Consider the following 54242-nt stretch of genomic DNA (forward strand, 5'->3'; position numbering starts at 1 on the left):
GCGTCGTACAGCCCGGGCCCGGCCTCGGCCAGCCATTCGATGGCGTTGACCAGCCGTCCGGCGGCGGTGGCGTTCCCGCCGGCGGCCCGGTTGCCGTCCTCGTCGGTCGCCTCGACCGTGACCTCGATGCGCGGCCGCCCCTCGATGATCACCCGGTGCGCCCCGCCCTGGTCGGGCGTCGCCGGCCAGTCCGGCGCGCACGACGGGTGGATCCGGGTCACGTGCTCGACCACGATCCGCGGCTCGCCGCCCACGATCCCCTGCACCTCGAAGCGCAGCGCGCCCTGCGTGCCCGCCTTGAACTCGCCCATCGTGGCGGTGGAGACGGTGGCGTCGAGGGGGCGCCGCCGCACGCTCTCGCGGATCTCCTCGACCCGGACGCCGAGGCCGCGGGCGATCAGCCGCACCTGCCCGCCCCAGACCATGGTCGGCACGGTCGGGGCGATCATGGGCGGCTCGTAGTCCATCGGCTGCCCCATCCCGACCAGGTAGCGGACCGAGTCCTCCTGGTCGTAGACGGAGTAGTCGAAGATCTCCTGGCAGCGAACGGCGTCCACGGTGCCGGCCAGCCCGCTGACCAGCAGGGGCAGCACGTCGTTCCCCCAGCCCGGGTCGACGCCGGAGACGAACAGCGATCCGCCGCCCTCCGCGACGGCGTCCAGCACGCGTGCCCGCATCTCGGGCGGGGCGTCGCGCGGGTCGTACAGGGCGTAGAGGGACGGCGTGACGACCACGGCCCCCGTCCGGATGGCTCTGGTGATGTCGCCGAGCGCCTCGTCGGGGCGGATGTCGCCGGACGCGGCGTACACCACCGCCCGGGGACGCGCGCGGAGGGCGGCGTCGACGTCGGTGGTGGCGCGGACGCCGAGGGGACGGCCGAGGCCGGCCAGGTCGCCCGCGTCCCGTCCCGCCTTCGCGGGGTCGTGGACGAGGACGGCGGTGAGATCGAGCGCGGGGTGGGCGTCGACCGCTCGGATGGCGGCGCGGCCCACGTTGCCGGTACCCCAGACCAGGGTGGACACCATGGGCGGAGCGTAGCAAGCGCTTGGTTAGGTGTACAGAGGGTGTTGTGAGCGGAGTCACATCGGCGGACGGCGAGGGGCGGGCTCCCCCAAGCGACGGCAAATTATCGCGACCCACGCGAAATCAACGGCGAGCCGCCTTAAAAGAATGGCGACGCTCCGGGCCGCTGCGGAACGAACACACCACCGATCACCGACCTTCCGTTAGAGCGCTTGTCTCCGCGCGCCCGCCGCATTGTCGCCGACCTTGACAGCGAGTAGTGGCGGAGGTTGGCTGAAGTATGGCCTGATTCGCCATTTGACCGTCCGCGCGACGGCGCGCGCCGACGGCGGGACAAACACGGGCTCAATCTCTGGCGGGTGCCTATGGCGACTTACGAGTATCGCTGCCGTGATTGCGGACGATTCGAGGTGCGCCTGCCGATCGGCACCGCCGCGGCGGCGTGCGACTGTCCCGAGTGCCACGGCCCGGCCTCGCGCGTCTTCTCCTCGCCGTACCTCAGCCAGCTGTCCCCGGCGACGGCCCGCGCGCGCTCGCGGGAGGAGCAGAGCCGCGAGGCCCCCGAGGTGGTCACCAGCGTGCCCTCCCCGCGACGCCGGCAGCAGCCTCCCCACCCGGCCCTGCAGCGGCTGCCCCGGCCCTGAAGGGCGCGCCGGAGGCTACGCGTACAACCATCACGAGCATGAATGAGGAGGTGCGTCGCTGATGGGAGCCGTCGGACTTCTCTACGTCGGCGCGGTGCTTTTCCTGAACGGCGTAATGCTGCTGAACAAGGTGGACCCGCGGGCGGCGGGGATCTTCAACCTGTTCGTCGGGGCCCTGCAGGTGATCGTGCCCACGCTGCTGATCGTCACCAACCAGGCCAGGCCGGCGGCGATCCTCGCCGCGTCGGGGATCTACCTCTTCGGATTCACCTATCTCTACGTCGGGGTCAACCTGCTCGGCAACTTCGACTCCACGGGCGTCGGCTACTACTCGCTGTTCGTGGCGGTCATGGCGCTCGGGTACTCCTTCGCCAACTTCCGGGTCCTGAACGATCCGGCGTTCGGCGTCATCTGGCTCTACTGGGCGTACCTGTGGTTCCTCTTCTTCGTGCTCCTGGGATTGAAGAAGGAGCAGATCACCAGGTACACGGGCTGGGTCACGGCCATCGAGGGCTGGGTCACGGCGGCGATCCCCGCGTTCCTGATCCTCACCGGCTACTGGCGCAACCCGCAGACGGTCGCCGTCATCCTCGCCATCTTCGGCGTCGTGGTCTTCGGCGGGCTGTGGCCGCTGACCCGAGGGCGTGAGCCGTCCGCGGCGGCGCCGGCGCCGAGCGACGAGGAACTCGGCGTCAGCGACCAGCGGCACCGCCCCCGCTGGACGTGACGCGCGTATTCGAGGGAGGTGTCACGACGCACCCGTATCCGAGAACTCCGAGAGGACCACCAGCGAAGAAGGACATCATGCCGAAAGTCATATTCACCGTCGACCAGTCGAAGCCGATGCGCGACCAGGAAACGCCGGGGCACAACAGATGGCACCCGGACATTCCCGTGGTGGAAATGGTTCGCCCCGGTGATGAATTCCGGGTCGAATGCCGGGAATGGACCGACGCCCAGATCGGCAACAACGATTCGGCGAACGACGTACGCGACGTCGACCTGACCAGAGCGCACATGCTCAGCGGACCCATAGGCGTCGAGGGAGCCGAGCCGGGCGACCTCCTGGTCGTCGACATCATGGACCTCGGCCCGGTGCCGCAGCAGGTCGGCGACGCGCCAGGACAAGGGTGGGGTTACACCGGCATCTTCGCCAAGGCGAACGGCGGCGGATTCCTCACCGACTACTTCCCGGACGCGTACAAGGCGATCTGGGACTTCCACGGGATGGTCGCCACGTCCCGCCACCTGCCAGGTGTGCGGTACACCGGCATCACCCACCCCGGGCTGTTCGGCACGGCGCCGTCGGCCGACCTGCTCGCGGCGTGGAACCGCCGGGAGCAGGCGCTCATCGACACCGACCCGGACCGGGTCCCGCCGCTCGGCCTCCCGCCGCTGACCGACAACGCGCTCTGCGGCACGGCGACCGGCGACGCGATGGAGCGGATAGCCAGCGAAGGCGCCCGTACCGTCCCGGCGCGGGAGAACGGCGGCAACCACGACATCAAGAACTTCACGCGCGGGGCCCGGGTCTTCTACCCGGTCCACGTGAACGACGCGAAGCTCTCGGGAGGTGACCTGCACTTCAGCCAGGGCGACGGAGAGATCACGTTCTGCGGCGCGATCGAGATGGGCGGTTTCATCGACTTCCACGTCGACCTCATCAAGGGCGGCATGGAGAAGTACGGCGTGACCACCAACCCGATCTTCATGCCCGGGAACGTGGAGCCCCGGTACTCCGAGTTCCTGTCGTTCATCGGGATCTCGGTCGACCACGACACGGACACGAACTACTACCTCGACGCGACGGTGGCCTACCGCAGGGCCTGCCTCAACGCGGTCGAGTACCTCAAGAAGTGGGGCTACACGGGCGAGCAGGCGTACCTGCTGCTCGGCTCGGCCCCGATCGAGGGGCGTGTCAGCGGGATCGTCGACATCCCGAACGCATGCTGCTCGCTCTACCTGCCCACCGCGATCTTCGACTTCGACGTCCGTCCGACGTCGGAGGGGCCGGTGCGGGAGGAGCGCGGGCAGTGCGCCGTGACGAGCTGACGACCGCTCATCGTGGGGCCCCGCCTCGGCCTCGTCCGGGGGCGGGGCCCCACTTCGTCAATTGTCCGCAAATTTCACCCCAAGAACGGGCCGCCCGCCCGGAGCCCCCGGTCGGCCACGGACGCCCGCCCTGCCGGGCCTCCACCTCCGATGTCCCGCTCCTCCCCCGCCTTTACCCGAGTGCACGCTGACAAGCTGTCCATAAAAACCGGCAAAACCCCAGGTATCATCACAAAAAGACCTAGACGGTGATACACCTCCCCAGACAGGCGCAGACCCCCGGCATCCTTCTGGCGCGCCTGCCATTTTCGAAAGGTCAATCACTCCATGAACAACGACGCGGTGTGGGTCCGAGGCGTCACCGGCATGCAGCTGCACCACACCACCGACCTCCAGGACGCCAGCCGCTTCCTGGGCAACGCGGTGATGGCGCTGCGCGCCGCCCACGTACGGACCGGCGACGCCCGTTACTCCAGCCTGGCCTCCCAGCTCAAGAGCATGGCGGCGGAGACCCGCGTGCTGGAGAACCAGGCGCGGGAGCGCATGCACGGGCTCCACTCGGAGGACCCGGAGATGTTCACCCGCTGCCGCGAGGGCGAGGAGCCCTGGCCGGACGAGATCCAGGCCGGCTTCATCCCCCGCCACACCTGCCGCGACCAGTGCCTGTACCACGACCACGACGTCCTGGACGCCATCATGCAGTGCACCTGCGGCCAGCCCCCGTGCCGCGCTTGCGCCATCGGCGGCGCCCCGGCCTGACCCCGGCCCGGACGGGCACAGTGTGAGGGAGAGTCGCCGCCTCACCTGGGGGGTCGTCATGACACCCGGCTCGAAGCTCACCGAGGCCCGCTGGACCCATGTCGCCCTGCCGAGCTGCGACCTGGACCGGGCGATCGCGTTCTACACGACGATGACCCCGCTCGTGGTGGTCGCCCGGCACTCCGACGAGCACGGCCGCAACGCCTGGCTGTCCAACGACGGCCAGGCGGAGACGCCGTTCGTGCTCGTCCTGGTGGAGTTCGCCGAGGACCGGGGCAAACCGCAGCCGCAACTGGGACCGTTCGCCCACCTGGGCATGGAGGTTCCGGAACGCGCGGACGTGGACCGCACGGCCGCCGAGGCGCGGCGTACGGGCTGCCTGCACTGGGAGCCCATGGACCTGCCCGAGCCGGTGGGCTACGTGTGCGCCCTGAAGGACCCGGACGGCAACGTGGTGGAGATCTCCCACGGCCAGAAGGTCTACGAGGAGGTCCGCGCCCTCTGGGGTGATCGCTGAGGTGCGGCTCCCTCTCCCTCGGAGCGCGCGCGCCGAGCTCCCCGCCCCCTGAACGCGGCCGTCAGTGGCCGGCGCCCGTGAACTCGCCGGCGTTGTCGGCGCGGGCCGGCAGGAGCAGGGCGGCGGCGACAACGGCCAGGGACAGCACCGCGCCGATGATGAAGGCCAGCCGCATGCCGTCGAGGTTGGCGAGCGCCTCGGTGACGCCCTCGGCCTTCAGGGCATCGGCCCGTGCGCTCATCACGGTGATCACGAGCGCGGTGCCGAAGGCCGCGGCGACCTGCTGCAACGTGCTCAGGATCGAGCTGCCGTGCGAGTAGAGGTGCGGCGGGACCGCGCCGAGCCCGAGGGTGAAGACCGGGGTGAAGGTCGCGGCCAGGCTCACCATCAGCAGCGCGTGCAGGCCGAGCAGCTGCCAGTACGGCATGGTCATCGTGACCTGGGTGAAGCCGGCGAGCGCCAGCGTGATCCCGATCGCGCCCGGGATGACCAGGATGCGCCCGCCGAACTGGTCGAACACCCGGCCGACGGTCGGACCGAGCAGCCCCATCGCCAGACCGCCCGGCATCACGAGGAGCCCGGTCTCCAGAGGGTTGAGCCCGCGGATGTTCTGCAGGTACAGCGGCAGCAGGATCATCGAGCCGAGCATGGCCATGAAGGCCACCGACATGAGGATCAGCGCGACCGTGTAGGTGCGGTGGCGCAGGGTGCGCAGGTCCATCAGCGGCGTGCCGCGCTTCTGCAGCGAGAGCTGCCGGAAGACGAAGACGGCGATGGCGACGAGCCCGGCCACCACGAACGTGGCGGCGACGCGGACGTCACCGCCCTCGAACCGGCTCAGCCCGTAGACCAGGCCGCCGAAGCCGACCGCCGCGGTCGCCACGCTCAACCAGTCAATGGTGCTGAACTCGGGCTCTCCGACGTTCTGGAGCTGCTTGAGGCCCCGCCAGGCGATCAGGCCGGCGATGGGCAGCACCACGGCGAACAGCAGCCGCCAGGACCCGAACTGCAGGATCACTCCCGAGACGGCCGGCCCCATCGCGGGCGCGACCGAGATGGCCAGCGTGACGTTGCCCATCACCCGGCCCCGCTCGGACTCCGGCACCACCCGCATCAGCGTGGTCATCAGCAGCGGCATCATCACCGCCGTGCCCGACGCCTGGATGATGCGCGCGCCCAGCAGCACCGCGAAGGTCGGCGCGACAGCGGCCAGCGCCGTGCCGAGCAGGAACAACCCCATCGCGGTGGTGTAGGCGACGCGGGTGGTCACCCGCTGCAGGAACCAACCGGTGATCGGGATCACCGCGGCCATGGTCAGCATGAAGGCGGTCGAGAGCCACTGCGCGGTCTGCTCGGTGATGTGCATGGCGTCCATCAGCCGCGGGATCGCGTTGATCATGATCGTCTCGTTGAGGATGACCACGAACGTGGCGAGCACCAGCAGCCGGATCACGGCCGGGGTGCGACCGGAAGCGGCCGGCGCGGAGTCGGCGGGGGAGTCGAGCTGTGGGCTGGACACGGCACCTCGATCTGAGTTGTCGGACATGACGGGGTCATGGCTGGCGTCGCAGCCGCGGGTCTCACAAGAAGTCGTGGTCATGCACAGTCTGACCGGCACCACCGACAAAACTCATCGCCCCTGACCCAGCATTCCGGCAAGTGATGCGAAATGTCACCCGGTTTTCACCCGGCGGACAGCGGTGAAACCCGGTCGAGGGCGCCGTGAAACCGGCGCGGCCGAGAGTGGGGCCATGAGCATCACAGAACTCGGACGCCCCGGGGGCGACCTGTCCCCCGGCGGGGGCACCGATCCGGCCGTGCGTACGGAGGGACTGGTGAAGACCTTCGGCGCGCACCGTGCCGTCGACGGCATCGACCTGGTCGTACGCCCCGGTGAGATCTTCGGCGTCCTCGGCCCGAACGGCGCCGGCAAGACCACCACGCTACGGATGCTGGCCACCCTGCTGACCATCGACGCGGGCCGCGCCGAGATCTTCGGGGTGGACGTGGCGGCCAACCCGCACGTGATCCGCCAGCTCGTCGGCGTCACCGGACAGTACGCCTCCGTCGACGAGAACCTGACGGCCCGCGAGAACCTCTGGCTCTTCAGCCGCCTGCAGGGCATCGCCGCGCCGCGCGCCCGGCGCATCGCCACCGAGCTGCTGGGCCAGTTCGGCCTGGAGAAGGCGGCCGACAAGCCGATCGCGCAGTTCTCCGGCGGCATGCGCCGGCGCCTCGACCTGGCGGCCAGCCTGATCACCATGCCGCCGCTGATCTTCCTCGACGAGCCGACCACCGGTCTCGACCCGCGCACCCGCGGCCAGATGTGGGACACCATCCGCGGCCTCGTCGCCGACGGCTGCACGGTGCTGCTGACCACGCAGTACCTGGACGAGGCCGACCAGCTCGCCGACCGCGTCGCCGTCATCGACCACGGCCGCAAGGTCGCCGAGGGCACCCCCGACGAGCTGAAGACCGCGGTCGGCAACTCCACCCTCCAGTTGCTGCTCGCCGAGCCGGGCGAGGTGCCCGCCGCCGTGGAGGTCGTGCGGCGCGTCCTCGGCTCCGAGCCGGTCCTCAGCCCGGAGCAGGGCCGCCTCAACGTCGCCCTCGACCAGGCCGACCTGGCCGCGGACGTGCTGATCGCGCTGCGCACCGCCGGGGTGTCGATCTCCTCGGTGAGCGTGGCCAAGCCCAGCCTGGACGAGGTGTTCCTGGCCCTGACCGGCCACGAGACGGGCGACGACGAGACCGGCGCGTCCGGTGGGGAGGAGGACCGATGAGCACCGTGGTCGCACCCGCCCGTGAGGCGGTCAGGACCGCCGACCGCGTGGCGGCCGCCCGGCGGCGTGTCTCCCTCGGCGAGACACTCGGCCAGACGCTGACGATGGCGTGGCGGGCGCTGAAGAAGATGCGCCGCAATCCGGAGCAGTTCTTCGACGTGGCGTTGCAGCCCATCCTGTTCACCGCGATGTTCGCCTTCGTCTTCGGCGGCGCCGTCGCCGGTGACGTGGCGAGCTATCTGCCGCTGATGATCCCCGGCATCCTCGCCCAGACGGTGCTGACGACCTGCATGGCCACGGGCACGCAACTGCGCGAGGACATGGAGAAGGGCGTCTTCGACCGGTTCAAGTCGCTGCCGATCGCCCGGATCGCGCCGCTGGCCGGCCCCATGGTGGCCGACCTGCTGCGGTACGCGATCGCGGCCACGCTGACCTTCGGCATGGGCCTGGTGATGGGCTACCGGCCGGGCGGCGGGGTGGGCGGCGTGCTCGGCGCGATCCTGCTGGCGATCTGCACGGGCTGGTCGCTGGCCTGGGCCTTCACCTGGGTCGGCACGATCGCCCGGAGCGCCCAGGCGGTGCAGGGCATCTCCATGATGATCTTGTTCCCGCTGACGTTCCTGTCGAACGCGTTCGTCCGGGTCGAGACCCTGCCCGGCTGGCTGGCCGCGTTCGTCCGGGTCAACCCGGTCTCACACCTGGTCACGGCCGCCCGCGACCTCGCCAACAAAGCCCTGCTCAGCGGAGAGGTGGCCTGGACGCTGCTGGCGTGCCTGATCGCCATCGCGATCTTCGCGCCGCTGTCGGTACGCAGCTACAAGCGGCACATGTGAGCCCCGGCCGTCGTGGCCCGAGACCTGCCTGAGGAGGCCGCGCGCCTCGGCGAGCAGGTCGGGGCCGCGTCGATCGCCGTACTCCGCCCGCACGGCGCCCATCACCCCGGGCGCGACCCGCTCCGCGTGCGGCTCGATCCGCTCGAACGTCATGCCGGGCATGTTGGTGTTGTACGCGAACCGTTCGGCCAGCACCAGCAGCCTGATCGCGTCGCGGGAAGCCATGCCTCCCCGCAGCAGCCCCCACGCGCCCAGCCCGAAGAGCATCGACCCGCACATCGGGTAGTCGAGCACGGGGTTCTCCACGGACAGCGGGTCGTGGCCCCGGACGGTGCGGAACAGCTCCTCGCCGTACGGGACGTCCTCCGGCGAGGCGTGGTACGCGTACGCCGTCAGGGCGACCGACTCCGCGGTGATCGCCCACGGCGTGGACTCCGGGCGCGGAACCCCGGGCAGGCGCAGGTCGCGCGCCCGCTGGACGGCCAGGCGGCACTGCGCGAGCGCGGCGGCCTTCTCGCCGCGGGCCAGGGCGAGCTCGGCCGCGCACAGCGAGACGATCGCCACCCCGCCGAACACCGCCTCGCTGTCGGTGACCCGGGAGATCTCGGCGAACTCCGCCTCCGCGGTGTCGAGGTCGCCGTCGGCGAGCGCGGAGACCAGCAGCAGCGAGCGGAGCTGCGTCTCGTCGTCGGTGGCGCCGAGCCGGCTCAGCACCGGGATGGCCGCCCGCGCGTGCTCGACCGCCCGCCGGCGGTCGCCGAGCTGCATGACCAGGTGGGCCAGCACGGCGTGGTTGGTCGCGGCGAACCACGGCCCCTCGTCCTGGCGGAGCATCGTCAGGGCCCGCTCGGCGGCCGCGACCGCCCCGGTCACGTCTCCCGCGTTCTCCAGGACGTGGACGCTCATCTGCGTCGCGGCCAGGACCACCTCGGGATCGTCGCTCCGGCGCAACGCCTCCAGCCGGTGGCGCACCTCGCCGCCGTCGGCCACGTCGCAGGCGAGCACCACCTCGGCCATCGCCGCCACGCGGGGGTCCGTCGCCTCACTGACCGGCAGCCTGCGGAGCAGCTCGCGCAGCGGATCGTGGTAGCGGTCGGTGATGACCACCATGTTCATGAGCGTGACCAGCATGGCGGCCCTGGTCACCTCGACGAGGTGCGGCGGCGGCGCCCAGCCGGTGATCACCTGGATGACCGCCTCCCGGAGGACGAGGAGCCGGGAGTGGTCGCCGCGGATCGACCAGTGCATGCCGACGCCGGCCAGCAACTGGATCACCGTGACGGGATCGGGCTCGCCGAGGGCCTGCCGGAGCAGGTCGGCGAGGTTGCCCTCCTCGGCGCGCAACGCGTCGGCCGCCGCGAACTGCGCCGGGCTGAACAGGTCGGTGGCGTGCTGGAGGGCGTACGCCGTCGCCCAGGCCCGCTGCGCCGCCCGGGCGGGCGCCTCCTCGCCGGCCTCCCGCAGCCGCATCCGCCCGAACTCCCTGACGGTCTCCAGCATGCGGTAGCGCAGGCCGTACGCGGTCTCGCGGACGCTCAGCATCGACTGCTCGGCCAGCGCGTCCACGGCACGCAGGGCGTCGGGGCCGAGGACGTGTTCGGCCGCGGCCAGCGTGAAACCGTCGCCGAACAGCGACAACCACCGCAACGCCCGCCGTTCCGGCTCGGCCAGCAGGTTCCACGACCAGGCGATGACCGCGAGCAGCGTCCGATGCCGGTCGGGGGCCGTACGGATGCCGCCGCGCAGCAGGCCGAACCGGTCCGCCAGGCGCCGCGCGATCTCCTCCACCGACATCACCCGCACCTTGGCCGCGGCCAGCTCGATCGCGAGCGGCAGCCCGTCGAGCCGGGCGACGACGTCCTCCACCGCCGCCTCGTCGATCCGGACACCCGGGCGGGCGGCCGTGGCGCGCTGCCGGAACAACTCCACCGCGTCGCCCGTGGGCAGCTCGCCGAGCAGGTAGACGCGTTCGGCGGGGATCGCCAAGGGGGCGCGCGAGGTGATGAGCACCCGCAGGTCGCGGGTCGTCACGGTCAGGAACGCCACCAGGTCGGCGACGGCCTCGATCACGTGCTCGCAGTTGTCCAGGATCAGCAGCGCCGGGGCCTGGTCGAGATGCTGGGCGATCCGGGCGCGCACGTCGGAGCGCTGCTCGGCGGTCAGGGCGCGCCGCCCGCTGACCGAGTCGCGTACCCCGAGGGCCGAACCCACCTCCCCCACCACGCCCTCCGGCGAGGACACGCCGACGAGCTCGACGAAGTGGGCGACGGGCTGCGCGGCGTTCCTGCCGACGACGTGGGCCAGCCGCGTCTTGCCCAGCCCGCCGGGGCCGATGACCGAGACGACCCGGTTGGTCTGCAACAGGGCGTGCACCGCCCGGATGTCGCCGTCGCGGCCGAGCAGCGAGGAGCCGTCGTACAGGATGCCCTCGCGCACCGGGCGGTCGGCGACGAGGAGCGCGGCGTACACGCGGGCCAGCTCGGGCCCCGGTTCCGTGCCGAGCCGCGCGGCCAAGTCCGCGCGATACCGTTCGTAGCGCTCCAGGGCGGCGGCGGCACCCCGTACGGCGGCCTCGCTGCGCAGCAGGCAGGCCAGCAGCTCCTCGTCGTGCGGCCGGCCGGCCGCGACCTCCTCCAGCAGCGGGAGGGCCTGCTCGTGGGCGCCGGCGCGGCCCTGCGCGATCGCCGCGACCCGCCGCGCCTCGGCCACCCACCCCGCCGCGACGCCCCTCAGCTCGGCGAGCGCGCCGGTGGCGCCGATGGCGCCGTCCACGCCGCTGTCCACGAGCCCCATGGCCTCTTCGCCTGTCACGAGCTTCATGGCCTCTTCGGCGCGGCGACGCGCGAGCGCGGTGTCGTCCTCGGCCAGCGCGGCCCGCGCCTGCTCCACCAGCACGCCGAGCAGCAACGCGTCCACCTCGCCGGCGGGCAGCCCGAGCCGGTAGCCGCGCGGGATCCGCACCACCGCGTCAGCGCTGGTCGCCGCCCTGGTCCGCGAGACGACCACCTGCAACGCCTTCGTCGGATTGACCGGCGCCCCGTCGGGCCACAGCTCCTCGACCAGGCGCTCGTCGCCGACCCCGGCCCGCCCGCGCATGGCGAGCACGGCCAGCAGGGTCTGTGCGCGATCGCCGACCACGCGCACGCCCCGCCAGCGGACGCCGTCGAGCAGGACCAGTGCGGGGGACACCCCTTCAGCTTACGGACGACAGCTTTCGGACGACTCACAAGTGACGAGGAGGCTTGGGAGCCGTCAGGTGGTCGTCGCGGTCAGCTTGCGGGCGGCGTCCGCCTTCTTGTGGTTGCGCACCTGGACGAACGTGACCACGCCCGCCCCGATCACCAGCGCGGAGAGCACGTAGAGCGCCGTCCGGTACCCGGCCGCCAGGGCCGGCCCGTGCGCGACACCCTGCCCCTCCAGCGCGCCGGTCCGGCTGGACGCCAGCGACAGCAGCACGGCGACACCGAGCGCGATGCCGAGCTGGAAGGACGTCTGCCGCACCCCCGCCGCCAGGCCCTGCTCGTGCGGCGCGACCCCCGCCGTCGCGGCGAGGGTGGAGCTGACCGTGGTGGCGAGGATGGTCATCCCCATGGGGAACAGCGCGAGCCCGAACACCACCAGGTTCTGCGCCACCGCCATCTGCGACGCGACCAGGGCGACGAGCAGGCCGGACAGCACGGTGGCGGCGGTGAGGGACACCGCCACGCCGATCCGCGGGATCAGCCGCCCGAGGACCATGCCCCATACGACGTTCACCAGGCCGATGGGCGCCACGATGAGCCCCGCCTGCACGGGCGTGCGTCCCATGACCTCCTGCAGGTACAGGGTGACCAGCAGGTACGCCGAACCGGACAGCAGCCCCGAGGCGAGCGTCACGACGTTGGCCGCCCGCAGCATGCCCGACCGGAACAGGCCGAGACGGACCAGCGGGTCGGGGTGGCGGCGTTCCACGAACAGGAAGACCGCCAGCAGGCAGAGCCCGGCGACGAAGGGGACGACGCACTGGGGCGCGGCCCAGCCCAGCGCGCTCCCCTGGGTCGGCGCGACGACGACCAGCGCGACCCCCGCCGTGATCAGCACCGCGCCGAGCACGTCGAGCCTGCCGGAGCGCGCGGCCCCCGGAGTGGCCGCGACGCACCGTGGGATCAGGACCGCGACCAGGGCGCCGAGCGGAACCGTGACATAGAAGACGCTCTGCCAGCCCAGCGAGTCCACCAGCAGCCCGCTGAACACCAGGCCGCCCACGAAGCCGAGCACCGTGGCGACGCCGAACCTGCTCATCGCCCTCGCCCGCGCCGGCCCCTCCGGGAACGACCCGGCCAGCAGGGCCAGGGCGGTCGGAGCGATGGCCGCCGCGGAGAAGCCCTGCAGGACACGGCAGGCCACCAGCATGGCGGCGTTCACCGACAGGCCGCACAGCAAGGAGGCCAGCGCGAACGCCGCCATCCCGAGCACGAAGAAGCGCCGCCGCCCGAACACGTCGCCGATCCTGCCGCCGAGGATCAGCGCGCCACCGAACGCGGTGTTGTAGGCGGTGACGACGGCCTGCACCCCTGACGGGGAGAAGCCGAGCTCGTGCTGGATGTCCGGTAAGGCGACGGTGACGATCGACGCATCCAACATGATCATGAACTGGGCCGACAGGATGATCATCCATCCCCGTCCGCCTCGCCCGCCATCCCCCGGCAACCGCGACCGCGCCCGCACAGAACTCCCCTTCCGTCCTCCGTTCGGGCATCCCATGCTTCCGCTCCAGCCGTTCGCGGAGCTGGCGGTAATCGGCCGTCGCACAAGGGGTCGCGCGCGGGAGGCGCGCGAAACGACGAACACGCACAGTAATTGATCAACGACTGTCCGCTGTGGCATGGTGCTTGAGTCTTGATCAACTCTCCTGGGAGGCAACCATGCACGCTCGCCATCTCCTGGCCGCCGCCGCCATCTCCGCCGCCATGGGCGCGGTCACCCCGCTGCCCGCCGTGGCCGCCGACGGCCCCGCCCCGATCGGGACGGCGATGTGCGTCGACGTCAGCAACAACCGCGGCAACGGCACCCTGATGTACCAGTGGGCGTGCGACACCTACAACAACAACCAGAAGTTCGTCGTGGAGGACGGCCTCATCAAGGTGGCGGACACCATCGGCAGGAACCCGGTGATGTGCCTGGACTCCTCCAACAACCGCACCAACGGCACCCGGGTCTACCAGTGGCAGTGCCTGGGCAACGCCAACCAGATCTGGGTCGTCCAGAACGGCCAGATCATCCTCAAGTCCACCCTGAACTCGAGCAACCGCCTCTGCCTGGACGCCACCGGTGGCCGCGGCAACGGCATCCAGGTGTACCTGTGGCAGTGCGACCCGAACAACAACAACCAGAAGTTCGTGATCGGAGACGGCCAGATCGCCATCAAGGACACTTTGTCCTGACCGATCGCTACCCTGACTCTCGTTGATCGCTTACGGGAGAGGGCGCCGTGACGCAGGGACCCACCGCGGAAGCGCCGTCCCCGACGGGAGCGGCGCTGCGCTTCGGCGCGGTTCTGGCGGCCTCCGGACCGGTGATCCTGACGGCCTTCGGGGTCGGGCGGCGGAGCGTCGGCTGGTTCTGCTCCGCCCCGGACCTCGCGGGTGAGGGCCCGTACGCGCTGGAGAGCACGCCGGGAGAGCTGCTGTTCTGGGCGGTTCTCCTGCTGCCGGTCCTGCTGGCCGGTCTTCTCCTGCGCGGGTCGCGCCGGGCCACGCCGGCCGCCGTCGCGGCGGTCGGGGTCGTGCTGGCGTTCGGGCTCTTCACCGCGTTCTTCCTGCCGGGTCTCGACCCGTGCACCGCGCGGTTACGCGCGGTCGTGCCGCCCTGGCCGTTGATCGTCTGCTACCCGGTGGCCGCGGGAACGCTGCTCCTGGCGCCCCGCCCGCCCCCGGCACGCGGGTCCGCTCCGTGGACCCCGGTCCTGTGGGCGGGCGCCGCCGGGGCGGCGGCATGGGCGGCGATGTTCCACCGCCTCCCGATCACGGCCGGCAGGTTCGAGGTCATCCTCTACGCCGGCAACACGACGCAATCGCCCTGGGACGGCCTCGTGTGGTGGTCCTGCGACGCTGACGTGATCGGCCTGCCGGTCGTCCTCGTCGCGCTGGCGGCGACCGCGGGAGCCACCGCACCTGCCCGGTGGGGACGGGCCTTCGGCGCCGCGACCGCCGCGGTTCTCCTGCTCTCGCCGCTGCTCGACCTCGTGACGTACATGGCGCAGTGCGGCGACGAGTTCCCGTCGTTCCTCGCCGACTCGGTGCGATGGAACCTGCTCGTGGCGGCCGGCCTCGTCGCGGCGGCCATCCGGCGCCCCGGGATATCGGTCTCCCGAGCCGGGGCCGTCCACCTCGTACGGCGCTCGTGGGGGCGGGCGAAGGACCTCGCCGTCGTAGTAGTGATCGCAGCCGCCGCCGTCTGGCTGGTCGTCTCGTCCTTCACGCCGACCCGGTAGGGGGACGCTTCACTGCTTCGAGGCGCTCGGGGACGGGCTGGCGGACGCCGTGGACGTGGCGCTCTTCGTGAGCAGTTGCTCGAGGGACGACGGGTCGCCGAAGATCTGCTGGACGGTCTCCTGGCTGAGCGGCTGGCCGTTCACCTTGAGGGTGGGGGTGCCCGTCACGTTCTGCGCCGCCGCGTACTGCGTGCTCTTGTCGACGTCGCCGGCCTTCTGCGCGCCGGTCACGCACGACTCGAAGGCCGGGGTGTAGAAGCCGAGATCACGGGCCCAGTTGAGCAGCTCCTTGTCGGCGAAGCCCTCCTTGCCTTCCTCGGGCTGGTAGGCGAACAAGGTCTTCGCGTACGACGGCCAATGGTCGGCGGGGGCGCACATGGCCGCGTTGGCGCCACGGCGGGAGACCGAGGGAACCGGTTCCTGGAAGTCCGGGGCCTTGAAGAGCTGGAAGGGGCGGTAGACGACCCTGACCTTGCCTTTCGCCGCGAGACTCTTGACCTTGTCCCCGACCCGCTCCTCGAATCGCTTGCACATGGGGCACTGGAAGTCTTCGTAGATCTCCAGGGTCGGCTGGGTGACGTCCTGCTTGGACATGAGGATCGAACCGTCGGACTGGCGGCTGATCGGCGCGAGGGGGCCGGTGTAGGCGACGGCCTTCTGATCGCTCTGGCTACTCCTGTTGACGACCAGCACCGCCACGACGACCACGACGGCGGCCACCAGCACACCGCTCAGCACCCCGACGATCAGCTTGCGCTGCTTGTCGCGTATCGCCTGGCGGCGCCGCTCCTCCGCAAGCCTCTCCCGGGCGGATCGCTGACGGGTGCTCTTACTCATTCTCTCTCCTCGCGGAAATCCATGGCGCCGGATTCAACACGCCGGTCGGGTCACTGGGGCGAATCGGCGATGCGGCGGAGTTCTCCCGTCAGCACCAGGACGAACAGCAGCACGGTGAGCACATGGATCGCGGTGCACCACAGGCAGATCTTTCCCAGGATGATTTCGGCCGCGACCAGATAGACGACGAAAAGCACGCCCGCGACCACGCAGGCCAGTCGTCCCCACCTGAGAAGCGGACGGGAGGAACGTATCGCGAACGGCAGGTTCAGCACGCCGAGGGCCAGGAAGAAAAGCAGGCCCAGCACGGGGAGGGGAACGCCGGCGAGTTCGGAGAACTTACTCGTGGTGACCGACTCGCAGTCGATCGTCGCGCTTTTCGAGCACACCAGGACGACGTCGTTGTTGTAGTGGACGACGGCGAGATAGCTGGAAATCGCCAGCCCCGCCAGCACCAGCGTTCCGACCACGACGGAGAGCCATCGGGGTTGCGTATAGCCCGCCTTCGGCACCCGCGGCGCGGCCTCGCTCGTTTCCATATCGTCCCTTCCGGCCGGCTCCCCTGACGGAGCCCAAATAGCTGAAAGTGCCAGACGGCTCTCAGATGATGACACATCCCAAGAGGGCGCGGGGCCGGTCCCGGCGACGCCCCACAAGGAGCACGGTCCGGTCAGAGAAGCACATCCTCATTCAACATGGCCTCGTACAAGGCGCGGAGCCGGCGTCCGGGTTCAGTGCCGAGTTCACGCACGAAAAGCTCGCGTCTTTGGTGGTAGAGTGCGATCGCCTCGTTGGGCCGGCCGTCACGGTATGTCGCCAGGAGAAGTTGGGCCAGCAATCCTTCCCTATAAGGATGCTCCAGGGACACCTCAAAGATTTCGGGCAGAACCTCACGATGGCAGCCGCGGGCGATTTCGGCGTCGTACAGGTCCTCCATCGCCGCGAGTTTGATCTCGGTCAGGCGCGAGCGCTCGTGGAAGACGCCTTCCGCCGTCGTCAGCCCGTCGTAGGCGACGCCGCTCCACAGCGCGAGCGCCTCGCGCAACGTCCGGATGCCCTCCGGTACGTGCCCCTCCGCCAGGCTGGCCCGGCCGCTGTCGACCAACCGCTCGAACACGTGGGCGTCGAGTTCCTCGGAATCGAGCGAGGCCTCGTATCCCGAACCGGACAGGGTGATCCTGCCGGGGTCGTCGAGCAGGCGGCGCAGGCAGCACACCTGCACTTGGAGATTCTTGCGCGCCGTACGGGGCGGACGGTCTCCCCATAACAAATCGATGAGGTGGTCGGCGGATACGGGCCGGCCCTTCCGGGACAAGAGAATCGCCAGGAGATGGCGCGGCTTGGGCGGCAACGGAATCGCTACGTCATCCTTGCAGGTTTTCACCACACCCAGCACTTGGAATTGCACCGGCCCCTCCTTGCGCCCCGTCAGCGGTCAAGCGTCCGAAGGCTAACAAGGCAATCGGTCATATGCAATGCGATAGTGACAACCAGGCATGAGCGTGACACCGGAGCTACAAAGAGTGATATCAGCGCCCAGACCTGCACTTTAGCCAAATTTTTACCCGGCACAGCAACTCTGCAGGAACCGAAGAAGTGGCCGCAGATGGCCACTGTTCCACTGCGAGAGGAGTGAGGTCATGTTCGGCAAGTTCCAGGAGCTCGGAGCACAACTGATTGCCCGCCTTATCCCGGCGGTCGAGGCATCCGCGAGCTGTGTGCCGCAGTGCTACGCCCAGTGCTGGCAGTGCAACTACGGACCCTGTCAGGTCTGGACCGACTGCCACGTCAGCTGCAACGGCTGAGGTAATCGTCTCTCTTGGGCGGGGAGTGCGGAAGTCTCCGCCCAAGGGGGGCTTGACAATAAGCGAGGAGCCCGGATATGCGGCATGCCGCTTACGGCATCGATGCAATGCTCGCATTTATATTTCTCGCCTCGTTCATCGGTAAAACAGTGCCGCGTGGCGCTTTCGACAGATTCACGACCGCCGTCGCCGAGATGCGGCTGGTCCCCCCGCGACTCGGACGCGGGGTCGCCCGGCTGGTGGTCGCCGCGGAGCTCCTCGTCCTCGCCCTGCTCGTGACCCCGTTGCGGGCGACCGCGTGTCTTGGCCTGGCGGGAGCGGCGGCGCTGCTCGGGGGCTTCTCGGCCGCCATCGGTACGGCACTGCGCGACGGGACGCGGCGGCCATGTCACTGCTTCGGGCGGTCCACCACCCCCATGGGGATCCATCACGTCGTACGGAACATCACCCTGGCCTGCCTCGCGCTCGCCGGCCTCGCCTTCCACGCGATGAACGACGCGTACCGCCCGGCCGACAGCTGGGCCGCCATCGCCGTCGGCCTGGTCCTGGGCGGGTTGCTCGCGGCGCTGGACGACATCTACGAGCTGTTCAAGCCCATGAGCCGGGCTGCCTAGTCCCGGACGACCCAGCACATCGAGGAGAGTTCCTATGTCCATCGCAGCCGTCGTGGCGATGTTGGCGGCATTGCTCGGAGTCCTGAATCTCGCCCTCATGCTCGGCGTGATACGCAGACTGCGCGAGCACACCGAGTTGCTCAGCCGGGCCCCGGAGGGCACCGCCTCGATCGGCAGGGGCGAAGCCGTCGACGCCTTCGACGCGGTCACCGTGGACGGGGAGACGGTGTCCCGCGAATCGCTGCTCGACGGCTCCGTCGTGGCCTTCTTCTCGGCCACCTGCGCTCCCTGCCAGGAACGCCTGCCCAAGTTCGTCGCCTACGCCAGGACGCTGCCCGAGGGGCGCAGGCAGGCGCTGGCCGTCGTGATAGGCGAGGGTGAGGATCTCGACGGCTTCGTCACGGCCCTCGGCCCGGTGGCCCGCGTCGTCGTGGAGAAGGCCAGCGATCCGGTCAACTCGGCGTTCGGCGTGCAGAGATATCCGGTCGTCCTCGCCGTGGCGCGTGACGACAGAGGCCGGCTGACCGTACGCAGCGACCGGGTGAACCTCAATCGGCCGGCTCCTGTGGCAGCATGACCCGCCCGGGGACGCGGCTCCGGCGTGGGCATGGGGTCGGCCTCCGGACGCCGTCGTGGGCACTCGGCGGGCTGGCCGCCTGGTCGCTCGCCATCGCGGCGGCACCCGGCGTGCTGGCGCTCCACGTGGCGGCCACACTCGCCGTGGGGCTCGCCCCTGTCTTCATCGCCTGGCAGCTGAAGCTGGTCATCGACGGCATCGCGGACGCCGCGTCCCGCACGGGCGTGCTCATCGGTCCGGTGCTCGGCCTGGCCGTGGGCGGGCTGGTGGTGTCGGTGGTCCCGCAGGTGATCCGCTTCCTGCGCGGAGAGATGGATCGGCGGGTCGGGCTGCTGGCGCAGGACCGTCTCTTCACAGCGGTCGAGCGGCTCCCCGGGCTCGCCCCCTTCGAGGACCCCGGCTTCCTGGACCGACTCAGGCTGGCCGTGCAGTCCACGAGCACGTCGCCGTACCCGAACCAGGCGCTCGACGGCATGGTGGGGACGGTGCAGTCGACGGTCGTGGCGCTCGGCTTCCTCGGCACGATGCTGACGCTGAGCCCGCCGATGGCAGCGCTGGTCCTGGCCGCCGGCCTGCCCGCGCTCGGCGCGCAGCTCGCGCTCTCGCGGGCCAACGCGCGGATGTAGGGGAGAATCGGGCCGGTCGAGCGCCGGGAGTTCTTCTACGCGAGCCTGCTCTCCACGGTCGAGGCGGCCAAGGAGATCCGGTTGTTCGGCATCGGCCCCTTCCTGCGGGCCCGGATGCTCGACCACCGGAATCGAGCCAACCATGCGAAGCAGGCAGTGGCCAAGCGGGAGGTCATGACCCAGCTCGCGCTGAGCTCGCTGTCGGCCGTGCTGGCCGGCGGGGGCCTGGTCTGGGCGGTTCTGGCGGCGGGGGCCGGCGAGCTGACGCCGGGCGCCGTGGCCGTCTTCGTCGCCGCGGTCTCGGGGACGCAGAACGCGCTGGTCACGCTCACGATCGACGTCGCCAGGACGCATCACAGCCTGCTGATGTTCGGGCACTACCGCGAGGTGACGACCGCCGCCCCTGATCCGGTACGACCTGGGTCGCTGCTCCCGGCTCCCCTGCGGACCGGGATCGAGCTGCGCGACGTGTGGTTCCGCTACTCGGAGAGGCATCCGTGGATCCTGCGGGGCGTCGACCTGTTCATCCCCGCGGCCACGAGCATCTCCCTGGTGGGACTGAACGGGGCCGGCAAGTCCACACTCGTGAAGCTGCTCTGCCGCTTCTACGATCCCACCCGCGGCCGGATCCTGTGGGACGGCATCGACATCCGGCTCTTCGACGTCTCGGCGTACCGCGACCGGATCGGCGCGGTCTTCCAGGACTACATGCACTACGACATGACAGCCGAGGAGAACATCGCTCTCGGCGATCTCAGGGCACTGGATGACCACCCACGCCTGGCCGACGCGGCCCGCAGGGCCGGGATCCACGAGGCCCTGTCCGCTCTGCCCCATGGGTACGGCACGCTGCTCTCGCGCACGTACTTCAGCGAGGCCGACAAGGACGATCCCGACACGGGCCTGGTGCTGTCCGAGGGGCAATGGCAGCGCCTGTCGCTGGCCCGCGGCCTCCTCCGCGACGATCGCGACGTGATGATCCTCGACGAGCCGTCCGCGGGCCTGGACGCCCAGGCCGAGGACGAGATCCACAGCTCGTTGCGAAGCTGTCGAGCGGGCAGGATCAGCGTGCTGATCTCTCATCGGCTGAACGCCGTGAGACACGCGGACATGATCGTCGTGCTCGGCGACGGGCGCATCGCCGAGTCCGGTCGCCATGCCGAGCTGCTGTCGGCCGACGGCGAGTACGCGAGGCTCTTCCGGCTGCAGTCCGCCGGCTACGGGCCGGACAACGAAGGCGCAACTCTAGGCGGAGGTGTTCTTCCTTGATCGTGGCGATCGTGGTGTTCGCGGGACTCGTCACCGCGTTCGCGGGCGCCGTCTACTCATTCGCCCACGGCGTCGTCGTCTCCGGGGCATTGTGCTGCGTCACCGTTCTGCTCTGCGGAAGCGCGCTCGTCTTCAGGGCCGTCGCCCGCGGAAGATTCGCCAGCGTCACGGTACGGGGAATGAGCATGGAACCCGCCTACCGGCAGGGCGAGCGCGTACTCGTGTCACGGCGGTCGCCCTTGCGCGTGGGAGGGGTGGTCGTGGTGGAGCAGCCCACCGAGAGCGGCGAGTGGCTCGGCGCTCCGCTCCGACCCGGGGCCGCCGCGAAGGAGATCTCACGACGACGCTGGCTGATCAAACGCATCGCCGCGCTTCCCGGTGACGAGATCAGGAGCGAACATCTTCCCCACTCCCCACGCGCCTACGGCCGCGCAGTGCCCGCGGGCAGCCTGGTGCTGCTGGGCGACAATCGCCGGGTCAGCTTCGATTCGCGCTCGATAGGCTTTTTCCCCGCCGAAAGAGTACTGGGCGTGGTCGTTCAACCGACACGCGAGTGACCCATTTATGACGCCTCATGAATTAGCTGGATCTTAACCACCGGGTGAAACTATTCCTCTGACAATCCACTCACCGCCTGAAAGAAGGGATTGACATGTTGAGGAATATCGAATCGGTCGGGGCCAGGCTCATCGGCCTGTTCGTCCCCAAGGTCGAGGCGTCGGCCGGCTGCGCCTACATGTGCTACGCGAGCTGCTGGCAGTGCAACTACAACAGTTGCATCCAGTACACCAACTGCTCCATCAAGTGCCTGTGAGCGGACGGCTCTGAGCGCGGGGCCGGAACATCAGACGTCGAGGCCCGCAAAAGTGCGACGGCTCCGCGGATCGGTGAAATCCGCGGAGCCGTTTCCCTTATCGAGCCGTGCCGTACGGGTACCGTGCTGTCGCGAGGTCGTCGGCGAGGTCCTCCAGCGCGACGTCGGCGTTCAACGCGGAGACGACCGCCTGCGTCAGCGGGCGAAGCGCATAGACGTGCCGTACCGCATCGAGATCCACCCGAACCTCGTAATAGTCCTCGGCGAACCGTTGGAACGCCTCCGGTGCCGGATCCGTGAGCAGCGCGAAGAGGTGGGCCGATCCGTCGGGATCACTTTCGCCCTCCGGATAGTCGATCTCGCCCACCCGCCATCCGCTGTCGCCCACCTCGCGCCATAGACAGGCGGTCACGAGCGGCATGCCGTCCTCGTCGCAGAAGGCGGGCTCCAGCACGCAGTGGCGGAAGACGTCGGGGACCGAGTCGAGCACTCCCGGCCATGGCCCGTCGTTCCCGTACGGGCTCATCGCAGCCTCGTGATCGAACCCGCGAATGTAGGCGCCGCCCGCCGAGAAGACGATGGAGTACTCGTCTCCGGAGCCGTTCCGCATGGAACCCATCTCCTCCGCCGAGTCCCAGGCCGCGTCGAAGGAGTGGTGGCGACTCTCCCAGTCATCCGGGCTCAGGATGGCCTCCAGCACCGCCATGGATCGGGAGAGATCGCGGAGCACCGCGACGCCGGGCAACAGCGGCGCCACGTCGTGAGCAGTCATGCGCCCCATCCAATCGGACGCCGGCGACGTTCTGCCGAGCTCGCCGCCATAACCGCGCGGCCTCCCAGGCCCGGCTGCCTCCATGCCGCTGTACGGCCACGAGGTATCGCGGGCGTATCGAAAATCGCGAACGCCACCGCAACGCTCTTCGGTCTTCAGTGTGGGGCATGGACCGCAGCGGTCCGTGCCGGGGGCATGGTCCCCCGGTTCCGGAAGGTGATCACGGAAGAGGAGAGCGCCGTGGCTGATGACGGGAAGTGGGACCGGCGTTCGTTGTTGCGGGGCGCGGCCGTGGTGGCCGGTGCCGCCGCGGCGGCGCCGCTGCTGGGCGGGGCGGGCATGGCGCTGGCCGGCGGTGGTGACGCGGACGCGTTGTTCAAGGCGGGGAGGTTCGAGGAGGCCGGCCGCGCGTATGAGGAGATCCTGAGAAAAGACCCCACGAACCTGCACGCGGCCCGCCGGCGCGGCTATGTCGGGCTGCTGGGCAACACGTTCCCCGACGCTGAGAAGTACCTGACGATGGCCCTCAGGTTGGCGCCCGAGGACAAGGAGACCAACGCGCTGCTGGGCGACTGCTACATCCGGCAGGACAAGCTCTCCCTCTCCGTGCCGCACTGGCGAGCGGCCGGCGAGGAAGGCTATGCCAGGTGGTTCGCGGCGATCCGCGGCAAGCCGTATCAGATCCACGGCGACATCGGCCGGGTGCCATGGCTGCGGATGGACCCGTCTCCGCTGGTGGAGGCCTCGGTCAACGGCGGACCGCCGAAGCGCCTCACGTTCTACACCGGCGCCCCGAGTCTGAGCCTGACCGCGACGGCGGCCGAGGAAGCCGGGTTGAGCCCCGTGTACAAAGAGAAGACCGACTTCGAAGGCACCGTCATCTGGGTGTACTACGGGGTGCTGGACTCCCTCAAGCTGGGCGGCATCGAACTGCGCAACGTCCCCGTGGGCTGGTCGGCGACGGAGTCGGGCGAGGATGTCAGCACCGACAACGACGGCCTGATCGGCACGTGGGTCTTCTACCACCTGCTGACCACCTTCGACTACGCGGGCCGGTCGCTGATCCTGCGCCGCCCGACCCCCGAGTCGGCCCGCAAGGTACGCGCCGCCGCCACCCGGGCGGGCACCGAGCCCCTGCCGCTGTGGCTGTCCCGCGACCACGACCTCCAGAGCACGGGCAGCATCGCCGGCTCCGGCCCACGGGTGATGGGCGTGAACTTCGGCGGAGTCGGCGAGATGGTCGCGGGCATGGCCGGGGAGGTGGCCAAGCAGCTCGGCGTCCGCACCGACCCCGACCGCCCGATCGAGACCGCCGCCCACAGCCACGCGACCATCACGTACCCCTGCTACCCGAAGGAGATCCGGCTCGGCGGCGCCGTCGCCAACGAGGTCTACTGCGAAACGGACCCGAACATGCCGGTCAACGTGCCCTGGCCGTACGGGCCGGGGTTCGACGCGATCGGCTGGTTCGCCCACTGCTTCTGGAAGCCGTACAACATCACCCTCGACTTCACCGGCATGAACCTCTACATCAGCCGCGGCAAGGCCACCTGATCACTGCCGGCGTCGGCAAGATCCCGAGATGACCCTGACAGGCACGAAGGCCCGCTCCAGGCTTTCTCCGGTAGCGGGCCTTCCGAATGAGCGCGGCCGAGAGAGACTCGAAACTCCAACCTTCTGATCCGTAGTCGAACGAGCATCGCCTGTCGTCGGCAGGATCACACCGTTGACGGTCACTGTCGGTCGCCGCAGCGACGACGGGGCTGGAAGCCGCCTCGTTCGACCTAGGCGTCCTCGAGGACTTCTGCGAAGGCGATCAGAACGCCTCCGGTGGCGTGCTCGCGGGTGGCGGCGACGAGGGGACCCGCCTCCGCCGCGGCGGCGCTGGCCGCCGCGTAGTCGGCGAAGTACAGGTCCAACAGCCGGTACGCCGGAGTGGGGCTGCCGTCCTCCTTGGGCCAGACCTTCGACGCCTGCAGCCGAGTCAGGCCAGGGAGCTTGCGCGCCAGCGCGAGCTGATCGGTGTAAGCCGCCTCGAAGGCGTCCGGGTCGGTGGGGTTGGAGTAGATGAAGCTGATCTTGGTCGGCCTGTCGTGCTCCGTCATGGATGATCTCCTGTTGTTAGTCTTGGTAGACACAAGCGAGCAGAGCCAGACTTGGGCGATGATGTCGGGCGAACTTTCGCCGGCGCAGCTGCTTCTCCGACAGAAGAAGTCGGCACATCACACAGCGCGGTCCTGAGTCGTTCCGTTTGTCGGCCTCGCTCGCTGTTCGTTGATCGTAGTTAGAGGAATGAGCAGCGACCATGACCGCTCCGCCAGGAAATTTTGCTGATCGTCCAGCGACGTCAGCCGATTTACCGGGACCGCCACATGGGTTCGTCGACCCGCCGGCGCTTGAGAATGCCGCGCTCGGGCTCGACGCAGACAGTCAGTCGCACGATCTGCTCTCGGAGCTGCTCCGGAGGGTCCGTCTGAGCGGTTAACGGATCGTTGCGTACGCTCCGCCGCCAACCTTCTCGATCGGCTTCGCCGATCTGGGCAGCCTGCACATCATCGAAGAGGGCGAGCTCGTGCTTCAGGTGGACGGAGACCCGCACGTCGAGCACGTGAGCCGCGGCGATGTCGTCCTGCTCCCTCGCGGCGACCCGCACCACATCACCGACGTGGGCAAGCACGCGCACGCGACCGTGAGCGCCGGCGAAGCCGAGAACGACGCACCCGAGCCGACGCGCTGGCTCTGCGGAACGTTCACGATCGGCGACCCGCGGGCCAGCCACCTGCTCGGGAGCCTCCCGGCCATGATCGTCCTGCGCGGCGCCCACGGTCCAGCGCTCGAAGGGCTCGAAGTCGCCCACAGGATGCTCGTACTGGAGATGCGCTCGCCCTCTCAAGGGTCGGCGGTGATGGTCGCCCGCATCCTCGATCTGATCTTCATCCAGATTCTGCGCGCCTGGGCCGCCGGCACGGACGCCGAACCCAGCTGGCTGCCCGGCGCGTTCGACCCGCAGATCGGTCTGGCCTTGAGCGCCATCCACCGAGACCCCGGCCACGACTGGACAGTCGAGGAGGTGGCCCGAGCCTGCAACCTTTCCCGGTCGGCGTTCGCTGCGCGGTTCGTCGCTCGCGTCGGCATGCCGCCGGCCGCCTATCTCGCGCATGTACGCCTGGACGCCGCCACCGATCTGCTGCGCGACACCTCTCTTCCGGTCACGCTCATCGCCCAGAGAGTTGGCTACACGTCGGAGGCGGCATTCAGCCGCGCGTTCAAGAACCGCTACGGCACGCCACCCACTCGCTGGCGACGAGACAGACGAGGTCGCTGGTGACTCACGACACCGTCGAGGCCGGATCCGGCAAGAGGGGGCAGGCCACTCCCTAGCCGCCCCCGCTTGTGTCGAGAAACGGTTTCAGCGGCGCGGAAGAGCTGTACGGCCACGAAAAAGGCCCTCCGGAATCATCCCGGAGGGCCTTTCGCATGTGTGCGGCCGGAGGTACTCGAAACCCCAACCTTCTGATCCGTAGGGAAGGGCAGGTGCCGCGTTCGCGCGCTGCTGGCCTGCTGAGGCGGTGGATACAGGTCGATCCCATGAGATCGCGTGAGGCGGTGTTGCTGTACGCGCTGCTGTACAGCGCGCTGTCAACGCGCCTCGGCGCTACTGCCCTCAGCTCGCGCAGGAGAAGAGTCGCGGTGGCCTTCCTCGTTTCTCAGCCAGCAACGGACGGGTAGCGGGCCGCCGCAAGGTCGTAGGCGAGGTCACCCATGGAAAGGTCGGCGTTCAGCGCGGCGACGATCGTCTGCGTCAGCGGCCGCAGGGCATAGAAAGTGCCGCACCGCATCGAGATCCACGGGCACCTCGTAGTAGTCCTCTGCAAACCTTCGGAACGCCTCCGGAGACGGATCGACGAGCCGCGCGAACAGAGACACAGCCCCATCGGGATCGCTCACGCCATCCGGGTAGTCGATCTCACCTATCCGCCAACAGTCATCACCGGCGGCGCGCCACAGGCAGGCGGTCACGACTGGCATGCCGTCCTCGTCTCAGAACGCTGGCTCCTGCACATACGGACGGAACACCTCAGGCACGAAGTCGAGCACCCCCGGCCACGGCCCGCCGTTGCCGTACGGGCTCATGACCGCCTCGTGGGCGAAGCCGCGGATGTACGTGCCCGCTTATTACGAATGGCGCACCCGATCGGGATGCTACTTCTGCTTCTTCCGACGAAAGCATGAATGGGTTGGACTAAAGGATCGACACCCCAACCTTTTCGATAAGGCTATCACCTACGAAGAGAAGCTAAATTACCAGCACACCGCTATGAAGGACCGCAAGTGCACCTGATCCCAGGGCGAGTCACTAGAGGATATTATCGCTCGAAGGGAAGAGATCGAAGCTAAGAACCGAGATGCCATGAAACGCACCGCAGGACGCCTCAAATCCAACCGCCCCCTTCTCGAGATTCTCTCCGCCTCCCTCGATGAAGATGACGATCAGGTCGGGTGCACCGTTTGTCACCTTTGATCTAAGCGCCTGGATCAGATAAGACAGCAGGCGTCAGCAAAGCCGACCATCATTGCCGACCGGAGCAGCTTTGCCGCGACTAAACTCTGCGGTCACGAAGATCCCAGGATTAGAAATCGGAAATTAGTGGCATGTGATCGTAAGAGCAGTGCTGCTTTCCACGATTGTATAGCGCGGAAAGGAATTACAGCATATTCATCTGGTCGCAAGACGATCTCCACGCTCGGCTTGATCGAGAGTACAGTCCGGTGTATGCGCAATGCAGCCGTGTGGGCGCGTCGGGACATTGCGGCCAGCGTTGCTGTTACGTCAGCCACAGTTATCCGGTGCCGGGGCCCGACGAAGGAGGGCCTCGGCGTCGATCGCCCCAACCAGTCGCGACGATTAGCGAAGTCAGCGATCGTAACGGCGTGCACTACCAACCGGCCGGGCGTATGCAGGAGATAGCGATCGTACCGCTAGTGCAGGTGAGACTGCGGAAATACCCTGATGCCGAACTCGTTCGCAAGCCGTCGTAGCAGATGCGGGCTAATGGGTTCGGGGGATTCATGTTTTAGGAGACTGGGCTGTTCTCCTGGGGGGCCAAAGAAAGCGATGCAGAGTTCCTCCAATGCTGCATCGCGCCGGGACTTGTGCCGCACACCCTGAAAGCCCGCCTGCTGGAGGGCAGAACCCCACCCTTTAGAGAGAGAACGCTTCGTGCCAGCCTGGAGGTCGGCGTCAATGCGCCAACGACCAACGTGCTTACGCGCGAGCAGATCAGCAATCTTGAAGTTTCTTGTGGGAGTAATCCTGCTAATTGTACGCTTCAGTATCCACTCCCGAGTTATCATGTCGAGCTTTTCGTCACCTATATGTTCCAGAAGGGCCACGAGGTCGGAGTAAGCCGTGTGGCACGTTCCGTACCTGCCCTTAGCACTCTTGGGCGGATCGAAGCGGCATTTCCCGCAGTTACAGAAATAGCTCGGATCATGTTCGGACTTGTGGGCTCTATAGAAATCGTCGCCAAATCTTACCGTCTCCGACGGAAAGTCGCGAAGATCTTGAATTCCCGACTTGGTACGTGGCGCACGAGGCGTCATGAGTCCCACCTTCCTGCAACCTGTCGCGCTGCATCCAGTAGCTGGCTCACCTCCTTACCGCCCTCTAGCCATTCGGCAGGCTTAGCGTCATTCAACGCAGGATTTGGCGTCATCATCCAAGAGGCAATCATGTAGCGATCCGCCTCGCCGTGTGAATCAAAAACACGCAAGATCGCTCGTACCTCCGGACGGATTGATCGACGGGAGCGATCAAACTGCCAGGATGGGTAGTAGGTGGTTTGCTTTCCCGGAAGCCCGAGAAGACTGGCCGACTCAACTCGTTTGGCCAAGGCTTGGCGACTAATACGAAGCAGGCTTGTTACCTCACTTGTGTCCAAGCGTTCTCCTACCGCCTGCGACCAAGCAACAGGCGCCAGAGCCGAGTATGCGGCTTCGTACCCGTACTCATACGCCTCCTCTGGGGATAGATGCTCGATGAGGTCTTTGAGGTTGATCAGCCCATCACGGAACCCTCGTTCCAGCTGCTCATGTCTTGCTGGCATGTTTCCATCATGGCGTCAACCCGTCAACCAAGTCAACTCTACCTGGGCAAACATCGCCTTGGCTCGGCTTGGTCAGCGATCGATATAGTCTTCGTGATCGTCAGCGCGTGAGCGGTGCTGGCCGCGACCGGCCGAAGAGCCGCAGCGCGGCCAGCGACCGCCCGACGCGCGGCAGCCGCCGCAGGTGGGCTGCCCTTGATGACGTATAGATAATTTGCTTTCTGATCTTGCTGGTCTTCTTGATCCGGCTCAGCAATCGTGGCGATAGGGCTCAGCGGTGGTCCACACGCGTTCAAAGCAGGTGAGGTACGTGGCCGCTGTGCCGTGAGATTCGGTGCGGCGTAGGTGCATGACGGGGGCGTCGGCTGCTGGGGTCGCATAGGCGTGTGTGTTGACGAGGAGGTCGTCGTCGGCTCGGTAGATCGAGCTGTAGAGCACTGTGCGGTGTAGCCGGAGCTTGATACCTTCGCCGACTGTCAGAGGGTGGTAGAAGGCGAGGGCATTGCGGATGCGTGCGGACATGACGTCGGAGCCGATGCCTTCATCGTTTCCTCGGGCGGCTACCTCAGAGCTGGCGGGGTTGCCGAGGAGGATACGCACCTTGGTGCCAGCACTGGCGCGATCGGTGAGGACGCGGAGGAGGCCAGGGTCCTCGGCGATGAACAGGGCGCTGTAGGCCAGGATGCCGATCTCGGCCGTTGCTCCTTGGAACAGGTCGCGCCACATCCTCTGGGGGACGCTCCAGCGGTGTGGGTAGACCGCTTCGACGCCGTCGGCGAACACTCGGTGGCGCTGGTCCGTTTCTGGCCATAGCTCGACCTCGTCGATGTGGAGGAGGTCGGCGATGGCCCAGCGGTGGCGTGGGTAGGGGGTGCGGCCCTGGAGCCAGCGGGCGACGGTCTTGGGGTCGACGGCTAACGCGGCGGCCACATCGGTCGGGGTGAGTCGAGCTGCTGCCAGTGCGTAGCGCAGGTTGTTGTTCATGGGCCCGCCTGCTTGTCTCGCGAAACGGTCTCGTACTGCGACGATACATCAGACGTCCCTAGACGTCCCTAAGTTGTGGTGTTCCCGCCCCTGACCTCCGGGCGAACCTCGACGCGTACACCCAATCGGGAGCGTCAGGAGGGACGAGTATGCAGACGAGCAAGACCGTCAAGGAGCAGCAGCGGGCGTACGCGGAGCGGTTGCTGACCGCGCTGGGCAAGGAGCTGGCGCGGCGAGAGATCACGGCGGTGCTGGTCGTGGCCCAGGACGGGCGGCCGGCCCTGGACGTCACCGACAGCCGGTGCAGGATGCGACGGGTGTTCGTGCAGCTGCCGTTCTGCTGGTTCTACTGGGGCGACCAGGGCGACGAGCGGGTCTCGTTCCTCCAGATGCCCGCCGCGGTGGACCGGGTCGAGCAGGCTGCCCGCGATGGGTGGAACGACGGCGAGCAGCGCGAGCTCAGCATCGACCTGAACAAGATGATCGATGCCTACCGCGGTTGATCCGGTGGCCAGAGGTCGGTGGCTGACTGGCGGGCGTGTCTACCCGCAGGTCGCCGACCGGCTTCGGGAGCGGATCGTCTCGGGTGAGTTCCCGCCGGGCAGCGTGTTGCCCTCGGAGACGACGTTGGGTCGCCTCTTCGGGGTGGCGCGTAACACGGTCCGGCGGGGGCTGGCGATGCTGGAGGACGAAGGACTGTTGGTCACCGTTCCGTCCAAGGGGCGGGTGGTGTGCGGGGAGAGGCCGGCGGCGCCGCCGTACCGGTATCTGGTGATCGCCGCCGAGTTGCGCGGGCGAATCGCGCGTGGGGAGCTGGGTCCGGGTGCTGCCATACCGAGTGAGGCTGACCTTCGGCGGTGCTTCGGTTCCTCTCGCAACACGGTGAGACAGGCATTGGCAGTGCTGGAGCAAGAGGGCCTGGTCGTAGCCCAGCATGGTCGCGGCCGGTTTGTCCGGGTGAGGGTTGGACGGCAGCCGAGAGAGTGAGACGTCCTGGGACGTCTGGCCTTGCCCTCTAGCTGCGGCTCCGTCCGTGATGTCTATCGTGTGGCTCGTGGGACAGGTTGAGTGGGCGTACGGGCTGGCCGAGGACCTATTGGCGACCGCGTTGCCCCGGCGGTGGGCGCACACACAGGGGGTCGCCGAACGGGCCGAGAGCCTGGCCGGGATCCTCGGCGCGGAGACGGACACGTTGATCGCCGCCGCGCTGCTGCATGACATCGGGTACGCCCCTGACCTGGTCGACACCGGCATGCATCAACTCGACGGCGCGCGATACCTGCGCAACGTGGTCGGCGCGGAGGATCGGTTGTGCCGGCTGGTGGCGTACCACTCGTGTGCGGACAACGAGGCTCGGGAGCGGGACCTGTTCGACGTCCTGGCGGCGGAGTTCGACGTGGAGCGGCCGGACCTGGCGCGGGCGCTGACGTACTGCGACATGACAACCGATCCGGATGGCCGGCACCTGGATGTACGGGATCGGCTGGCGGAGATCCACTCTCGTTATGGGTCTGACCATGTGGTGAGCCGGTCGATCACGGCGGCGACGCCGTGCATCGTGTCGTCAGTGCGGGCGGTGGAGGCGGCGCTAGCCGATGTGCGGCAGGCCGACGCCGGCTAGGTAGTGCTCGATCCGCATCCGCATCGAGGCCGCCATGGGCAGGGACAGGACCTCGTCGCGGGACACCCATTGCACCTCGCGGGACTCCGCACTCGTCGTCGGCTCCCCGGAGACGGCTCGTCCGGTGAGGACGATGGAGAACTCCTGGCGGACCTCGCCGTTGGAGGTGTAGAGGATCACGTGGCCGGGGTCGGTGTAGGTGCCGACCAGGCCGGTGATCTCGCAGGTGATGCCGGTTTCCTCCAGCGTCTCCCGGACCGCGGCTTGGGGCAGGGACTCGCCGAGGTCGATGGCGCCGCCGGGTGGGGCCCAGTTGTCGTTGTCGGTGCGGTGGATCATCAGCAGGTCGCCGGCGTCGTTGGTGACGATGACGTTGACGGACGGGACCAGGCTGTTGGGTTTGGGCGCGTCGGGGTCGTGGTGGAAGTCGATGCGCTGGCCCATGGTCAGGACTCTACCGGGGTGGCCTTGGCCCAGACCTTCTCGTAGCTCTCGGCGTAGGTGGCGACCATGTCGCCTCCGGCCACGCGGCGCAGGTGGAGGACGGGGGCGTTGCCGGCGCGGGTGCCGTACACGTGGGTGTTGATCAGGTACTCGTCGTCGGCGCGGTAGATCGAGTTGTACAGGATCGTGTCGTGCAGCCTGAGCTCGAAGTTGTCCAGTCCGATGATGGGGCGGTAGAAGACGAGGGCGCTGCGGATCTGGGCGGCCATGCTGTCGCCGATGCCTTCGTCGGCGCCGCGCTGGGCGACCTCGTGGCTGTCGGGGTCGCCGAGCAGGACGCGGACGCGTACCCCTGAGCGGGCCTTGTCGCCGAACATGCGCATCAGGCCGGCGTCGTCGGCCAGGAACAGACCGCTGTAGACGAGGACGTCGATCTCCTCGGACGCGCCTGAGAATAGGCGTCCCCAGATGTCCCGCGGAACCGCCCACCGGTGCGGGTAGATCGTGAGGACTTCGCTCTGCGAGGCCGCGGCAACCTGGTCGCGGGTGAGGGCTTCGGGCCACAGGTACGTCTCGTCGACGCCGAGGTAGGAGGCCGTGGCGAAGCGGTGCTTTCGATACGGTTCGCGTCCTTTGGTGATCCAGCGTTCGACGGTCTTGGGGTCGACTTCGATCGCGTCGGCCAGGTCGGCGATGGTCACGCCTTTCTGGAGAAGCGCCGCGCGTAGCCGTTCGTTCGCCATCGCACCTGCCCAGTGAGGACGTCCGGGGACCTGCACATCGTAGGCCGGACGTCTTGAACATGTCCCGTCGTGTAGTGATCTCGTCCTGACTCTGCGTCGCATCCTCGGTTGCACAACGCCACAACGCCCCCAACCGAAGGAGGAGATGCCCCAATGAACATGATCAGCTTCCTGGACGAGACGCCCTCGTGCGAGTGCGGCAACGCGCTGGCCCACGGTCAGGTGCGGTGCTCCAAGTGCCTGGCGCGAGAGCGCTGGACGCGTAAGCAGCGGGCTCGGAACCGGCGCGAGCGGCGGCGGGCCGAGTCCCGGCGTCCCCCGCGCGGTCCGCGTACCGTCGCCGCGGCGGGGGTGAGCTGGACGTGAGCTGGCTTCCGCTGATCGTCGCCGTGCTGCTCGGCGCGCTGCTGCTGGTGGGGTACGTCGCGGTCCTGGTCGGGATCCGCCGTCAGGACAGGGCTATGACGCTGCGGCGTGAGGTGTCCGGCGTGTCGGCGTCGCTGGCGCGTCGGGTCACCGGCTGCCACGTGAGGGACGGCGTGCAGTGGACGTAGCGAGCTGCTCCTCCATCTTCGCCAGGCGCGCCGAGAGGTCTTGTACGGCGGTGCGCAGCTCGGCGACCTCGCCGGCCAGATCGCCGGCGGCCGGGATGTCGCTCGTGTCGCGGACGAAGACGCCCTTGCCCTGCTGGCCGATCACCAGGCCCTCGTTGCGCAGGATGCCGACGGCCATCTTCACCACCGACAGCGAGGAGTCGTACTCCTCGGCGAGCTGGGCGGTGGACGGCAGAGGGCTGCCAGGCGCGAGGGCGCCGCCGCGGATCTGGGCGCGGAGATCGTCGGCGATCTGGAGGTAGCCGGGCCGCCCGGTGTGCTTGACCATCGCGTCAATCTCACCACACCAAGACAGCCACGCCAACATTGACAACTGAGCCAACTAGGTTAACCATGTTGGCTACGACGTATAAGGAGGTCACACGCCATGCGCACCATCCCGATCCCGGTCGACACCGGCAAGCTCACCATCACCTGCGTCAAGGCACCCCGCCCTCGGGTCCTCAACAAGGACACCGGCGAGATCAAGACCGACAAGAACGGCAACACCGTCTACGAGGTCACCGTCTCGGTCGAGGACGAGTTCGGCCGGATCGAACTCGTCAAGATCGGCATCACCGGCGAGCCGCCCATCACCGCCGGCGACCCCGTCAACGCCGTCGGCCTGGTCGGCTACGTCTGGGAGATGTCCGGCCGGTGGGGCATCTCCTACCGCGCCTCGGCCCTGCTCCCAGCGCGGGAGGCCGCCGGTGTCTGACCTGCCGCTCTGGCTCGCAGTCCTGCCCCTGATCGGGGTGGGGCTGTGGGCCTGGCGCCGCTGGCACCACCCGTCGTTCTGGCTGCTCGTCGGCTTCCCGATCACCGCCGTCTCGGTCCGTGCCTCCTGGCGGCGTATCGCGCTCGGGTGCGGGCTGACGAAAAAGCGGCAGCGCTGGTGGTTCACGACCGTCCCCGGCCTGGTCGCCTCGACCGGGATCGTCAAGGTCAAGCGGCGCTTCCAGCGGGTCGCCGTCGACACCAAGCCGTTCATGTGGCTGCCCTTGCCGACGCGGCACGGCTGGCGCGTCACCGTCCACACCTTGGAGGGCCAGACACCTGGCGACTACGCCGACGCCGCCGAACGCCTTGCTCACTCCTGGGGTGTCCATGCGATCCGCGTGTCCTCACCCGGGCCTGGGCGGGTCGTGCTGGCGGCGACCATGCGGGACCCGCTGGTCACCGTCGACCAGCTCCCGCCATCGACAGACCTGCTCAAGGTCACCGTCGGCCGGCTGGAGACCGGCAAGCCCTGGGTGATCGACTTTCGCACCGTACCGCACTGGCTGAACGCTGGAGCGACGCAATCCGGCAAGTCCAACCTCGCCAATGCGCTCATCGTCGGCCTCTCTCCACAACCCGTCGCCTTGGTCGGCATCGACCTCAAAGGCGGCGTGGAGTTCACACCGTACGCGCCGCGCCTGTCGGCCCTGGCCACCTGCCGCGACGAAGCCGGACGACTCCTGGACGACCTGGTCGCGCTGATGCTCGACCGGATGGGCGTCTGCCGCCAAGCTTCCGCCCGCAACGTGTGGCAGCTACCGCCGGTCCTACGCCCGGTGCCTGTCGTGGTCCTGGTCGACGAACTGGCCGAGCTGTATTTGATGGCCGACAAGTCGGAGAAGGACGAGATCGCCAAGACCTCGACCGCGCTGTTGCGGGTGGCTCAGCTCGGGCGGGCGTTCGGCATCTACCTGTTCTGCTGCGGCCAGCGCATCGGCTCCGACCTCGGTCCCGGCGTCACCGCCCTCCGCGCCCAGTGCTCCGGCCGGATCTGCCACCGCGTCAACGACCCCGAGACCGCGACCATGACCCTCGGCGACCTCGACCCGGCCGCGCTCGCCTCGGCCCGCGCCATCCCCGCCGAGACACCCGGCGTCGCCATCGTCGCCGGACAGGACGGCCAGTGGTACCGCGCCCGCTCCTTCTACGTCAGCGAACAGACCGCCGAACACGCCGCCCACACCCACGCCCACCTCACCTCGCCCTGGGCGGAGATCACGGCCCACCTGCCCGAACAGGCCAACGCTTGACCCCACGAAGGGAGGAACGATGCGACGCATCACCAGCTGGCTCCTCGACACCGGCCCCGTGCTCGTCCTGGCCGCCATCGCCGGCGCCGGATCGTTCACCCACATCCGCGGCACCGCCACCGAACACGGCCAAACCGGTTGGATGTCCTGGGCCGTCGCCATCTGCATCGACCTCACATGCGTCATGGCCGCCCGCGAACGCCAACGCGACAAGAAGACCGGTCGTGTACGGCGCGGTCGGTTGTCGTGGCCCGTTCTGGTCCTGACCGGCGGCATCGCCCTCTCATTGGCGGCCAACCTGCAACAAGCCGACCCAACCGTGTGGGGCTGGATCACCGCCGCCACCCCGGCTGGCGCGTTCCTCATCGCCGTCTCCATGCTCGAACGCCGCACCACCGGCACGCGTGCCGAACCCACCCCGGCCTCCGAGCCGTCCACAGCGTTCGTCCCTGCCTCGACGTGCGCCCCGGCTCCCGTCCTGACCCGCCAGGACACCGAAGCCGACCAGGACGTCCGCAAGGACGGCCCCGCCCCGGCGCTCGTCGACTACGCCCGCCGCATCGCCGACGAACACCACACCCGCCATGGCAAGCCCATCACCCGCGATGCCCTACGCGCCCGCCTCGGCATCTCCAATCAACTCGCCACCGACCTGCTCCACACGCTGCACACCGCCTGATCACGAAGGGAGATCCACCATGACCCACGACCGAACCGCCATCATCACCGGCCTGCGCCACCTGGCCGACTTCCTCGACGCCCACCCCGACATCCCCGTCTCCGCGACCGCCCCGCTCTACCACTTCACCCGCGACGGCAGCGACGCCGACCAGCGCGCCGAGATCGACCAGATCGCCGCCCGCCTCGGCTCGCCCATCAAAGACGAGCCCGACTACGGCCACTACACCACCGCGATCAGCTTCGGCCCCATCCAGTACCGCGCCATTGCCATCACCACCGAAGCCCGCGCCCGCCACGCGGCAGCCGCCAGCTACCACGGATGCGTCCAACCCGACCCCACACCCTCCACCTGACCGACGAAAGGAGAAACCGGCCATGCGCATCCGCCTCGACGGCACCCGCGCCGAACTCATCGACGCCCTGATCCGGCTCCGTCTGAACTTCACCGTCTCCGGCGTCTCGCGCGCCTACTCCGACCGCGCCAAGCCCCGCCACTGGCGCATCTACGTCACCACCCACCCGCGCAAGCGGACCTGACCGCCATGGACGAACACGAACTGACGATCACGCGCTACCGCTGCTGCACCTGCAACGGCACCGGCCTCGACGACGACCGCAACCGCTGCCTCGACTGCGACGGCATCGGCATCGACAACCACGGCGCCCCATAAGCGCAGCGCCCCCGGCCTGACCGCACATCCGCCAAGACACACGCCAGGTCGGGGGCCATCCCCTCACCCGAACGAGTGAAAGGAGGTCTCCATCTTGCCTGCAACCCACACCACCGCGCACGCCAAAGCGGGCATGATCGCCCGGCTCAACAGCCCCGACTACGACCGCTGGGCCGCCCAGATCCACCGCACCGGCGGCTGCCGCCAACCCATCCACCTGCGCGGCAAAGTCGACCACTACGACCGCGCCACCGGCCGGCTCCTGCACCGCTACACCACCCGCACAGAGCCGGACGGCGTCCTGCGCCTCCCGTGCAAGACCCGCCGCGCCTCCCGCTGCCCCGCCTGCGCCGAGACCTACCGCGCTGACACCTACCACCTCATCCGCGCCGGCCTCGTCGGCGGCAAAGGCGTTCCAGACACGGTCACGAGCCACCCGACCCTGTTCGTCACCCTGACCGCGCCGTCCTTCGGCGCCGTGCACGCCCGACGTGAGCAGGGCGGCAAGGTCCTGCCCTGCCACCCTCGACGGGACGCCGAGCCCTGCCCGCACGGTCTCGTCATGTCCTGCACCACCCAGCACGGCCCCGACGACGCGTGCCTCGGCGAACCGCTCTGCCCCGACTGCTACGACTACACCGGCTCCGTCCTGTTCAACGCGCTCGCGCCGCTGCTGTGGAAGCGCTTCGCCGACTCCCTACGCCGCCACCTCGCCAAGCTCGGCGGCCTGGCCCTCAAAGAGCTACGCCACCACCTGACGCTGTCGTTCGCCAAAGTCGCCGAATACCAGCGACGCGGCATCGTCCACTTCCATGCGGTCATCCGCCTCGACGGCCCCGGCGGCCCAACGGCACCCCCACCGGCCTGGGCAACGGCCGACATCCTGGCCGACGCCGTACGACACGCCGCCCGAGTCGTCAGCGCCCTGGCCCTCGCCTACGACGACCAACCCGCCCGTCTGTTCAAGTGGGGCACCCAACTCGACATCCGCCCCATCACCCTCGACGGCGACCTCACCGACCAAGCCGTCGCCGGCTACATCGCCAAGTACGCCACCAAAGCCGCCGAATGCGTCGGCACCCTGGACCGACGCATCAACCCCCTCGACAACCTCGACGCCTTCAACCTGCGCGAGCACGCCCGCCGCCTCATCGCCACCTGCATGCACCTCGGCACCCGGACAGAGCTGGCCGAACTCCGGCTCGCAGAGCGGGCCCACATGCTGGGATTCCGCGGCCACTTCTCCACCCGTTCCCGCCGTTACTCCACCACCCTCGGCGCCCTCCGCGCAGCCCGCGAACAGCACATCCGCGAACACGAGATCACCACCGGCCGCCTCCCCCTCTTCGACGAAGACACAGTCCTCGTCATCAGCGAATGGCAGTACGCGGGCAAGGGCCACTCGGCCGGAGACCAGCTCCTCGCCGCCGCCATCACCGGGGCTCGCCTCGAACGGAGCCCTCATGAGCTGTGAGCTTCTGACGGTCCCCGAGGCGATGGCCATCCTCAAGGTCAGCCGCTGGACCCTCTACAACCTCATCCGCTCCGAGGAGATCACCTCGATCATCGTCGGCGAACGCTGCCGCCGCATCCCGGTCTCAGCCCTCGACACCTACGTCGCCCGACTCTGTGAGGAGGTCGCCTGATGGGCAAGCGCTCGAACGGGGAAGGCTCGATCTTCCCGTACAAGGGCGGCTGGGCGGGCTATGTCTGGGTCACCACCCCGGAGGGCAAGCGCACCCGTAAGTGGGCGTACGGCAAGACCCGCGAGGAGACCCACGAGAAGTGGCTCAACCTGCACGAGCAGTCGCGCAAGGGACCGGTGCCGACGAAGAACCTGACCATGACCGCCTTCCTGTCCCGCTGGCTGGAAGAAGTGATCAAACCCAACCGGGAACCGACAACCTACGTCGCCTATGAGCCACTCGTCCGGCTCTACATCGTCCCCGGCCTGGGCACGAAGCGCCTGGACAAGCTGACCGTCCGCAACGTACAGACCTGGCTGAACACCCTGCCCACCCTCTGCACCTGCTGCGATCAGAAGAAGGACCACAAGCGGCCCGAACACAAGCGGCGGTGCTGCTCGCTCGGCAAGTGCTGCAAGGGCTACCCGTCCCGCAGCACCATCGCGGGCATCCGTCGCGTCCTGCGCTCCGCCCTGGGTCACGCACTGCGGGAGGAACTGATCTCGAAGAACGTCGCATCGCTCACCACACTGCCGAGCGCCAGCAAGACCAAGAAGAAGCGCCAGCACGCGGTGTGGACGGTCGACGAGGCTCGCAAGTTCCTCGAACACCTACGGGAGGTCGACGACCCGCTCTATGCGGCCTACGTACTCATCCTCGTCCTGGGCCTGCGCCGCGGGGAGGTCCTCGGCCTGGCCTGGGACTGCGTAGACCTCGGCGGCGAACAGCTCTGGATCTCCCGTCAGCTCACCAGAGTCGGCGGCCGGCTTCTCCACCGCGAGACGACCAAGACAGACGACTCGACGGCTTCCCTCCCCTTGTTCGGCCTCTGCGTCTCCGCACTCCGACACCGCCAACGTGTCCAGGAGGAGGCACGGAAGGCGGCCGGAGACAGATGGAAGCCCTCAGACCTGACGTTCACCACCCGGACCGGCACACCGATCGAACCGCGCAACTTCAACCGCGCCTTCGAAACCCACTGCCACAACGCGGGCGTCCCGCGCATCCGCGTGCACGACACCCGACACACCTGCGCCTCGCTCCTGGCCGCCCTCGACGTACACCCGCGCGTCGCGATGCGCATCCTGCGGCACTCTCAGATCTCGATGACCATGGACGTGTATACGCAGATCCCGTCACCCGAGACCCGCAAGGCCCTCGACCGGCTCAATCAGAGCCTTGATGGCCCAAGCGAGGTATAAGTCAACTTCCGTTGCCACATGGGTCCTTTGGATCGCCTCAAGGGGCCCATGTGTATCCACGAGTCAGAGAAGATCGGCTATGCGAGCTGGAGTTTGCCTGCCAACGACGCATACAGCGGACTACTCCTTAACTGTCACCTGGTCAGGCGGAGGTGTGTTGACCTTCACGGTGTCGCTCCAGCTGTTCACTCGCAAATCCGAGACGCTCCTCACCTTTATGGATGAGCCCCGGCTCTCCGGCTCGGTCCGTGACGTCCACAGGCGCCGGATCAGGTGATCCTTTCCAACCCACAACCGCCACGACACCTTGATCTTCCGCTCGGACTTGTCAGGGCGCCCACCGAAGGGGATACGGATCAATGGATCGAGCCTGGCCAGCGCACCCAGCGTGATCGTGCCCTGATAGCGGACGCCACCATCGGCGGTGGAATGCTTGGCCGACGTGGTGGCCAGCACCGCCTTGAGGGTGGCGGGAGCGAGGGCATTGATCCGGCCCGCCCTCACCTGCGGGCGGTAGCTCTCATCCTCAACCAGTTCCCACTTGCCTTTCGATTTCCGCGCTTCGTCGCGCCAGTACCCACGGCCTTCCACTTCGATCCACCGCTGGATCGGGCTGACGGCGGTTTCATCGCCGATTCGCATGGTGACATCGATGGCCAGCACCTTGCCCTGATCGAATTCCGCTCGCCCACGGGCGCGATCAGCCGTCTTATGGCCTTTCTGATATCCGGACGTGATCACATGGGTCGAAACCGCAGAGTATCTCGCCCCATGGCCCTCGATCAGCGCATTCTGCAGCGCCACCACAGGATCCGACGGAACGCGCGCGGTCCCTGCCGCGGCAGCACCGCTGAACGGACCGACCAGACCTGCCGCCAATAGTGCGAACACCGACGCAGCGGACCAGCGTCTCATCGAGGACGTCCTCTCGTTGCACAGCTATCGTGAACAGGCAGGATGATCTTTGCAACGCGCGATCTCGACGAGGTCACGAAAGTGCGGCATCGGCCGGCCGATAGGGCAGACCCGACTGGCAGGTTCCGATAGCGCGTGAAGAAGCGAGGCATGCCCACTGCCTTGGACCGGCCGATCGAAGACGTTGCTGTAAACCGCTGCTGTACGGCCACGCAAAAGGCCCTCCGGGATCATCCCGAAGGGCCTTTTACCTGCTGTGCGGCCGGAGGTACTCGAAACCCCAACCTTCTGATCCGTAGTCAGATGCTCTATCCATTGAGCTACGGCCGCTCGCTGCGTAAGCAAGCATAGCGGACCTTCGGCAGTACCTCGAACCGGATTGCTGGTCAGGTCTCGGCGGACTCCGGTTTGCGGGGCCAGAGGGTGTAGCTGACCGGCCAGATCAGGGCGATCAGGGGGATCTTGAGGAGGTCTCTCGCGAAGGCGACGAGGTAGTCCGTGCGGGTCGGGTCGCCCACGAGCCAGGTGAGGGCCAGGACGATGCCCCAGGTCAGCACGTAGGCGAGGACGATGCGGAGCCACATCGCCCATTCGTAGCGGGCTCTGGGCATGCCGCCGGCCGGTGGCCGCGGGGGTGGGGGGCCGCCGGCGAAGCGGTGGTGGAACTTCGCGTCCGCCCAGCGGATCGTACGGTGGCCGAACACGATCGAGTACGACAGGTAGGCGGCCGCCAGGCCGTGTCTGAGGTCCGCCGTGGCGCCTCCCCGCATGTCGATGACGGCCGCTGTGAGCAGGATCACGTCCAGGAGCGGTACGCAGAGGAGCAGGACGGTGCTCAGGGTGCGGCGCTTCCAGAGGTAGCGGGACGCGAAGCCCAGGGCGAGGAGGACCCAGAAGCCGATCTCGCAGCCGATGAGGATGGCGACAATCACGCATTCCATGGTCGCGGGGGCGGCGGTCCCGTACATCGTCGGCGGATAGGAGCCTGTGGATACATCGAAGGGTGTATCCACAGGCGGTCTGGTGGAGGAGGGGCGCGGCGGCGCGGGGTGGTGTGATGGGGGGCATGCGGAGTGCGGGGTTGTGGGCGGTGGCCGCCTTCCTGGGCGGGGCGCTGCTCGTCGCGGGTGGCGCCGTCTTTCGCCATGGGGCGAACGAGTGGGCGCTCCTCGTCCCGCTGGCCTTGACGTGCGCCGGGGTCGCCGTGCGGTGGCGGACTCCGCTGGGGGCGTTGGGGCTGGGGACGCTGGGCGTGGTGGTGGACCTGTTCGTGGGGCCGTCACTGCCCACTTTGTTGATCTATACGGACAACATCTACACCGCGGCGCTCTATGGGCCCTCGCGGTTCGCGCGGTGGTTGCTGGGCGTGGCCTGCTGCCTGGCGGTGCTGGTGGGGGCGGTCGCCTGGTTCTTGACGGCGGACTGGCGGTCACCGGCGGTGTATGGGGTGCAGGCCGGTCTGGTGCTCATCTCGCCGGTGACGACGGCGATGGTGTTGCAGCAGCAGCGGGAGCAGGCGGCGGCCGAACGGGCTCGCGCGGAGCAGGTGGCGCGGCTCGCGGAGCTCGACCGGCAGGCCGCCATCGCGGCCGAGCGGGCGGCCATGGCGCGCGAGCTCCATGACATGGTGGCCAACCACTTCAGCGCCATCGCGATCCAGTCGACGGCCGTGCTCTCCCGCAAAGACCTTGATCCGCGTACGGTGCGGACGGTCATGGAGTCGGTACGGGAGAACAGTGTCAAGGGGATGGCCGAGATGCGGGCCATGATCGGGCTGCTGCGGCAGGACGACGACGCCGGGAATCGCGACGAGGCCGAGGATGGCGGCGACGCCGTGCGGCCTCGGCTGGCTGACGCCGAGAGCCTGGTCGAGCGGGCTCGGCGGGCGGGGATGACCGTGGAGTTGCGGGTCGAGGGGGAGCCGCGGGAGTTGCCGGCCTCCGTCGATCTGGCGGGGTATCGGATCCTGCAGGAGGCGCTGACGAATGCGCTGAAGCATGGCGGGCGGTCGGCCGGGGTCGTGCTGGGTTATGGGGCCGAGAGTGTGACGGTGGTCGTCGACAATCCCGTCAGCGGCGGGGGGACGTCTGACGCCCTGTCCGGTGTGGGCTCCTCTCGGGGCGCCGGCGGGCCTGGGGTCCCCTCTTTGGTCCCCGCGGGCGCTTCTTACGGTGCCGACAGTGCCGGTGGCGGCGGTCCTGGCCGGGCTGTTGATCCAGGATCTCGTGGTCGTCGTGGTGAGGTGTGGCTGCCGGGGTCGGGGGCTGGGCTGGTGGGCATGCGGGAGAGGGCGCTGCTCGTGGGGGGATCCTGCGAGGCGGGGGTGGTTGGGGTCGGGGGCGCTGCCGGTGGCTCTCCAGGTGTGGGGGCGGTCGTGGATGACGGCGGTCCGTCGTCTCGGGTGGCTGTCTGGCGGGTGGAGGCTGTTCTGCCCACGGGGATGGCGGCTGCATGATCTGCCGGGTTGAAGAGCGGTTGGGTGCTGCGGCTGCCGCCGTCAAGGTGGCTGCGTCCGTCAGGGTGGCTGCCGCCGTCAAGGTGGCTGCGTCCGTCACGTGCCGGCGGTCGGGCTCCTCGCGGTGGGTGGTGGGGTGATGGCCATCCGGGTGGTGGTGGCCGACGACCATGCCGCGGTACGGGCGGGGATCGTGCTGATCCTTGGCGGCGTCGACGACATCGAGGTCGTGGGCGAGGCCGCCGACGGGGAGGAGGCCGTGGCGCTCGCGCGGGAGAAGCGGCCGGACGTCGTGCTGATGGATGTGCGCATGCCGCGGCTGGACGGGATCTCGGCCACCCGGGAGCTGGCCGGGGTGGCGGATGTGTTGATCTTGACGACGTTCGACGTGGACGAGTACGTGTTCGGGGCGCTCCGGGCCGGCGCGGCGGGGTTCCTGCTGAAGAACACCGACGCCGAGAGCCTGGTCGAGGCCGTTCGGGTGGTGGCTCGGGGGGACGGGCTCATCTCGCCGGCCGTCACCCGGCGGCTGATCTCGGCTTTCGCGGACATGCCTCCGCCCCGTGATCGGCAGGCCGTGGCCGGGCTGACGCCTCGGGAGCGCGAGGTGCTGGCCTGCGTGGCTCGGGGACTGTCCAACGCGGAGATCGCCAAGGAGCTCGACATGGCGGAGGCGACGACGAAGACGCATGTGAGCAGAGTGCTCGGCAAGCTGGGGCTGAAGAGCCGGGTGCAGGCGGCGATCTACTACTCGGCCTACGAGGGGTAGCGGGCTTCCGGACGCCCAACGGTGAAAACAGGGTGATGCCCGTGATGAGTGCCGGAGAACGCCTGCGCGCCGAGGCGCCCGATCGTGCTGACCGAGCGCGGCGACACCGTCGCTGCCGTCCCCCTGGGGGGCCGCCGCCTCGGGGCCTACTCTCCGTCGGCGGTGGCCCGTAGGCTGGCCGTCGTGAGTTCTCCGCCGCCACCTCCCCCCGGGCCCTCCGGTCACGGTCAGCCGCCCCGCCAGACCGGTCTCGTGGTGGGGCTGGCGTGCGCGGGAGCCTTCGGCTACTGGGTCGTCAACCTGTTCGTGGGCCTGATCGCGATCACGTTCGAGTCTCGCGTCGCGGTCGGGGTGGGGGCGGCGGCCCTGGCCCTCGGGGCGCTGGGCGGCGGGGTCCTGCTGGTGCTGCGACGCAAGCCCTGGGCGCTCGGCCTGGGACTGGGGTTGATGATCGGGTGGGCGTTGGCCTCCATCGTGACCGCCGGGTTCTGCACCGGGATCAATCCGGAGCTCTACGCGTGATCCGCCGCCGGGCACGGGTGGTCACCGGCCGTGCGGAGGGCTCCGTCGTCATGGCGGGGTGCGCGGATGAGTGAGCCGCCGCCCCCGCCGCCTCACGGCGGGCAGCCCCCCTACCAGCCCCCGCCACCACCGCCTCACGGTGGGCAGCCGCCCCACCAGCCCCCGCCCCCGGGCTACTGGGCGCCGCCTCCCAGACCGCCGCGTGGCAACTCCCCCGCCCTCCTCATCGGCATGGCCTTCGCCGGCCTCGCCCTCTACAGCGTGGTCAACCTGGTGCTCGTGTTCGTCGTGCTCTTCGCCGCCATGAACAACGGCGGCAACCCGGCGTGGACCGCCGCCAGCGCTGTCGTCCTCGCGCTCGTGGGCCTGGGCGCGGGCGCCGGGCTGCTGTTCGTACGGCGGCCGTGGACGACCGGGCTGGGGCTCGGGTTGATGATCGGCTGGGCGTTGTGGTCGATCGTGTCGGCCGGGTTCTGCACGGGCATCAATCCGGGGCTGTACGGCTGACATGGTCATACCGCTGCATGAGGTGTTCGTCGGGCTCGGCGTTCTCGTCGCGTCCGTCGTGTTCGTCCGGGAGGCCCGCCGTCGCGGCGCGCTCAACGAGCAGTCGCTCGTGGCCGTCACCGGCGCGCTCGTCGGCGGCGCCATCGGCATGCGCCTGGCCGGCTGGATGGAGACGCTCAACCTTGAGGACCTCTGGCTGTACGGGTCCCGCAGCATCCTGGGCGGCCTGACCGGGGCGTACGTCGGCGTGCTGGTAGCCAAGCGGGTCATCGGCCTCCGGGAGCGCACCGGCGACCTGTTCGCCCCGGCCGTGGCGCTGGGCATGGCCGTCGGGCGCATCGGCTGCCACCTGACCGAGGCCCCCGGACGGCCCACCGACCTGCCGTGGGGCGTCCACGCTCCCCCGACCACACCCGAGTGCCCCGGTTGCCTGACCGGTCAGGCCATGCACCCGTCGTTCGTCTACGAGATCATCTTCCATCTCGTCGCGTACGGCGCCCTGGTGTGGGCGCGCGGCAAGGTGACGCGGCCGGGCGAGCTGTTCACGCTGTACCTGGCCGGCTACGCGGCCTTCCGGTTCCTCGTGGAGTTCACGCGGGCGAACGAGACCGTGTGGCTCGGGCTGACGCGCCCGCAGTGGTTCCTCGTCCCGGGGATGATCCTGCTGGCCGTACGGGTCGGGTACGGCTGGCGGCACGGCCACTACGATGCACTTCTCCGGCGGAAGGTGAGGATACGGGCATGAGCCCAGGAATGGGACTGCGGGGCGACCGCATCCTCAGGTACGTCAACGCGTTCTGCCCGCACTGCCACGGCCGCGACCTGGAACGCGTCGAGCGGCTCAGCGGCTACCTGGCGGTGCGCGACGGCCGGGTGTGGCTGGAGCGCGGGTGCCGTGAGCACGGCCTGGTCCGGACGCTGTACGACGAGGATCCGGAGATCCTGGAGTACCTGGAGGAGTGGACCGCTCCCACCAAGCAGCACATCCCGGATGTGTCGGGCAACTTCGCGCCCGTTCCCGCCGCGTACCTCCAGGGGCTGCCGGAGATGCAGACGCAGCACACGTGCATCCTGCTGGAGGACATCGCCGAGGCGTGCAACCTGCGCTGCCCGACCTGCTTCGCCGACAGCTCGCCCGATCTGAGCGGGATCGTCCCGGTCGCCGACGTCCTCGCGAACGTCGACCAGCGGCTGGCCCGCGAGAACGGCCGGCTGGACGTGCTCATGCTGAGCGGCGGCGAGCCGACCCTGCACCCGGAGCTCCCGCTGCTGCTGCGCGAGCTCACGCAGCGGCCGGTCACGCGCATCCTGATCAACACCAACGGCGTCCTCGTCGCCCGCGACGACGACCTGCTCGACCTGCTCACCGAGCACCGCGAACGGGTGGAGGTCTACCTCCAGTACGACGGCGGCTCGGCCGAGGCGTCGCGGCACCACCGGGGCGGTGACCTGCGGCGGCTCAAGGAGCAGGCCGTACGACGGCTGTCGGAGCGGGAGATCTTCACCACGCTGGTGATGACCGCGGCGCTCGGCGTCAACGACGGCGAGATCGGCGACGTCGTACGGGTGGCGCTCGACACGCCGTTCGTGGGCGGGGTGTCGCTGCAGCCGCAGTTCGGCTCGGGCCGCTCGGCGCGGATCGACCCGATGGACCGGCTCACCCACACCGGCGTGCTCAGCCGGCTCGGACCGCAGACCGGCGGGCTGGTGACCTGGCGCGACCTGACCGCGCTGCCGTGCTCCCACCCCCACTGCTGCTCGGTCGGCTACCTGATCCGCGACGACTCGCGGCAGTGGCGGTCGCTGGTGGCGCTGATGGGCCACGACCGGCTGAAGGCCAACCTGGGCCTGGTCGCCAACCGGATCGCCGACAGCGACATCCCGCGCGAGCTGCGGACGGCCGTACAGGAGTCACTGCTGGGGCTGCTGTCGGAGCAGTCGTCGCTGTCGCACCCGCAGATCGGCGACCTGTGGCGCGACATCTGCGAGAACTGCGACCTCGGCGTGTCCACGCTGCTCACGCTGGCCTCGTCGGCGCTGCCGGGCCGGCGCGCGAAGCTGCGCCGGATGCTGGGCGAGCGGGTGGTCCGGATCACGGTCAAGCCGTTCATGGACATCTCGACGATGATCGAGGAACGGCTCACGCAGTGCTGCGTCCACGTGGGAACGCGGGCGGAGCAGGACCAGTGCGCGCCGTTCTGCGCGGTGCAGGCGTGGCCGCAGCTCTCGGCGCAGCGGTTGTCGGCCGTGGCCTCGGAGCCCCGCACGCGGCTTCCCCTGGAGATCATCACGTGAAGAGCGAGCCGTACGACCCGCTGCGGCTGTGCGTGTACGCGACGGTCGCGCTGCTGGCGTGGCTGCTCGGGCCGTGGGCGGTGCTGGGGTTCGCCGGGCTGGGGTTCGCGGGGTACTGGAAGGCGCGGCGCGCCGGGCTGACCCGCAGCAAGTGCCTGCTGCGGGACACCCGGCTCGTGCTGGCCTACCTGGGACTGCTGGCGGTGGCGGCGTCCGTCGCGATCGTGCTGTCCCTCAGATGATCGTGCTGTCCTCAGGTGAGGGCGGGGGCTACTCGGCGGGGACGTACAGGCTGAGCGTCTCGGCGATGCAGGCGGGACGCCGCTCGCCCTCGACCTCGATCGTCATCTTGAGGTTGGACAGGTAGCCGGCGGGCGTGCCCTTGACGTCGGTCAGCTCGCCGGCGGCCCTGACGCGCGCGCCCACCGGCACCGGCCGGGGGAAGCGGACCTTGTTCAGGCCGTAGTTGACGCCCATGGCGATGCCCTCGACCTTGACCAGCTCCATCATGAACGACGGCAGCAGCGACAGGCTGAGGTAGCCGTGGGCGATGGTGCCGCCGAACGGTCCCTCCTTGGCGCGCTCCACGTCGACGTGGATCCACTGGTGGTCGTCGGTGGCGTCGGCGAACAGGTTGACCTGCTCCTGGGTGATCGTGCGCCACTCGGTCGGGCCGAACGTCTCGCCGACGGCCGACTTGAGCTCCTGTACGTTCGCGAAGGTCCGCATGGGCCTGAACGCTATTGCGCTGGCGGGACGGCTGCCAAGTCGAGCCGCCGGTACGGGCCGAACGCCCGGCTCGCCCCCCGGGCGGCGGATCTGTTGCGAAGATCTTTACCCGAAATCGTCGCATGGGTGTTCGAGTCCGCGCTACAGTTCTGGGAGTCGAATCGAACATGGGTTCGGCCAGGTGAGAGGGGGTGTGTCCGATGACGGCGACGGCGACGGCCCGCGCTCGGACACGCCGTACGGCTTTCTGCGCAAATCTACGACGGCCGCTATATCCGGCAATAAAGTCCGAGAGCGTGGACCCTGTGCGCAATCCCTACGCCCCCGGAGCCGGGCAGCGTCCCCCCGAGCTCGCCGGCCGTGACCGTGAGCTCCAGCAGTTCGAGGTCGTGCTGGAGCGGGTGGCCCGTGGCCGGCCCGAGCGCAGCATGGTCGTCACCGGGCTGCGCGGGGTGGGCAAGACCGTCCTGCTCAACACCTTCAAGTCCATGGCGATGCAGCGGCTGTGGGGCACGGGCAAGATCGAGGCCCGGCCCGACCAGTCGATCCGCCGTCCCGTCGCCGCCGCCCTGCACATGGCGGTCCGCGAGCTGGCCCCGCGGCACCGCGCGCCGGAGCGCATCGAGGACTTCCTCGGCGTGCTGAAGGCGTTCGCGATGCGCGACCCGGCCGCGGCCAAGGGCACCTCCCACTGGTCGCCGGGCATCGAGGTGCCGGCCAGCCGTGGCCGCGCCGACTCCGGCGACCTGGAGATCGACCTGACCGAGCTGTTCGTCGACGCGGCGAGCGTGGCCACCGACCTGGGCGTCGGCATCGCGCTGTTCATCGACGAGATGCAGGACGTGCCGGCGGCCGACGTCTCGGCGCTGTGCGCCGCCTGCCACGAGCTGTCGCAGTCGGGCGGGCCGCTCATCGTGGTCGGCGCCGGGCTGCCCCACCTGCCGAGCGTGCTGTCGGCCAGCAAGAGCTACTCCGAGCGGCTGTTCCGCTACGCCCGCATCGACCGGCTCGACCGGGAGGCCGCCGACCTGGCACTGATCCTGCCGGCCCGCGAGGAGGAGGTCGAGTTCACCCAGGACGCCCTCGACGCGCTCTACGAGGCGGCCGACGGCTACCCCTACTTCGTCCAGGCGTACGGCAAGGTGGCCTGGGACCTCGCGCCGCGCAGCCCCATCACGGTGGAGGACGTGCGGGTGTCGGCCCCCGAGGCCGAGGAGGAGCTCGCGGTCGGCTTCTTCGGCAGCCGGTACGAGCGGGCGACCCCGGCCGAGCGCGACTACATGCACGCCATGGCGCAGATCGGCGACGAGCCGGTCGCCACCGCCGAGGTCGCCGACGCCCTCGGCCGCAAGCCGTCCAGCCTGTCGCCGGCGCGCGACAGCCTCATCAAGAAGGGGCTGATCTACAGCGCCGAGCGCGGGCTGATCGCGTTCACCGTGCCGCATTTCGGGAGGTTCCTGCGGGCCCAGCCGATCTGAGCGGCACCCCTAATCCTCTATTGGGCTGTCTAGTGGGGAAGCTAGACAGCCCAATAGAGCCACATCGTGCATGCCGTCGTGGGTAATCTACGGCTGTCTAGCGTCATGCCGATACAGGGGTATATTCCGGCATCGAGCCGCTGTCCTGCCGGTCGACCACGGCCGCCCGCACCACCGGCCGGCGCCCGCTGAGGTACACCGCGAAGACCACGTCCCGGTTCCCCTGGCCGTCGAAGGCGAAGAAGCGCCAGCACAGCTCCCGCCAGCTGTCGTACGGCTCGGCCGCGGCCAGCTCCCCCTGGTGGGCGCGCCACGTACCGCTGCTCCTGAGCCGTGCCAGCGTCACGCTCTCGGCCGGAGCCCTGCGCCGCTCGCAGGGGGCGCGATAGCGCACCCGGTCCACCATCTCCTCCAGCTCCGGCGACAGCGCGACGAGCACGGCGACACCCGCGAAGGTGTACCAGGACGGCCGGACGAACACCGGCCACCCGGGCGTCTCCGCCCACACCGTCATCACCGCCATGCCGGTGAGCGTCACCGTCCGCGCGACCGAGCGCAGCCCCACGGGGGTGGCGCTGACCTCGCCGAAGCAGCCGCAGCCCGCGTCGGGCCGGCGTCTGCGCAGCTCAAGCAGTACGTACGTGGACAGCGTGAAGAACGTCACCGTGCCCCAGCGGAAGATCGGATGGGTGGTGAGCAGGAGCCCGGCGGCGAGCACCAGCTCGCCCAGGGCGCAGACGACGAGCGCGGGGGCCTGCATGCGACCCGGCACGAGGACGGCCGGCCCGAGCCGCGACAGCGCGCCCGGCTCCCCTCCGGAGCGCACCGTGATCACCTTGGCCACCGTCCCGAGGACGAGCAGCACGATCAGCGCCGGCTGCTGCGATGCCAGCACGAGCGTCACCCCAATCCGATCTGAGCGTTGAAACACCCCTTGACCAGTTCGCCGCCGAGCTCCACGAACGTCGAGGGTGACAGCTCGGCGACCCGCCCGCGCGGCGACGTCCCGCACTCCACGCAACGATCGCAGAACCGGCCGGCCACGCAACCGCAGGCGACGATCGGCACGTTGGCCGAGCGCCCGGCGCACTGGTTGTGCACCTGCACCAGCGAGCCCATCGCCAGGTACGGCAGGCCGGCGCAGGACACCTCGGCCTCGGGGCAGCCCGCGTCGGAACGCTCCATCATCGGGTACGCCAGGCCCCGCTCCCCCTCGTCGAACGCGTCGGACCAGGTGACGGTGCCGGAGACGCGCTGCTGGGTGCCGGCGTACGCGGGCGGTGCGGAGGGGACCGCGCGGGCCGGGTACGGGGGCTGCGAGGTGGCGGGCAGCAGCGCCAGGCAGCCGCCGTCGCGCCGTACGCCGATCGCGTCGAGCAGGTAGCCGGGCTCCAGCCGCGGGTGGCGCACCTGGAGCCGGCCGGCGGCGTGGCGGGGGACGGTGATGGTGCGGCGGCCCCGGTGCGGACCGCAGGCCAGCTCGACGGACAGGTCGGCGCGTCCCTCCACGGACAGGATCGTCCCGGTGATGCGGGTGATGCCGGCCCAGATCCGATCGACGACCTTGCCCTCGTGCAGGGCCCGGATGATCACCCTGGCGCCGGCGGGCAGGTCGGCCGGGGTGGTGTCGCCACCGTTCCAGGCGGTGGCCGAGGGGGTGATGACCAGGCGCTCCTCCCGGCCGTCGGGGGTCTCGACGACGACGAGGTGGGGGCTGACGTCGCGCAGCTCGCCCGTGACGGCGCGGACGGGATCGCCGTCGCCGGGGGCGGGTCCCGGCACTCCGGCCTCGCGGCCCAGGGCGGCGGCGGCGAGCAGCCTGCGCCGGTCAACGCTCGGGTAGCCCATCCCCATCCCTCCTCGTCGCCTCTAGGTTCACACGTCTTGGCCGGTCGCGTGGGGGTGACACCGCATAAGGGAGCAATTTACGCACTCACGGTGAAGGAGATGGCACCCGTCGTCGTACAAACCGCCACCGACCTTGACGGACCTTTGTCGTCGGCGGGCCGAATCCTGGATTCCGGTTCAGCCCGAACAGCGCGTTCGGCTGCGATTCTGACCACGATGCCGATCATCGAGGGCGAAGAGGAGTTCCGCGAGTACGTGCGCGCCCGCGGACCTTCCCTGCTGCGCACTGCCCACCAGCTCACCGGGCACCCGCTGGACGCCGAGGACCTGCTGCAGAACGCGCTCACCCGGACGTACCTGGCCTGGGAACGCATCGAGGACCGCGGCTCGCTCGACGGCTACGTCCGGCGGGCGATGGTGAACATCAACATCTCGCAGTGGCGGCGGCGCAAGGTCGAGGAGTACCCCTCGGACGAGCTGCCCGAGGTGGCGGTGGAGCCGCACGACTCCCACGGGACGTACGGGGAGGTCCACGAGCGGCTGGAGAGGGCGCTGGACGGGCTGCCCGAACGGATGCGGGCCGCGATCGTGCTGCGGTACTACGAGGATCTGACCGAGCCGGAGGTCGCTCGGCTGCTCGGGATCAGCGTCGGCACGGTGAAGAGCACGGTGTCGCGGGCCATGGCGAAGCTCAGGAACGAACTGGGCATCAGCGTCGCGGACCCTCAGGTCGCGAAGGTCGCCGAGGTCACCGGGGTCACTGACTTCCCTGAGACCCCTCCCCCGTCGTCCTCGCCATAGCCGTGCCGGCTGTCGCGCAGGGCCGTACGACGTCGCGGATCTTGCGCAGGGTGGCGAGGAACGCCGTCAGCTCGTCGTCGGAGAGCAGGCCGGTGAAACAGCTCTCGATGTCGCGCAGGTGCACCGGCAGCACCGCCTCAAGCCTTGCCCGCCCCGCGTCAGTCAGGGCCGCGTAGGAGGCGCGCCGGTCGGAGGAGCAGGCGACCCGTTCGACCAGGCCGTCACGTTCCAACCGGTCGACGACCCTGGTGACGCCGCTCGTCGACAGGCCGGTCTGGGCGGCGAGGTCGGTCATGCGCAGCCGCTGACAGGGCGAACGGCCCAGGCGCAGCACCGTCTCGAAGTCGATGTCCGACAACCCGGAAGCGCTCAGCGCGGGCTGCATGCGGGCGATCAGGCCTGCGTGCACCTCGGCCAGCAGTCCCATGGCGGTGAGTCGGGGGTCGTCGAGAGGGTTCACGTTCACACTCTAGCCGACGTTAGTTGACGCGAGGAATATTCCTCCTGTAGACATTTGTTGGCGCAAATATCCGCAAGACAAGCTCCACTGGAGGACCCCATGAGCACCCGTACCTGGGAGAACCTGACCATCCCCGCCCCGGGCACCTACAACCTCGACGCCGCCCACACCACCATCGGCTTCGTGACCAAGCACATGATGGTCAGCAAGGTGCGCGGCACGTTCGGCGAGTTCAGCGGCTCGGTCACGATCGCCGAGAACCCCCTGGAGTCGGCCGCCGAGCTCACCATCCAGACCGCCAGCATCAACACCGGCGTCGCCGACCGCGACGGCCACCTGCGCAGCGACGACTTCCTCGCCACCGAGAAGTTCCCGCAGATCACCTTCCGCAGCACCCGCGTCGTGCACCAGTCGGACGACGAGTTCACGGTCGTCGGCGACCTCACGATCCGCGACGTCACGCAGCCGGTCGAGCTCAAGGTCGAGTACGGCGGCGCCGGCACCAACCCGTGGGGCCAGGCGGTGTGGGGCTTCTCCATAACCACGGAGATCGACCGCGAGGCCTTCGGCCTGACCTGGAACCAGGCCCTGGAGACCGGCGGCGTGCTGGTCGGCAAGAAGGTCAAGATCGAGATCGAGGGCGAGGCCAACCCGGCCGCCTGAGGCATTTCGCATGGTAGGCCCGCCCTGACGACCCGGGCGGGCTCCATCCACAGGCCACTGTCCACAGGTTGTGGATAACGACTCGGGGGCATGTTGGGCGGCCGATGAGAAGGCTCGCGGGCCAACCGCTTTGCCGCCTCGCCAGAAGGCCGGTACGCTGTCCTGAGCCGCTTGGCTTCCAGGAGGATTCGCCTAGTCAGGTCTATGGCGCCGCACTGCTAATGCGGTTTGGTGGCAACACCATCCGGGGTTCAAATCCCCGATCCTCCGCAGGTCGAAAGGCCCTTCCCCGTAGTGGGGGGAAGGGCCTTTTTGATGTCCGGAGGCTGCGAGCGTCGCGTCGAGGTGGTTCGACGCAAAGGGCTTCGCCCTGAGGCGCTTCGCGCCGATGAGCTCAGACGTCGCCTCCAGTCGGGCCAAAGGCCCGACCCCTGGAGGGCCTCGCTCCGCTCGGACGCCTTCCCAACCACGCAAGCCGCCCAGTGGGCCCGGCGACGGAGCAGGAGAACTACCCCGCACGACGGGCACCGGCCCGGTCAGTCCCTCCGCAGAGACTGACCATGGGAAGAACCACCACGCCAAGCAGGTGGACACCCTGATGGGCTCCCGCCGTCAACGGCGTCGCGTCGATGAGTCGTCGGAAGTGGTCGACCATACTTTCGTTGATCCGCTGCTGAGCCTGTCCGCATGCCCGGGGTCCAGATGTCACTGCGGCGCTCATGTCGGGGATCTCGTCCCGGGAACCCACTCGACGCGCCGGTTGTCGTAGTTCAGCCGTTCTCCATGCACCACCACCCAGCGGGTCAGTTCAGTGTCATGAGCCACGCCGGCCCGTCATGGCCCTTCGCCACGTTTCTACTGGCGGAGGTCCTCGCCCTGCTGGTGCAGCAGGTGCAAGGTTCGAACTTGCGCAGGGCGACCCGACGGTTCACCGCCAAGAGGGGGCAGCCGACGGCCGCCACCGGCTAAGGAAGGTGCATTCGCCTCAAGCGAGTCATCCCAACTCGTGATGTCAGTCGCATGCCCTAGCGTGTCCACCTGCCAAAAGGCGGCCATGTCGCCATGGATCCCGGACAGGAGCGTTTACGTGGGTGTCTTCTATGAGTACTACCGCGCCGCGGACCGTGCCGCAGCCATCGTCCAGCCTGAGCATTCCCGCGATGTCGCGGATGCCTCGCTTGGAGTTCCGGAGTTCGATGTGGTGGTGACCAAAGGGATCGACCCCGTAGTGGTCCTGGGGCAGCTCGTCGCGTTCGCCGGCCAAGTCGACTATGCGGTTGGGCTTGTCGGGATTGTGGAGCTGTATCCACCTCCGGAGGGTGCGCCACGAAGCGATGAGGAGTGGGATGCCCTCCCCGAGGACTCCCCGTACCGGGAAGGGCCCGGCATCATGGAACTGTCGGCGCAGACTCGTGACATGCTCGCCGGTGTGGACGACGCCCGCCTACCGATGCTTGCGGAACAGTGGGCAGCCATCGAGGAGTTCTCTCACTTCACCGACGATGACGACGGGTACATGTTGTCGCTCACCAAGGATCTTGTCGGTCTGGCACGTCGAGCGAGAGAGAACGGTCAGTTGCTCTACTGCTGGTGCTGTTTGTGACACGCCTAGCAGCTGTGCCCGCTGTGCCTGATGATCACA

At 68.9% G+C, this 54242-nt stretch carries 65 protein-coding genes, 2 tRNA genes and 1 pseudogene (1 of these 68 cut by a window edge); 44 read left to right on the forward strand and 24 right to left on the reverse strand.

Annotated elements, in window-relative coordinates:
* A protein-coding gene (locus tag HD595_RS15795; RefSeq protein ID WP_253769724.1) for an NAD(P)H-dependent amine dehydrogenase family protein crosses the window boundary here: on the reverse strand, positions 1-1025 show its 5' portion. 55 nt of this gene lie to the left of the window's left edge; the window shows 1025 of its 1080 coding nt (coding positions 1-1025); its start codon is at positions 1023-1025; the stop codon falls past the left edge of the window.
* 363 nt (positions 1026-1388) lie between these two features.
* Here HD595_RS15795 and HD595_RS15800 point away from each other — a divergent pair, with 363 nt between their 5' ends.
* The 5 genes from HD595_RS15800 (at position 1389) to HD595_RS15820 (ending at position 4995) form a co-directional block, all read left to right on the forward strand.
* Positions 1389-1667, forward strand: coding sequence for an FmdB family zinc ribbon protein (locus HD595_RS15800; RefSeq protein ID WP_301310338.1), 279 nt, complete (start codon positions 1389-1391; stop codon positions 1665-1667).
* Between the two features lie 61 nt (positions 1668-1728).
* The gene (locus HD595_RS15805; RefSeq protein ID WP_253769728.1) at positions 1729-2394 is read left to right on the forward strand and encodes an AmiS/UreI family transporter; all 666 of its coding nucleotides are present in this window, start codon (positions 1729-1731) and stop codon (positions 2392-2394) included.
* Positions 2395-2471: 77 nt separating this feature from the next.
* Entirely contained in the window at positions 2472-3719 is a 1248-nt protein-coding gene (gene fmdA, locus HD595_RS15810; protein ID WP_253769730.1) for a formamidase, read from the forward strand.
* 327 nt (positions 3720-4046) lie between these two features.
* Positions 4047-4478 carry a hypothetical protein gene (locus tag HD595_RS15815; RefSeq protein WP_253769732.1) on the forward strand — a complete coding sequence of 144 codons (432 nt, stop codon included), beginning with the start codon at positions 4047-4049 and terminating at the stop codon, positions 4476-4478.
* 58 nt (positions 4479-4536) lie between these two features.
* Positions 4537-4995: a VOC family protein gene (locus HD595_RS15820; RefSeq protein ID WP_253769734.1), complete on the forward strand. Its 459-nt coding sequence runs from the start codon at positions 4537-4539 to the stop codon at positions 4993-4995.
* 61 nt (positions 4996-5056) lie between these two features.
* On the opposite strand, the gene HD595_RS15825 is transcribed toward HD595_RS15820, so the two are convergent.
* Complete coding sequence (locus tag HD595_RS15825; RefSeq protein WP_253769736.1) at positions 5057-6514, reverse strand: MDR family MFS transporter; 1458 nt, start codon at positions 6512-6514, stop codon at positions 5057-5059.
* 232 nt (positions 6515-6746) lie between these two features.
* Here HD595_RS15825 and HD595_RS15830 point away from each other — a divergent pair, with 232 nt between their 5' ends.
* Positions 6747-7778 carry an ATP-binding cassette domain-containing protein gene (locus HD595_RS15830; protein WP_253769738.1) on the forward strand — a complete coding sequence of 344 codons (1032 nt, stop codon included), beginning with the start codon at positions 6747-6749 and terminating at the stop codon, positions 7776-7778.
* On the forward strand, positions 7775-8611 hold the full coding sequence (locus HD595_RS15835) for an ABC transporter permease (protein WP_253769740.1): 837 nt from the start codon (positions 7775-7777) through the stop codon (positions 8609-8611). Before HD595_RS15830 ends, HD595_RS15835 begins: the two co-directional genes overlap by 4 nt.
* Positions 8612-10627: 2016 nt before the next feature.
* Here the strand turns inward: HD595_RS15835 and HD595_RS15840 are convergent.
* Positions 10628-11707: pseudogene (locus HD595_RS15840) on the reverse strand (BTAD domain-containing putative transcriptional regulator); the annotation flags it as partial.
* Positions 11708-11863: 156 nt separating this feature from the next.
* The gene (locus tag HD595_RS15845) at positions 11864-13264 is read right to left on the reverse strand and encodes an MFS transporter (protein ID WP_253769742.1); all 1401 of its coding nucleotides are present in this window, start codon (positions 13262-13264) and stop codon (positions 11864-11866) included.
* 251 nt (positions 13265-13515) lie between these two features.
* Between HD595_RS15845 and HD595_RS15850 the strand changes: the two genes are divergently transcribed.
* Positions 13516-14034, forward strand: a complete 519-nt coding sequence (locus tag HD595_RS15850) for an RICIN domain-containing protein (RefSeq protein ID WP_253769767.1) — start codon at positions 13516-13518, stop codon at positions 14032-14034.
* A gap of 47 nt (positions 14035-14081) precedes the next feature.
* Complete coding sequence (locus HD595_RS15855) at positions 14082-15083, forward strand: hypothetical protein (protein ID WP_253769769.1); 1002 nt, start codon at positions 14082-14084, stop codon at positions 15081-15083.
* Positions 15084-15092: 9 nt separating this feature from the next.
* On the opposite strand, the gene HD595_RS15860 is transcribed toward HD595_RS15855, so the two are convergent.
* The 3 genes from HD595_RS15860 to HD595_RS15870 all read right to left on the reverse strand — a co-directional run bounded on the left by HD595_RS15860 (position 15093) and on the right by HD595_RS15870 (position 17328).
* A complete protein-coding gene (locus HD595_RS15860) occupies positions 15093-15920 on the reverse strand; it encodes a DsbA family protein (RefSeq protein ID WP_253769771.1) in 828 nt (275 codons plus the stop codon).
* 50 nt (positions 15921-15970) lie between these two features.
* Entirely contained in the window at positions 15971-16459 is a 489-nt protein-coding gene (locus tag HD595_RS15865; RefSeq protein WP_253769773.1) for a vitamin K epoxide reductase family protein, read from the reverse strand.
* Between the two features lie 131 nt (positions 16460-16590).
* Positions 16591-17328 (reverse strand): AfsR/SARP family transcriptional regulator, encoded by a 738-nt coding sequence (locus HD595_RS15870; protein WP_253769775.1) that lies wholly within the window; start codon positions 17326-17328, stop codon positions 16591-16593.
* Positions 17329-17560: 232 nt separating this feature from the next.
* Between HD595_RS15870 and HD595_RS15875 the strand changes: the two genes are divergently transcribed.
* The 7 genes from HD595_RS15875 (at position 17561) to HD595_RS15905 (ending at position 21625) form a co-directional block, all read left to right on the forward strand.
* Entirely contained in the window at positions 17561-17725 is a 165-nt protein-coding gene (locus HD595_RS15875; RefSeq protein ID WP_253769776.1) for a hypothetical protein, read from the forward strand.
* Between the two features lie 77 nt (positions 17726-17802).
* On the forward strand, positions 17803-18339 hold the full coding sequence (locus HD595_RS15880) for a MauE/DoxX family redox-associated membrane protein (RefSeq protein ID WP_337960022.1): 537 nt from the start codon (positions 17803-17805) through the stop codon (positions 18337-18339).
* Positions 18340-18373: 34 nt separating this feature from the next.
* On the forward strand, positions 18374-18916 hold the full coding sequence (locus tag HD595_RS15885; RefSeq protein ID WP_253769778.1) for a thioredoxin domain-containing protein: 543 nt from the start codon (positions 18374-18376) through the stop codon (positions 18914-18916).
* Positions 18913-19542, forward strand: a complete 630-nt coding sequence (locus HD595_RS15890) for an ABC transporter ATP-binding protein (protein WP_253769780.1) — start codon at positions 18913-18915, stop codon at positions 19540-19542. Before HD595_RS15885 ends, HD595_RS15890 begins: the two co-directional genes overlap by 4 nt.
* Before the next feature lie 81 nt (positions 19543-19623).
* A complete protein-coding gene (locus HD595_RS15895; RefSeq protein ID WP_253769782.1) occupies positions 19624-20811 on the forward strand; it encodes an ABC transporter ATP-binding protein in 1188 nt (395 codons plus the stop codon).
* Positions 20812-20813: 2 nt separating this feature from the next.
* Positions 20814-21368 (forward strand): S26 family signal peptidase, encoded by a 555-nt coding sequence (locus HD595_RS15900; RefSeq protein ID WP_253781188.1) that lies wholly within the window; start codon positions 20814-20816, stop codon positions 21366-21368.
* Between the two features lie 95 nt (positions 21369-21463).
* Positions 21464-21625 carry a hypothetical protein gene (locus tag HD595_RS15905; RefSeq protein ID WP_253769785.1) on the forward strand — a complete coding sequence of 54 codons (162 nt, stop codon included), beginning with the start codon at positions 21464-21466 and terminating at the stop codon, positions 21623-21625.
* A 97-nt stretch (positions 21626-21722) separates the two neighbouring features.
* Here the strand turns inward: HD595_RS15905 and HD595_RS15910 are convergent, their stop codons facing one another.
* Positions 21723-22382, reverse strand: a complete 660-nt coding sequence (locus HD595_RS15910; protein ID WP_253769787.1) for a hypothetical protein — start codon at positions 22380-22382, stop codon at positions 21723-21725.
* Positions 22383-22637: 255 nt separating this feature from the next.
* Between HD595_RS15910 and HD595_RS46740 the strand changes: the two genes are divergently transcribed.
* Positions 22638-23951 carry an aspartyl protease family protein gene (locus HD595_RS46740; protein WP_253769789.1) on the forward strand — a complete coding sequence of 438 codons (1314 nt, stop codon included), beginning with the start codon at positions 22638-22640 and terminating at the stop codon, positions 23949-23951.
* A 230-nt stretch (positions 23952-24181) separates the two neighbouring features.
* On the opposite strand, the gene HD595_RS15920 is transcribed toward HD595_RS46740, so the two are convergent.
* Both HD595_RS15920 and HD595_RS46745 read right to left on the reverse strand, forming a co-directional pair.
* Positions 24182-24502: an EthD family reductase gene (locus tag HD595_RS15920; RefSeq protein WP_253769791.1), complete on the reverse strand. Its 321-nt coding sequence runs from the start codon at positions 24500-24502 to the stop codon at positions 24182-24184.
* A 251-nt stretch (positions 24503-24753) separates the two neighbouring features.
* Positions 24754-25074 (reverse strand): hypothetical protein, encoded by a 321-nt coding sequence (locus HD595_RS46745; RefSeq protein WP_253781474.1) that lies wholly within the window; start codon positions 25072-25074, stop codon positions 24754-24756.
* Between HD595_RS46745 and HD595_RS15930 the strand changes: the two genes are divergently transcribed.
* Positions 24970-25725, forward strand: a complete 756-nt coding sequence (locus HD595_RS15930) for a helix-turn-helix transcriptional regulator (protein ID WP_253769793.1) — start codon at positions 24970-24972, stop codon at positions 25723-25725. The two genes, HD595_RS46745 and HD595_RS15930, sit on opposite strands and share 105 nt — an antisense overlap.
* 379 nt (positions 25726-26104) lie before the next feature.
* Here HD595_RS15930 and HD595_RS45840 read toward each other — a convergent pair whose 3' ends face one another.
* From HD595_RS45840 to HD595_RS15940, 4 genes are all read right to left on the reverse strand, one after another.
* Positions 26105-26236: a hypothetical protein gene (locus tag HD595_RS45840; RefSeq protein ID WP_301309520.1), complete on the reverse strand. Its 132-nt coding sequence runs from the start codon at positions 26234-26236 to the stop codon at positions 26105-26107.
* Positions 26237-27377: 1141 nt separating this feature from the next.
* Complete coding sequence (locus tag HD595_RS47240; protein WP_420540709.1) at positions 27378-28001, reverse strand: RES family NAD+ phosphorylase; 624 nt, start codon at positions 27999-28001, stop codon at positions 27378-27380.
* On the reverse strand, positions 27998-28504 hold the full coding sequence (locus tag HD595_RS15935) for an antitoxin Xre/MbcA/ParS toxin-binding domain-containing protein (RefSeq protein ID WP_253769795.1): 507 nt from the start codon (positions 28502-28504) through the stop codon (positions 27998-28000). The genes HD595_RS47240 and HD595_RS15935 overlap by 4 nt, the downstream gene beginning before the upstream one ends.
* Positions 28505-28753: 249 nt before the next feature.
* Positions 28754-29488, reverse strand: coding sequence for a helix-turn-helix transcriptional regulator (locus HD595_RS15940; RefSeq protein ID WP_253769797.1), 735 nt, complete (start codon positions 29486-29488; stop codon positions 28754-28756).
* Between the two features lie 149 nt (positions 29489-29637).
* On the opposite strand from HD595_RS15940, the gene HD595_RS15945 reads away from it, so the two are divergent.
* The 3 genes from HD595_RS15945 (at position 29638) to HD595_RS15955 (ending at position 31109) form a co-directional block, all read left to right on the forward strand.
* Positions 29638-29991 (forward strand): hypothetical protein, encoded by a 354-nt coding sequence (locus HD595_RS15945; RefSeq protein ID WP_253769799.1) that lies wholly within the window; start codon positions 29638-29640, stop codon positions 29989-29991.
* Positions 29975-30475 carry a GntR family transcriptional regulator gene (locus HD595_RS15950; RefSeq protein WP_253769801.1) on the forward strand — a complete coding sequence of 167 codons (501 nt, stop codon included), beginning with the start codon at positions 29975-29977 and terminating at the stop codon, positions 30473-30475. The genes HD595_RS15945 and HD595_RS15950 overlap by 17 nt, the downstream gene beginning before the upstream one ends.
* Before the next feature lie 67 nt (positions 30476-30542).
* Positions 30543-31109, forward strand: a complete 567-nt coding sequence (locus HD595_RS15955) for an HD domain-containing protein (RefSeq protein ID WP_308211157.1) — start codon at positions 30543-30545, stop codon at positions 31107-31109.
* Here the strand turns inward: HD595_RS15955 and HD595_RS15960 are convergent.
* Together HD595_RS15960 and HD595_RS15965 are read right to left on the reverse strand one after the other, a co-directional pair.
* On the reverse strand, positions 31077-31553 hold the full coding sequence (locus HD595_RS15960) for an NUDIX hydrolase (protein ID WP_253769803.1): 477 nt from the start codon (positions 31551-31553) through the stop codon (positions 31077-31079). The two genes, HD595_RS15955 and HD595_RS15960, sit on opposite strands and share 33 nt — an antisense overlap.
* A 2-nt stretch (positions 31554-31555) precedes the next feature.
* Positions 31556-32254 (reverse strand): XRE family transcriptional regulator, encoded by a 699-nt coding sequence (locus HD595_RS15965; protein ID WP_308211158.1) that lies wholly within the window; start codon positions 32252-32254, stop codon positions 31556-31558.
* 195 nt (positions 32255-32449) lie between these two features.
* Between HD595_RS15965 and HD595_RS15970 the strand changes: the two genes are divergently transcribed.
* The gene (locus HD595_RS15970; protein ID WP_253769807.1) at positions 32450-32662 is read left to right on the forward strand and encodes a hypothetical protein; all 213 of its coding nucleotides are present in this window, start codon (positions 32450-32452) and stop codon (positions 32660-32662) included.
* Complete coding sequence (locus tag HD595_RS15975; protein ID WP_253769810.1) at positions 32659-32850, forward strand: hypothetical protein; 192 nt, start codon at positions 32659-32661, stop codon at positions 32848-32850. The genes HD595_RS15970 and HD595_RS15975 overlap by 4 nt, the downstream gene beginning before the upstream one ends.
* On the opposite strand, the gene HD595_RS15980 is transcribed toward HD595_RS15975, so the two are convergent.
* The gene (locus tag HD595_RS15980) at positions 32810-33178 is read right to left on the reverse strand and encodes a GntR family transcriptional regulator (RefSeq protein WP_253769811.1); all 369 of its coding nucleotides are present in this window, start codon (positions 33176-33178) and stop codon (positions 32810-32812) included. The two genes, HD595_RS15975 and HD595_RS15980, sit on opposite strands and share 41 nt — an antisense overlap.
* Positions 33179-33277: 99 nt before the next feature.
* Here HD595_RS15980 and HD595_RS15985 point away from each other — a divergent pair, with 99 nt between their 5' ends.
* The 9 genes from HD595_RS15985 to HD595_RS16020 all read left to right on the forward strand — a co-directional run bounded on the left by HD595_RS15985 (position 33278) and on the right by HD595_RS16020 (position 39158).
* A complete protein-coding gene (locus HD595_RS15985) occupies positions 33278-33607 on the forward strand; it encodes an SCO3933 family regulatory protein (protein WP_253769814.1) in 330 nt (109 codons plus the stop codon).
* A complete protein-coding gene (locus HD595_RS15990; protein WP_253769816.1) occupies positions 33600-34919 on the forward strand; it encodes an FtsK/SpoIIIE domain-containing protein in 1320 nt (439 codons plus the stop codon). The genes HD595_RS15985 and HD595_RS15990 overlap by 8 nt, the downstream gene beginning before the upstream one ends.
* A 19-nt stretch (positions 34920-34938) precedes the next feature.
* A complete protein-coding gene (locus HD595_RS15995; RefSeq protein ID WP_253769818.1) occupies positions 34939-35598 on the forward strand; it encodes a DUF2637 domain-containing protein in 660 nt (219 codons plus the stop codon).
* A 19-nt stretch (positions 35599-35617) separates the two neighbouring features.
* Positions 35618-35953 carry a hypothetical protein gene (locus HD595_RS16000; protein WP_253769820.1) on the forward strand — a complete coding sequence of 112 codons (336 nt, stop codon included), beginning with the start codon at positions 35618-35620 and terminating at the stop codon, positions 35951-35953.
* Positions 35954-35975: 22 nt separating this feature from the next.
* Complete coding sequence (locus HD595_RS16005; protein WP_253769822.1) at positions 35976-36137, forward strand: hypothetical protein; 162 nt, start codon at positions 35976-35978, stop codon at positions 36135-36137.
* A gap of 5 nt (positions 36138-36142) precedes the next feature.
* Positions 36143-36271 (forward strand): hypothetical protein, encoded by a 129-nt coding sequence (locus HD595_RS45845; RefSeq protein WP_301309521.1) that lies wholly within the window; start codon positions 36143-36145, stop codon positions 36269-36271.
* Positions 36272-36404: 133 nt separating this feature from the next.
* Positions 36405-37745 (forward strand): replication initiator, encoded by a 1341-nt coding sequence (locus HD595_RS16010; protein WP_253781192.1) that lies wholly within the window; start codon positions 36405-36407, stop codon positions 37743-37745.
* Positions 37735-37917, forward strand: coding sequence for a helix-turn-helix domain-containing protein (locus HD595_RS16015; protein ID WP_253769824.1), 183 nt, complete (start codon positions 37735-37737; stop codon positions 37915-37917). The genes HD595_RS16010 and HD595_RS16015 overlap by 11 nt, the downstream gene beginning before the upstream one ends.
* Positions 37917-39158, forward strand: coding sequence for a site-specific integrase (locus HD595_RS16020; protein ID WP_253769826.1), 1242 nt, complete (start codon positions 37917-37919; stop codon positions 39156-39158). Before HD595_RS16015 ends, HD595_RS16020 begins: the two co-directional genes overlap by 1 nt.
* 120 nt (positions 39159-39278) lie before the next feature.
* Here the strand turns inward: HD595_RS16020 and HD595_RS16025 are convergent, their stop codons facing one another.
* The 3 genes from HD595_RS16025 to HD595_RS16035 form a co-directional block, all read right to left on the reverse strand.
* Positions 39279-40073, reverse strand: a complete 795-nt coding sequence (locus HD595_RS16025; RefSeq protein WP_253769828.1) for a hypothetical protein — start codon at positions 40071-40073, stop codon at positions 39279-39281.
* 257 nt (positions 40074-40330) lie between these two features.
* Positions 40331-40403: transfer RNA gene (locus HD595_RS16030), tRNA-Arg, on the reverse strand.
* A 56-nt stretch (positions 40404-40459) separates the two neighbouring features.
* Positions 40460-41005: a hypothetical protein gene (locus HD595_RS16035; RefSeq protein ID WP_253769830.1), complete on the reverse strand. Its 546-nt coding sequence runs from the start codon at positions 41003-41005 to the stop codon at positions 40460-40462.
* Between the two features lie 158 nt (positions 41006-41163).
* Here HD595_RS16035 and HD595_RS16040 point away from each other — a divergent pair, with 158 nt between their 5' ends.
* The 7 genes from HD595_RS16040 to HD595_RS16070 all read left to right on the forward strand — a co-directional run bounded on the left by HD595_RS16040 (position 41164) and on the right by HD595_RS16070 (position 46863).
* A complete protein-coding gene (locus HD595_RS16040; RefSeq protein ID WP_253769832.1) occupies positions 41164-42528 on the forward strand; it encodes a sensor histidine kinase in 1365 nt (454 codons plus the stop codon).
* Between the two features lie 139 nt (positions 42529-42667).
* Positions 42668-43297 (forward strand): response regulator, encoded by a 630-nt coding sequence (locus HD595_RS16045; protein WP_253769833.1) that lies wholly within the window; start codon positions 42668-42670, stop codon positions 43295-43297.
* Positions 43298-43480: 183 nt separating this feature from the next.
* Positions 43481-43819, forward strand: a complete 339-nt coding sequence (locus HD595_RS16050) for a hypothetical protein (protein ID WP_253769835.1) — start codon at positions 43481-43483, stop codon at positions 43817-43819.
* A gap of 231 nt (positions 43820-44050) precedes the next feature.
* On the forward strand, positions 44051-44326 hold the full coding sequence (locus HD595_RS16055; protein ID WP_253769837.1) for a hypothetical protein: 276 nt from the start codon (positions 44051-44053) through the stop codon (positions 44324-44326).
* Between the two features lies 1 nt (position 44327).
* The gene (locus HD595_RS16060; RefSeq protein WP_253769839.1) at positions 44328-45071 is read left to right on the forward strand and encodes a prolipoprotein diacylglyceryl transferase; all 744 of its coding nucleotides are present in this window, start codon (positions 44328-44330) and stop codon (positions 45069-45071) included.
* Positions 45068-46621 carry a radical SAM protein gene (locus HD595_RS16065; RefSeq protein WP_253769840.1) on the forward strand — a complete coding sequence of 518 codons (1554 nt, stop codon included), beginning with the start codon at positions 45068-45070 and terminating at the stop codon, positions 46619-46621. Before HD595_RS16060 ends, HD595_RS16065 begins: the two co-directional genes overlap by 4 nt.
* Positions 46618-46863 (forward strand): hypothetical protein, encoded by a 246-nt coding sequence (locus tag HD595_RS16070; RefSeq protein WP_253769842.1) that lies wholly within the window; start codon positions 46618-46620, stop codon positions 46861-46863. The genes HD595_RS16065 and HD595_RS16070 overlap by 4 nt, the downstream gene beginning before the upstream one ends.
* A gap of 28 nt (positions 46864-46891) precedes the next feature.
* Here the strand turns inward: HD595_RS16070 and HD595_RS16075 are convergent, their stop codons facing one another.
* Positions 46892-47350 (reverse strand): MaoC family dehydratase, encoded by a 459-nt coding sequence (locus HD595_RS16075; protein WP_175590899.1) that lies wholly within the window; start codon positions 47348-47350, stop codon positions 46892-46894.
* A 296-nt stretch (positions 47351-47646) separates the two neighbouring features.
* On the opposite strand from HD595_RS16075, the gene HD595_RS16080 reads away from it, so the two are divergent.
* Positions 47647-48828, forward strand: coding sequence for an AAA family ATPase (locus HD595_RS16080; protein WP_253769844.1), 1182 nt, complete (start codon positions 47647-47649; stop codon positions 48826-48828).
* 103 nt (positions 48829-48931) lie between these two features.
* On the opposite strand, the gene HD595_RS16085 is transcribed toward HD595_RS16080, so the two are convergent.
* Together HD595_RS16085 and HD595_RS16090 are read right to left on the reverse strand one after the other, a co-directional pair.
* Positions 48932-49723 (reverse strand): MauE/DoxX family redox-associated membrane protein, encoded by a 792-nt coding sequence (locus tag HD595_RS16085; protein WP_253769846.1) that lies wholly within the window; start codon positions 49721-49723, stop codon positions 48932-48934.
* A 5-nt stretch (positions 49724-49728) separates the two neighbouring features.
* Positions 49729-50676 (reverse strand): hypothetical protein, encoded by a 948-nt coding sequence (locus HD595_RS16090; protein ID WP_253769848.1) that lies wholly within the window; start codon positions 50674-50676, stop codon positions 49729-49731.
* A gap of 216 nt (positions 50677-50892) precedes the next feature.
* Between HD595_RS16090 and HD595_RS16095 the strand changes: the two genes are divergently transcribed.
* Positions 50893-51477, forward strand: coding sequence for a SigE family RNA polymerase sigma factor (locus tag HD595_RS16095; protein ID WP_253769850.1), 585 nt, complete (start codon positions 50893-50895; stop codon positions 51475-51477).
* On the opposite strand, the gene HD595_RS16100 is transcribed toward HD595_RS16095, so the two are convergent.
* Positions 51434-51937: a MarR family winged helix-turn-helix transcriptional regulator gene (locus HD595_RS16100; protein WP_253769852.1), complete on the reverse strand. Its 504-nt coding sequence runs from the start codon at positions 51935-51937 to the stop codon at positions 51434-51436. The two genes, HD595_RS16095 and HD595_RS16100, sit on opposite strands and share 44 nt — an antisense overlap.
* A 99-nt stretch (positions 51938-52036) precedes the next feature.
* Here HD595_RS16100 and HD595_RS16105 point away from each other — a divergent pair, with 99 nt between their 5' ends.
* The 3 genes from HD595_RS16105 to HD595_RS16115 all read left to right on the forward strand — a co-directional run bounded on the left by HD595_RS16105 (position 52037) and on the right by HD595_RS16115 (position 54203).
* Positions 52037-52600 (forward strand): YceI family protein, encoded by a 564-nt coding sequence (locus tag HD595_RS16105; protein WP_253769854.1) that lies wholly within the window; start codon positions 52037-52039, stop codon positions 52598-52600.
* A gap of 181 nt (positions 52601-52781) precedes the next feature.
* Positions 52782-52870, forward strand: a tRNA-Ser gene (locus tag HD595_RS16110).
* An 817-nt stretch (positions 52871-53687) separates the two neighbouring features.
* A complete protein-coding gene (locus HD595_RS16115) occupies positions 53688-54203 on the forward strand; it encodes a hypothetical protein (protein ID WP_253769856.1) in 516 nt (171 codons plus the stop codon).
* Positions 54204-54242: the final 39 nt, after the last annotated feature.

Source organism: Nonomuraea roseoviolacea subsp. carminata, assembly GCF_024172185.1.
Taxonomy (GTDB): domain Bacteria; phylum Actinomycetota; class Actinomycetes; order Streptosporangiales; family Streptosporangiaceae; genus Nonomuraea; species Nonomuraea roseoviolacea.

Bases quoted from the DNA above. Each gene is read 5' to 3' on its own strand.
- HD595_RS15800 (WP_301310338.1), top strand. From the start codon at position 1,389: ATGGCGACTTACGAGTATCGCTGCCGTGATTGCGGACGATTCGAGGTG.
- HD595_RS15805 (WP_253769728.1), top strand. From the start codon at position 1,729: ATGGGAGCCGTCGGACTTCTCTACGTCGGCGCGGTGCTTTTCCTGAAC.
- fmdA (WP_253769730.1), top strand. From the start codon at position 2,472: ATGCCGAAAGTCATATTCACCGTCGACCAGTCGAAGCCGATGCGCGAC.
- HD595_RS15815 (WP_253769732.1), top strand. From the start codon at position 4,047: ATGAACAACGACGCGGTGTGGGTCCGAGGCGTCACCGGCATGCAGCTG.
- HD595_RS15820 (WP_253769734.1), top strand. From the start codon at position 4,537: ATGACACCCGGCTCGAAGCTCACCGAGGCCCGCTGGACCCATGTCGCC.
- HD595_RS15830 (WP_253769738.1), top strand. From the start codon at position 6,747: ATGAGCATCACAGAACTCGGACGCCCCGGGGGCGACCTGTCCCCCGGC.
- HD595_RS15835 (WP_253769740.1), top strand. From the start codon at position 7,775: ATGAGCACCGTGGTCGCACCCGCCCGTGAGGCGGTCAGGACCGCCGAC.
- HD595_RS15845 (WP_253769742.1), bottom strand. From the start codon at position 13,264: ATGATCATCCTGTCGGCCCAGTTCATGATCATGTTGGATGCGTCGATC.
- HD595_RS15850 (WP_253769767.1), top strand. From the start codon at position 13,516: ATGCACGCTCGCCATCTCCTGGCCGCCGCCGCCATCTCCGCCGCCATG.
- HD595_RS15860 (WP_253769771.1), bottom strand. From the start codon at position 15,920: ATGAGTAAGAGCACCCGTCAGCGATCCGCCCGGGAGAGGCTTGCGGAG.
- HD595_RS15865 (WP_253769773.1), bottom strand. From the start codon at position 16,459: ATGGAAACGAGCGAGGCCGCGCCGCGGGTGCCGAAGGCGGGCTATACG.
- HD595_RS15875 (WP_253769776.1), top strand. From the start codon at position 17,561: ATGTTCGGCAAGTTCCAGGAGCTCGGAGCACAACTGATTGCCCGCCTT.
- HD595_RS15880 (WP_337960022.1), top strand. From the start codon at position 17,803: ATGCGGCATGCCGCTTACGGCATCGATGCAATGCTCGCATTTATATTT.
- HD595_RS15885 (WP_253769778.1), top strand. From the start codon at position 18,374: ATGTCCATCGCAGCCGTCGTGGCGATGTTGGCGGCATTGCTCGGAGTC.
- HD595_RS15890 (WP_253769780.1), top strand. From the start codon at position 18,913: ATGACCCGCCCGGGGACGCGGCTCCGGCGTGGGCATGGGGTCGGCCTC.
- HD595_RS15905 (WP_253769785.1), top strand. From the start codon at position 21,464: ATGTTGAGGAATATCGAATCGGTCGGGGCCAGGCTCATCGGCCTGTTC.
- HD595_RS15920 (WP_253769791.1), bottom strand. From the start codon at position 24,502: ATGACGGAGCACGACAGGCCGACCAAGATCAGCTTCATCTACTCCAAC.
- HD595_RS45840 (WP_301309520.1), bottom strand. From the start codon at position 26,236: ATGCGGTGCGGCACTTTCTATGCCCTGCGGCCGCTGACGCAGACGATC.
- HD595_RS47240 (WP_420540709.1), bottom strand. From the start codon at position 28,001: ATGACGCCTCGTGCGCCACGTACCAAGTCGGGAATTCAAGATCTTCGC.
- HD595_RS15935 (WP_253769795.1), bottom strand. From the start codon at position 28,504: ATGCCAGCAAGACATGAGCAGCTGGAACGAGGGTTCCGTGATGGGCTG.
- HD595_RS15940 (WP_253769797.1), bottom strand. From the start codon at position 29,488: ATGAACAACAACCTGCGCTACGCACTGGCAGCAGCTCGACTCACCCCG.
- HD595_RS15945 (WP_253769799.1), top strand. From the start codon at position 29,638: ATGCAGACGAGCAAGACCGTCAAGGAGCAGCAGCGGGCGTACGCGGAG.
- HD595_RS15950 (WP_253769801.1), top strand. From the start codon at position 29,975: ATGCCTACCGCGGTTGATCCGGTGGCCAGAGGTCGGTGGCTGACTGGC.
- HD595_RS15960 (WP_253769803.1), bottom strand. From the start codon at position 31,553: ATGGGCCAGCGCATCGACTTCCACCACGACCCCGACGCGCCCAAACCC.
- HD595_RS15970 (WP_253769807.1), top strand. From the start codon at position 32,450: ATGAACATGATCAGCTTCCTGGACGAGACGCCCTCGTGCGAGTGCGGC.
- HD595_RS15980 (WP_253769811.1), bottom strand. From the start codon at position 33,178: ATGGTCAAGCACACCGGGCGGCCCGGCTACCTCCAGATCGCCGACGAT.
- HD595_RS15985 (WP_253769814.1), top strand. From the start codon at position 33,278: ATGCGCACCATCCCGATCCCGGTCGACACCGGCAAGCTCACCATCACC.
- HD595_RS15995 (WP_253769818.1), top strand. From the start codon at position 34,939: ATGCGACGCATCACCAGCTGGCTCCTCGACACCGGCCCCGTGCTCGTC.
- HD595_RS16000 (WP_253769820.1), top strand. From the start codon at position 35,618: ATGACCCACGACCGAACCGCCATCATCACCGGCCTGCGCCACCTGGCC.
- HD595_RS16005 (WP_253769822.1), top strand. From the start codon at position 35,976: ATGCGCATCCGCCTCGACGGCACCCGCGCCGAACTCATCGACGCCCTG.
- HD595_RS45845 (WP_301309521.1), top strand. From the start codon at position 36,143: ATGGACGAACACGAACTGACGATCACGCGCTACCGCTGCTGCACCTGC.
- HD595_RS16010 (WP_253781192.1), top strand. From the start codon at position 36,405: ATGATCGCCCGGCTCAACAGCCCCGACTACGACCGCTGGGCCGCCCAG.
- HD595_RS16015 (WP_253769824.1), top strand. From the start codon at position 37,735: ATGAGCTGTGAGCTTCTGACGGTCCCCGAGGCGATGGCCATCCTCAAG.
- HD595_RS16020 (WP_253769826.1), top strand. From the start codon at position 37,917: ATGGGCAAGCGCTCGAACGGGGAAGGCTCGATCTTCCCGTACAAGGGC.
- HD595_RS16025 (WP_253769828.1), bottom strand. From the start codon at position 40,073: ATGAGACGCTGGTCCGCTGCGTCGGTGTTCGCACTATTGGCGGCAGGT.
- HD595_RS16045 (WP_253769833.1), top strand. From the start codon at position 42,668: ATGGCCATCCGGGTGGTGGTGGCCGACGACCATGCCGCGGTACGGGCG.
- HD595_RS16055 (WP_253769837.1), top strand. From the start codon at position 44,051: ATGGCCTTCGCCGGCCTCGCCCTCTACAGCGTGGTCAACCTGGTGCTC.
- HD595_RS16060 (WP_253769839.1), top strand. From the start codon at position 44,328: ATGGTCATACCGCTGCATGAGGTGTTCGTCGGGCTCGGCGTTCTCGTC.
- HD595_RS16065 (WP_253769840.1), top strand. From the start codon at position 45,068: ATGAGCCCAGGAATGGGACTGCGGGGCGACCGCATCCTCAGGTACGTC.
- HD595_RS16075 (WP_175590899.1), bottom strand. From the start codon at position 47,350: ATGCGGACCTTCGCGAACGTACAGGAGCTCAAGTCGGCCGTCGGCGAG.
- HD595_RS16090 (WP_253769848.1), bottom strand. From the start codon at position 50,676: ATGGGCTACCCGAGCGTTGACCGGCGCAGGCTGCTCGCCGCCGCCGCC.
- HD595_RS16095 (WP_253769850.1), top strand. From the start codon at position 50,893: ATGCCGATCATCGAGGGCGAAGAGGAGTTCCGCGAGTACGTGCGCGCC.
- HD595_RS16105 (WP_253769854.1), top strand. From the start codon at position 52,037: ATGAGCACCCGTACCTGGGAGAACCTGACCATCCCCGCCCCGGGCACC.